This window comes from Archangium sp. (assembly GCF_057119385.1).
Map to the genome: position 1 here is coordinate 112,080 of NZ_DBNGVP010000120.1, position 44,502 is coordinate 156,581.

Below are 44,502 nucleotides of genomic sequence, written 5' to 3' on the forward strand. Positions count from 1 at the left end.
CGAACTCGCCGAAGAACATCACCCTGCCCGTGGGCAGCAGGCTCGCGTGGGTGGCGGAGAGTGGCCAGGCCATGACGCTCGACCACTGTCCCACCTCCGCGGGAGTCTGCGCCCGGGCCGGGCCCGCCCACATCGCGCATCCCACGAGCCAGAGCGCGAGCACTCGTGGCTGGGAAAGAGTTCTCATGGACATCGCCGCCTCCCCGGATTCCCGCTGTTTCAAGGTAAGAACCTAGGGGGTCGAGGCTGCACGCCAAGCCGGACCCAAGGTGCAAGGCACTGGTGGGTGGTGGGCTGTTCGAGACTGTCGGGTGCGTACTGCTCACCCCGGACTCGCGTGCGGATGGACGTGGGGCCGAGCGCCCCCACCTTGGGGGCCGTCCCACCCTGCCCGGGAGGTTCCCATGAGGTGCTGGCGTCCGTTCGCCGTGCTGCTGGCCCTGTTCTCCGCTCCCGCCCTGGCCCAGGCCGGCGAGCCCCTCCTGGACGCGGGAGGCTGGAAGCCGTGTGGGCGCGCCGCCACTCCCCTGGCGGAGCTCGCTCCCGGCGCGGGCGACTCGGAGCCGGGGAGAGGGGTTCGCGGCGAGCGTGTCCTCTTCTTCGCCTCCGATGATGGCGTGCACGGCCGCGAGCCCTGGGTGAGCACCGGCACCGGAGGCCGTGGCACCTCGCTCCTGCTGGATGTGCGTCCCGGGCCGGAAGGAGCCGAGCCCTCGGGCCTCACCCGCGTGGGAGAGCGGGTCTTCTTCGTCGCCGACGACGGCGAGCACGGGCGCGAGCTGTGGGTGAGCGATGGCTCCTCCCGGGGCACGCACCTGGTGAAGGACATCTGGCCCGGCCCGGATGGCTCGTACCCGCAGTCGCTCGTCGAGCTCGGCGGGGTGCTCTACTTCGCCGCCGGAGACCCCGAGCACGGGCGCGAGCTGTGGCGCAGCGACGGGACGGCCGAGGGCACCTGGCTCGTCGAGGACCTGGATCCCGGCTTCGAGGGCACCAGCCCCTACCTGCTGACGCGCGGGGGAGATGGGGCGCTCTATTTCATCAGCCACTTCCAGGGCTTCTACATGCGGCTGATGCGCAGCGATGGGCGCTCCCGCGCCGTCGAGCTGTTCCGCCGCTCCAGCGAGGGAGGTGATCTGGAGTCGCTGACGGCGGTGGGCAACAAGCTGTTCTTCGTGTCCACCAGCGTCCACGATGACGTCATGGCGGAGCTGCGGGTGACGAGCGGAGGCGCCCCCGTGCTCGTGGGCTCGTTCCCCAGGATTCATGACCTGGTGGCGATGGGCGGGCGGCTGTACTTCAGCGCCAGCGGGGAGGGCGACTCCACCAACGAGGAGCTGTGGCGCAGTGATGGCACCCGGAAGGGGACGCTGCGCGTGAAGGACCTCCGGCCCGGCGCCGAGGGCTCGTCCCCGGGTGGATTCGCCGTCCTGGGCCGCCGGCTCTTCTTCTCCGCGGACGATGGGGTGAACGGGCGCGAGCTGTGGGTGAGCGATGGCACGGCCTCCGGCACGCTCCTCTTCGCGGACCTCGTTCCGGGCTCCGGGGGTTCGTCTCCCGAGGCGCTGACCGCCGTGGATGGGAACCTGTTCTTCAGCGCGGAGACGCCGGGACACGGCCGCGAGCCCTGGGTGAGCAGTGGCTCGAACGGGAGCGCGGCGCCGCTCGATGAGTTGGCCGCCGGCATGGACTCCTCGGACCCGGGTGGCTTCGTGCGCTCGGGCTGGGACGTCTTCTTCCTCGGGCGGGATGCGGCCCATGGCTGGCGGTTGTGGGCCCTGCCGTTCCGTCCCGCCCACGCGTGTGACGACGACGCCCGCTGAGGCCTCTCGGTTTTCCGGCTGCCCGGTGCGAGGGGTCTCGACTTTCCGTGGCCCCTCGCACCACGCGTGCGACTCCAACTCCGCGAAATCCCGGGCGTCCCGTGGGGAGCCCGCCTCCTGGCACACGGGTGGCAGAAGCCCGCCGCATGAACATGAAGACATACAAAGGGCTGGCGCTCGCGCTGCTGGGATTGGCGGCGTGCAGTGACAGGGGCAGCATTCCCGAGAACCAGCCGGTGCAGATGAAGGCGCGGCTGGAGTCCTTCGCGAGCTGCGCGGCGCTCGAGTCCTATATCGAGGACGCCGCGGTGCTCGACATGCGCTCCACCCTGGAGCGCTCCAAGCCCTCCTATTGGAAGGGGCGGGGCGGTTGGTTCGGCGGCCCGGTGGAGTACGCGGACGGCGCGGGCGCTCCGACCCCCACCACGGCGGGCGGCGGCAGCTCCGGCCCGAAGGACCATACCGGCACCAACAACCAGGTGGAGGGTGTGGACGAGGCGGACTTCGTGAAGAACGACGGCACCCGCATCTTCGTCCTCTCCGGACAGAAGCTGTACGTGCACCGCTCCTGGCCGGCCGAGTCGCTGCGCGTGGAGTCCTCGCTGACGCTCGAGGGGTGGCCCCGGCAGATGTTCCTCCACGGGAACAAGGTGGTCGTCTTCTCCTCGGTGAACGCGCCGTATTCGGGCTCAAGCGTGGGCGGCGGCTTCGTGGCGGACTGCGCTTATATGGGCCCCTGCGGCCATGGCGCCTCGACCACCAAGGTGACGACGGTGGACGTGTCCGACCTCGCCGCGCCCCAGGTGACGAGCGAGGTGTACCTGCCGGGCGGCTACCACGACGCGCGCCTGGCGGAGGGCTCGGCGCGGCTGGTGATGCGGGACTCCTTCCGCTGGCCCACGGGCGTGCGCTTCTGGCCCGAGTACTCCCAGGACCTCTGGAACGACCAGGCGCGGCTGGAGAAGGAACTCGACCGGCTGATGGCCCACAACGAGCAGCTCATCCGCGCGGCCGCGCTCACCCAGTGGGTGCCCGAGGGCCGGCGCAAGCTGCCGGATGGCACCGTGGAGACGCTGGGCTACGACTGCCACGACTTCCACAAGACGAACGCGCCCACCCGGCTGGGGCTCGTCACAGTGGCCACGCTGGACCTGGACGCGCAGACGTTCCAGCCGCCGGGCCGCGTCACGCTGGTGACCGAGCCGGGCGAGGTGTACGCCACCGCCGACGCGCTCTACCTGGCCACGCCCCACTGGTGGTGGTGGCCGGAGGCGGGGCAGACGGACCACACCTATGTGCACAAGCTCGACCTGAGCCAGCCGCACCGCGCCTCGTACGTGGCCAGCGCCACGGTGAAGGGCATCCTGCTGGACCAGTTCAGCATGGACGAGCACGAGGGCGTGCTGCGCGTGGCCACCACCATCAGCTCGCGGGTGGCCGAGGCCGGCAACCCGTGGGGCCGCACCGAGACGGCCAACCGCGTCTTCACCTACGGGCAGGAGGGCGGCCAGCTGAAGCTGCTGGGGCAGAGCGAGGAGCTGGCCAGGGGCGAGCGCATCTTCAGCGCGCGCTTCGTGGGCAAGCGGGGCTACGTGGTGACGTTCCGGCAGGTGGATCCGCTCTTCACCTTCGACCTGTCGGACCCCGCGCACCCGCGCAAGGTGGGCGAGCTGAAGGTGCCGGGCTTCTCCTCGTACATCCACCCGGTGGGGGACTCGCACCTGCTGACGGTGGGCCTGCACGTGCCGGAGAACGGCGACTGGCGCACGCGCGCCGTGAAGCTGAGCCTCTTCGATGTGTCGGACATGGCCAACCCGCGCGAGACGTTCACGCAACTGGTGGGCACGGCCTACGGCTGGAGCGAGTCGCTCTACGACCACAAGGCCTTCAACTACTTCCCGGCCAAGGGGCTGCTGGCCATTCCCTTCACGGACTGGACGCCGGTGTACAACGGTGACTACTGGAGCAACTTCGTGAGCGAGCTGCGCGTCTTCCGCGTGGACACGGCCGCGGGCATCACCCCGGTGGGCGCCCTCTCCATGAAGGACGCCTACCAGGTCATCAACTCCAACCAGTGGAGCTGGGTGTACACGCCCTACGTGCGCCGCAGCGTGATGGCGGATGACTACGTGTACGCCATCAGCGACGCGGGCGTGCGCGTGGCCCACGTGAGCAACCTGTCCTCGCCCCTGGCCACCTCGCGCTTCAGTCCCTACACGGCGCAGTGAGGACGAGGGCTGGCCGTCTGCCGGGGGGACAGGCGGCCGGCTGATGGGTCAGGCGAGCGGGGGTTGGCACGTCCGCGAAGGCAGCCGCGCATCCCCGGCGGAAACCCGCTATAGCCCCTCGCGCCCATGTCGCCCGCACCCCTGCCCAACCGCCGCGAAGAGTTCCGAGCGCTCTGGAAGCTCGCCCTGCCCGTCGCCATCGCGCAGGCGGGCCAGTCCATGATGAGCTTCGTGGACACGGCGGTGGTGAGCCGGGCGGGCACCGAGCCCCTGGCGGCCATGGGCGTGGCCACCGCCGTCTACTTCGCCGTCAGCAGCCTCGCCATGGGGTTGATGATGGGGATGGATCCGCTGATGTCGCAGGCCTTCGGGGCGCGCAACGCGACGCGCGCGCGGGCGCTCCTGTGGCAGGGCAGCTACCTGGCGCTGCTCGCGGGCAGCGTGCTGGCGTTGCCGATGGTGGTGGGGGTGCCCTGGCTGTTGCCCCTCTTCGGCGTGGGGGGCGGAGAGCTGCCCCTGGTGCAGGACTACCTCACCTGGCGCGCGCCCAGCCTGCCGTTGATGCTGCTCTTCATCAACACGCGCTCCTATCTGCAGGCGGCGGCGCTCACCCGGCCGCTGGTGGTGGCCACGGTGGTGGCCAACCTCTTCAACCTGGGCGCGGACATCCTCTTCGTCTTCGGCGGCGAGGTGCTGCCCGCGTGGTGCGGACCGCTGCGCCTGATTCCCGCCATGGGCGTGAAGGGCTCGGCCATCGCGACGCTGCTGTGCTGCGTGCTGCAGTGGGCCCTCATCGCGTGGGCGGTGCGCCAGATTCCGGTGTCCGGGGGCAGGCTCTCGGTGCGGCCGGTGCGCGCGGACATCCTCCAGGCCCTGCGGGTGGGCGTCCCCATCGGCCTGCACATCGCGGCGGAGGTGGGGGTGTTCTCGCTGGCGGGCCTGCTGGCGCGGCGGCTGGGGCCGGAGAGCATGAGCGCGCATCAGATCGCCATCTCCTACGCCAGCCTCTCGTTCACGGTGGCGCTGGGCATCGGCAACGCGGGCAGCGTGCGGGTGGGCTGGGCGGTGGGGGCGCGCAACACGCCGCTGGCACGGTTGAGCGGGCTGATGGCCTTCGGCGCGGGCGCGGGCTTCATGTCGGTGTGCGCGCTGGTGTTCGCCTTCTTCCCCGAGACGCTGGCGCACCTCATGGGCACGCCGTCCGAGGTGCTGCCCATGGTGGTGCCGGTGCTGATGGTGTGCGCCGTCTTCCAGATCTCCGATGGCATCCAGGGCGTGGGCGCGGGCGTGCTGCGCGGGGCGGGGGAGACGCGCTTCACCTTCCTGGCCAACGTGGTGGGGCACTACCTGGTGGGCCTGCCCGTGGCGCTGCTGCTGGGCTTCGGGTTGAAGCTGGGCGTGGTGGGCATCTGGTGGGGCCTGTGCGCGGGGCTCACCGCCGTGGCGCTCGCGCTCTTCTGGCGCTTCGAGCGCCAGAGCGCAGGTACCCTCCGGCCCCTGGAGGCGTGAGGGTGCGAAGGCTTCGAGGGTGGGTGTTCGGGCTCCTGCGGGTGGTGTCCAAGCCATGAGTGAGCAAGGTGCTCCACCGGACGCCGCGCCGCGTCCCCATGTCTATCTTCTCGATTATCTGATGCGCTTGCGGCAGCAGAAGACGCGGGGATTGTTGTTGGATATGGGGGAGATCAACGTCATCCGGATGGTGGCCTTCATTGATGGCTATCTTTCTTGCGAAGACGCCAACGGCATCAAGGATGAGGAGTATCGCTGTTTCTTCCAGTGGCTCCGTGAGGTGAAGCACGAATTGCCCACGGAAGGATGGGCCGCGAAGTACCTGCGCGATTGCGAGGGCGACCACGAGCGCGCCATCCGCAAGTTCCTCGACTTCGCCGCCGAGTTCGTCGCCCTGCGCGAGCGCGAGCGTCAGGGCTCCTGAGTCCCGCTCCTCTCCACGGCAGGTCGTGCTGGAGTATCGTGGCGCTGACAGTTGCGCCACGTCCGGCTCTCCTGCGGCTTTCAGGTGTGAAGGACGGACGTGCTACCCTTGCAGCATGCGAAGGCTTCGAGGATGGGTGTTCGGGCTCCTGCTGGTGGTGGGGGCCGCGTCCGGTCCCGTTCAGGCGGCCTCGCCCGCGTCGGTGGCCAGGATGGTCCAGGCCAGTGTGCTGGCCGCGAACACCATCCAGGTCAAGGTGCTGGCGTACCTGGCCCGTGGTGACGTCGCGGGTGCCATCGCGATGTACCAGCTGCAGACAGGGCAGGCGGCACCGGCGTGGTTGATGGACCTGCAGGTGGCCTACAACGTCGCGAATCAGGCGGCCGGTAGGTGCCAGCAGGTGGCCCGCCTCATCCATACCGCGTACAGCAAGCTGGGCCAGACGCCGCAATATGTGGCCATCAGGTCGCTGGGTAGAAAAGACTATATCGCCTTCGACATGGCGAACGGCAAAAGTCCTGGTATCACTTACAATGGCTATCACGTCATCGTCAAAATCGAGGACATGGTCTACGACGCTTATACAGGACCGGCCGGTATGAAATTGACGGAATATCTGTCCCGGCTTCATGCCGAAATGGGAGTCGACTGGAAGGTCGTGTCCTCACCATGAGTGGAGAAGGCATTGCGACGGGCCCGTCCGCGTATCGTCATGTGTATCTGCTCGACTACTTGATGCGCATGCGCGGTGCCATGCAGAAGGGGCTGCTGGCCATGTATCTGGGGGACATCGACGTCACCCGGATGGTGGCGTTTACCGATGGCTACCGCGCCTGCCAGAGCGCCAACGGTGTCGAGGACGAGGAGTACGGTCTCTTCCGTGACTGGCTCCGCGACGTGAAGCAGGAGTTCCCCACGGAGGGCTGGGCCGCGAAGTACCTGCGCGACTGCGACGGCGACCACGAGCGCGCCATCCGCAAGTTCCTCGACTTCGCCGCCGAGTTCGTCGCCCTGCGCGAGCGCGAGCGGCAGGGCTCCTGAGCCCCGCTCCTCACCACGGCAGGTAGTGCTGGAGCATCTCCCGCCACACCGGCCAGTCGTGCGTGCCTCCCCACCAGATGGCCAGGTGGTTGCTGATGTCCTTCGACCACAGCAGCTTCGACAGGTTCTCGTTCGAGGGGCGGCAGAAGTCGTGCTCGCCCACCGCCAGCACCATCTCCACCCGCCGCAGCGCCGCCAGCTGCGCCGCGTCCGACACCCCCGGCAGCCACTGCATGCACGAGTGGTAGTACACGCCGTCGTCCTGGTGGCCGTCGAGGAAGTCCTCCGTCTCGAACTTGCCTCCCATCGACACCAGCCGCCGGAAGGTGTTCGGGTGCCTCAGCCCGATGTTGTACGTGTGGAAGCCTCCGAAGCTGCACCCGCCCAGCGTCAGCCGCCCTCCCGTGCTGCGCGACATCAGCAGCGGCACCACCTCGTGCAACAGGTACTGCTCGTACGCCGCGTGCCTCGCCACCCGCTCTCTCGGGGGGATGGACGTGTTGAACCAGCTCTCCGCGTCCACCGAGTCCGCGCACACCACGACGTAGCGCCCCGCTTGAATCCGGTCGGCGATGGCCCCGATGAGCCCGAAGTCCTCCGCTTGATAGAAACGCCCCTTGCTGGTGGGCAGCAGCAGCACCGGCTCGCCCGAGTGCCCGAAGAGCAGCACCTCCATGTCCCGGCCCAGCCGGGAGCTGTACCAGCGGTGGTATTCGCGATTCATGCGCCTACCTTAGCCACCGTTCCCGGGCCGCGGACGGGCCTCGTGGGCCCGGCACCCGCGCGCCGCGCGACAGTGAACACCTGCGCCCGAGGCTAGAAGCGCAGCGTGGGGCCCAGCAGGATGCTGTGCAGCGGCTTGGCACACGCGTCGAGCGTCGGGCTCGCCGTGCTGTCCACCCGCACGTCACACCACTGCCACGCCGTGGAGGCCGTGATGCCCAGGTGCTCGCCCAGCCACGTGTCCAGCCCCAGGCGCACCGCCGTGCTCAACCCGGCGTGCAGCATCCGCCGCGGAGAGCCCAGGTCATCCAGCGTCAGCGGCGTCGAGCGGCTCTGCGCCACCCTCAGCCCCACCCATGGGTTCACCCCTCCGTCCCGGAGGAAGCGCAGCCGCATCTCCAGTCCCACCGACTGGTAGTCCAGTTGCAACTGCTGGCCATTGATGGTCGCTCCCCACGTCTCGGCACCTTCTCCTACCAGTCCGAGGGACAGCCCGAAGGGCGTCTCCACGCCCACGTAGAGCTGCAACGCACCACCCATGGCCCGGATGCCCGAGGTGTGATCGAGGACGAAGCCGGTGCTGGCCGAGGCGTAACCCCGCCAAGGCCCCGCTGCCGATGTCCCCGCCCACAGCGCCAACACCAGGCCTCCGAGACTCGCAACGTGTCGCATGCGGGGCGGAGTCTAGCGCAGACCCGCCCCGTCAGGTCTACCCATACGGTGGGTACGTTCCGCGGCGGGCGTTCGGCCGTGGACGCGAGCCGGGTAGAGTCCCACTCCATGTCCCTCTCTTTCGACGTGGCTGCTCGCTCGGTTCGCGATGCCCTCACCGGCGCCGGCCAGGGCCTGGTGGAGCGCGAGGCCATGGTGGAGCTCGTGGCGCTGTGCGCCGTGGCGGGCGAGCACCTGCTCGTCATCGGCCCGCCCGGCACCGCCAAGAGCGAGGCCGTGCGCCGCACCGCGCGGGCGCTCGGCGGCGGCTACTTCGAGTACCTCCTGGGCCGCTTCACCGAGCCCTCGGAAATCTTCGGCCCGGTGGACCTGCGCAAGCTGCGCGAGGGCCTCGTGGAGACGGAGACGGCCGGCATGCTGCCCGAGGCCGAGGTGGCCTTCCTCGACGAGGTGTTCCTCGGCTCCACCGCCATCCTCAACACGCTGCTGGGCCTGCTCAACGAGCGCGTCTTCCGACGAGGCCACACCCGCATGCGCTGCCCGCTGCGCGTGTGCGTGGGCGCCTCCAACGCCCTGCCCGAGGACGAGTCCCTCGCCGCCTTCGCGGACCGCTTCCTCGCGCGCACCTTCGTCGCGCCCGTGCCGGACCCGCGGCTGGAGGAACTGCTCGCGGGAGGCGCCTCGCTCTGGAAGGCCGAGGAGGCACGCACCGCGTCACTGGAGGCGCTGGATGTGCTGGCCCAGGCGGCGCGCGAGGCGGACCTCGGGCCGGTGCGCCCCCACCTGGCCCACGCGCTGCGCACCCTGCGCGGCGCGGGCATCGCCCTGAGCGATCGGCGCATGGTGAAGGCCCAGCGGCTGGTGGCCGCCGCCGCCGCGCTCGCCGGGCGCTCCACCCCGGGCCTGGCCGACCTGTGGCCCCTCATCTACGCCGTGCCCACCCAGGAGGCCCAGGCGCTCGCGCGGGATGTGCTGCGGGAGCTGCTCGCGCATTCCGAGAACCCGGCCCTGTCCGCCGCCGCCCTCGAGGCCAGCGCGGGTCCCCTGGCACGGGCCCAGCGAATCGCCCAGGCCGGGCGCACCGTGCTCGCCGCGAGGCCTGGGGATGGTGACGCCGAGGCGCTCGCCTCGTGGCGGCTGAAGCTGGAGGGCGTGGCGCGGGAGATGGACGCGGGCTTCGCCCCCGAGGCCCTCCCCGAGGAGCTGCGCGCCGTGCGCGAGGAGCTGCGTGCGGCCCTCGTGCAGGTGCCACGGACGGAAGCGGCCTGAGGGCCCGCGCTGAGGGCTTCAGGGCAGCGGGTTCTTGCCCGCGAAGGCCTTCAGCCAGGTGTGCTCGTCGTGAATCCGGGGGACGCAGGATTCTTCGTGCAGTGAGGCCAGGGGCCAGCGCTTGAAGCCCGAGCGCTTCAGCGCCTCCTCCCACCTGCCCAGATCCACCCAGAGGTCGATGCTCTCCATCCGCGTCGGGCTGTGACCCGTCAGCTCGGAGCCGTACACCTGCAGCAGCAGCGCCCGCTCCAGCTCCAGGCGCGAGTGCTGCTCGCGCATGCGGGCGCCCACCTCCCACAGCAGCCGACCCATCCACCGCCGCTCGTTCTCGTTGAGGTGGGCCGCGCTGGCCCGCGCGCGCCGCTGCAGCTCCTTGCCCAGCGACACGCCCTGGGCCCACGTGGCCAGCAGGAAGGCATGGTGGCCGGGCAGCAGCAACACGTCCTTCAGTGCCTCACGCATCTCCTGGAAGAAGAGTTCGCTGGCGGGTTGCTTCCACTCCAGGGAGACGAGCGGCTCGAGGGCCTCCAGGTCGCGGCGTTGGAAGGGCGCCTCGGGGGGACGCTCCGCGAGGAATGCGCGCAAGGCCAGTTGGAGGGTGGAGGCCGTGGAGCCGGTGAGCTGAGTGAGCCGCGTTTCCGCCTCGGGCAGCAGTTGCTGGCGCGCGGGTGACTCCGCTCCGAGCAGTGCCAGCCGCTCGCGCAGGGCCATGAGCAGGGGCACGGAGCCGCTGGCGCGCACCTCGCCGGGCCCCCAATCCAGGAAGCCGTCCTGCTCCGGGATGACGGTCAGCAATGGCAATCCCTGGGGACCCTTGAACGGCAGCTTCTCGTCATGCACCAGGGGGAGGAGGTCCGTATCTTCCAGGGGCTCGGGCAGCAGGGGACTCTTGCTGAAATCCGGACGCCCGAGCGCGACCCAGGACTCGAAGAAGGCATGCCGCCAATCCGGGGACTGCGAGCGGCGCTCGGCGAGCGCCAACAACAGGGCCGCCTCCGGCGTGTGCTTCACCTCGGGCCGCCGCAGGTCACGCCGCATCGCGTCCAGCGAGCCGTGCTCCAGGTAGAGACATGCCCGCATCAACCGGGCAGGCGCATTCGTCCTGTAGAGGGGGGGCTGGAGCAGATGGTTCAGGAAGGAGTACGCACCCCTGTAGCCGGCGAAACAGAGCCAGATGCGCTGCTGCGACAGAGCCTCCCAGGGGTTCTCGTCCGCGCTTACCTGTTCTTCCGTACCGAACCCATCCAGGGCGAACTGGCTGCCGGCTGCCGCGGCGGACACCAGCCCCAGGGCTCCCAGCAGCAGACGGCGGCGAGACCAGCGATTGCCTGTCCCTTTCGCTACCATGGAGGGCTGTTCGCTCCCGGGTTCCGCCTCGCCGTCCTCGCGCTTCGTCATGGTGACCTCCATGGTAGCCTCTACACTGCATACCGCAAGAAGTGGGTCCGTGCGGCTGCTGGTACTCCTGGCCGTGCTCCAGGCGGGGTGTCTGTCGGAGACGGAGGAGGCGGTGCTCGGAATTGAGTGCGGCCCACGAGACCTGACTCCGGAGTGCTGTCTCAAGAAGAATCCCGGTCAGTGGGAGCGCTGCACCGGCTCGTCCGAGCTGGCGCGGGTCGCGGAGGCGGCCGCCGGGACGGTGGGGCGCGCTCCCTCGTTGGCGGTCAAGACCGCCGCCGCTGGCATGGCGGGAGTGATGGTGACGGCCGTGCACATCGGCTCCGCCGAGCGCCGGGGCGTGGCGCTGGCGACGGATCTGCTCAAGAAGGTCGAGGAGGAGATCGTGCGGTGCGTGCGCCAGGCGGATCGGGAGGTCAATGCGTACCACTTCGGTGGGAAGAGCCCGACGCGGGAGCAGTGCCAGGAGGTGAAGGTGGGGGAGCGCACGACGTGGGCCGCCTACCTGGGACTCTTCAAGCACGAGACGGCCTGGCCGTGTCTGCGCGAGGCGCTCGATAAGCTGTTGAAGGGGAAATACCTGCTCCACCCGCGCTTCTACGTTGATCCGCGGACGGGCGAGTGGGTGCACATGCCCGAGGACATGATGAGCCAGATCGTGGCGAGGGAGGGCTGGTCGGGTCTGCGCGGAACCATCGAGCCGGACATCGTCCTGCTGGACGCGAACGGCGTCGTCATCCATGCGTACGACCTCAAGTTCCCGTGCCCGGAGAGCAATGGCACTTATTGGGGCAGGTACGTGGATGGACCCTGGAGGTATTGGTCACAGGGCGAGCTTTATGAAAAAGCCCTCCAGGTGCCACTGAGGCTCGTTTCCCCACAAGAGGGAGTTGTCCCGGACATGGAGTAGGATGAACGGCACATTCATGCGCTACCCCAGGTTGCGGTACCACAATGAGCGTAGTTGGCTGAGCGCAAGCGATGCCTTGCTCATCTGCTTCTACATACCTCAGCCCAACGAGCAGATCGCTCCCGCTGTCATCCGCACCGTGGAACTCTTCCGGAACCAGATACGGCCCTATCAGCTCGTCTGGAACGACACGGGGGAAGGACAGGCTGAGCCGCTCGACGACGTTTCCTGGGAAAGAAGCCGTAGGAAAATCCTGGATGCGGAGCCTGGCGAGGGTGGGTTCCTCGGATTGTCGAGCCATACCCATCGGGTGGATGACCTCCTCGTGGACTATCGGGGGCTGTCCCCTGTTCCCCTGCCCTGGCCCGAGCGGAAGGATGACGTCTGTGTCCTGTACCTGCGCCTGCCCACGGCTTATCTGGAGGAGCGGGGACCGGAGCACGTCCATGCGCTCGCCCGCGAGCTGGCGGCCGAGCTTCCCTTCTCCTCGGGCTACGTGGATTTCGTCCTCTGCTCATCCAGTCTTCATGCGGTCGCGGCCCTCGAACTCATCCGCTCGCGCTACCCGGGTGTCCATCTGACCTCGAGCGGCGCCACCATGTACGTGGGCACCCGGGTGGAGGGCGTGCACTGGATGAACTTCCTCGGGCAGCCAGTGCTCGGTGAGCTCGGTGGCGTATCCGGTCTGCGCGAGCGTCTGTCGCTTCCAGACATTTCCCTCCAGGAGATGAGCGGGGACCGGGTGCTCATCACCCTGGGGGAGCGGCCGGAAGTGGGGGATGTGGAGGCGGACCAGCGGCTTGCTCCTCACCGCGCGCTCGCCCGGGTTCTCGAGCCCGTCCTCTACCGGCGCAAGTCCATGTTCGGCCACAAGGTCCCCGAGGAACTGCTGCGCTGGGACCGCCGCTTCCTGGAGTGACGATCCGCCTCCCGGGCGCCATGAGGTAGGCTCCGGCTCGTGGTGAGCCCGTCGTCGACCCCAGACCCGCGCTTCTCTCCCTCCTGGAGTCCCCGGACCTCGCCGCTGCCCGCGCTCGCGGTGGCGGGCGTGGGGCCGGTGGCGCTCGCGCTCGCGCGGCGGGTGCTGGCCGCCGAGGATTCGGAGCTCGCCCGGTGGAGCGGTGTGGCCGGGCCCGGTGTGCTGGTGCTGCTGGGCGACACCGAGTCCCTTCCATGGGTGGAGGGCGTCGTCTACCTCGGGCGCGACACGGCCGCCCCCGCGCTGCTGCTGCCGTGCACGCTCGCTCCGGACGTGGCTCCCGCGCTGCTCGAGCGCGCGCTCGTTGCCCGCGCCCAGGGGAGCACTCCGCTCGCCGTGCTGCCCCGCACCGCGCACCTCGTGCCCGTGGGTGCCGCGCGTCCCGTCTCCCGTGACACCGTGCGCGCCTGGCTCGCGACGCAGGAGGGTGCATGAGCGACCTGCCCGAGTCTCTGCGTCCCTGGGCCGCGCAGCTGTCCCTTTTTCCCGAGGACCTGGCGCTCAGCCTGGGCGCCCACGTGGCGCGGTTGGCCGCGGCGCTCGGCCCGATGCGCGCGCGCAACGAGATGACGGGCGGTGAGCCCCAGGGCTACGACGGCCTCACCCGCCGCGGCTCCCCCGAGCGGCTGCTCATGAGCGAGTGGTTGATGGCCCTGGAGGCCCCGGACGAGTTCGTACGCCGCGCGGCCTTCGGCGAGCAGGCCTTCCTCCGTCCCGCCTTTCGCCAGCCCCAGGGGGGGCGCCGCACCGTGGCCCTGCTGGACGCCGGGCCGGATCAGCTCGGCGCGCCCCGCATCGCGCACATGGCCCTGCTGGTGGCGCTCGCCCGGCGTGCCGAGTCCGTGGGCGCGGCCTTCGCCTGGGGCGTGCTCCAGTCCCCTCCCCGGAAGCAGCCCTTCTCCTCTGTCGACGCCGCCTCCATCGGCCAGTGGTTGAAGGCCGGCACCGCCGCGCCTCCCCTGCCGGCGCAGCTCACCGCGTGGCGCGAGACGCTCGAGTTGGGGCGAGCTCCCGAGGACGTGTGGCTGGTGGGCAGTGCGCGGCTGGCGCGGTTGTCAGGGGCCGAGGGCCTGTCCCTCGTGGCCGTGGACGAGGTGGTGGCGCCCGGTGTCCGGCGGCTCTCCGTGGAGGTGCGGCCCGCGTCCCGGCCGCCGCGTCAGGTGGTGCTGGAGCTGCCTTCCGCGCCCCAGTGCGTGCGGCTGCTGCGCGACCCCTTCGTCACCGCCGTCGCCGCTCCCGTGCGCGACACCCGCACCAGTCCCGTGCACTCCATCCACTTCTCCGCGGATGGCTTGCGACTGCTGATGACGCATGCGAACGGCGCCGCCTCGGCGCAGGTGCTGCCTCAATCCCCGCGCGACACGGTGCCCAGGCCCAAGCGCTTCCATCCTCCCCCCGGCGAGCGGGTGGTGGCCCTGGGCTGGCGCCGCTCCGGCGGGTTGCTCGTGGTGACGTGGCACGGGGAGAAGCGCGTGCTGTGCGTGCATGGCCCTCTGCGCGGGCACTCCACGGGCCGCGACTCGACCATTCTCCTGAGCGCCCTGCCCGAGACGCTGCGCTCCTCGCTGGTCCTCGGAGCCCCGCTGCTGGCCCTGTCCATGGTGCGTGAGGGCCGCGAGGTTCCCCTCGTGCTGGACTCCTCGCGCTCGCTCCATCAGCTCGCCTCGGGCGAGCGCCTCGCCGCGCCGCTCCGCCAGGGTGTCAGCGCGCTCCTCGAGCGCCGGGGCGGCCTCTTCTTCGTGGACCGGGATCGGTGGGAGGACCGGGCCACGTCGGCGCCGCGCACCGGGTGCATCACGCCCAAGACGTTCGATGGATGGTCGCGGACGCTGCCCGTCGAGGGGACGGGCGCGGCGTTCTTCGGCCATATGCGGGACTCCTCGAGGCATACGCCGGGGCCTCCGCTCGCCATCCGTCACAAGCCGGGCCAGTGGTGGGTGACGCGGGACTCCAACGATGAGCAGAAGGGGGAGTGGGTGTCCGTCGCTTCCGGCCTGAGCGTGGTGGGGCTCTGCTGCTGGCCGGTGGATACGCCGCTGCCGGGCCTGGTGGTGCTCGGGGAGGACCAGCGCACCTTCTACCGGGTGACCGGAGACGGGGCCTCCGAGCTCCTGGTGACGGCGTCGGCCCGCGTCACCTCCAGTGGTGTCAGTCCCGCACTGCCCCTGTTGGCCTGGATGACGGACAAAGGCGAGGTCTGCGCCTGGAGCTTCCAGCACCGCGCCCTCGTCTACCGCGCCACGCCGGGAGGAACGACATGAGACCCGCGCGCTCGCCGCGGCCCCGCGTCCATGTCCACCGTGGCTCCGTGGAGGGGGTGGCGCTCTGGTTCGACCCGGTGCTGACAGGCGAGGCCGAGGTGCGCCGGCGCGTGCTGGCCGCGTGGACGCCCGGCGCGGGCGTGTATGCGCTCGAAGGGGGCTTCCTGCTGCGGCTGCCGGCCCCACGCCGCATGGAGTGCGCCGAGGCACCGGGCCTGCCCTTCACCCTGGAGGACGGTGTCCTGCTCTCCGCGCCCCTCTCGCCCTCCGAGCGCGAGCGGCTCGCCCCCTCCTCGGGGAGCGCCGTGCTGGTGCGCGCGGGGACGGCGCGGGTGCATCCGCTCGAGCCCTCGCGGCGGGTGGATGTGTCGGCGTGGCTCGACGTGTCCCACTTCGACGTGGTGCCCATGGAGGGCCTGGGCGCGCCACCGCCGCCCGTGGCCACGCTCGCGCCCGTCGAGGCACCTCCGCGCGACCGCTTCGGCGTCGGACCTCCCGCTTCCGAGGCCGAGGCGATGCGGGCTCGTCTGGAGGGCCGGCCCGTGCCCCAGCGGCCCGGCGCGGCCACCGTGAACGCGGGACCCGCCGCGCGCGCGACGCTGTTCGACCGGCTGCGGTCCTGGTGGAACGAGCCCCCGCCTCCCCAGGGGCCGGGACTGTTCTCCCGGCTCGCCGAGTGGTTCGCCCGCTCCACGCCGTTGGGCTCGCTGCTGGGCCAGCGCAAGGCGGAGTACGTGCGGCGGCTCTTCGACCTCTTCGACGAGGGCAACCTCCAGGAGGCGCTGCGCTACGCCATCCCGCTGGACAAGGGGGCGCCGACGGAGCACACGCGGGTGTCGCTCGGGTTGCCGGGCCCCCGGGAGCACCTCTCCATCCAACCGCGCCGGGGTGGAGCGGCCAGCGTCTTCGGTGGCGGCGCGCAAGTCTACGATGCGTTGCGCGAGCGCTACCGCGAGGCCTTCCGGAAGCTGGAGCGCGAGGGACGCATCGAGGAGGCGTCCTTCGTCCTCGCCGAGCTGCTGCACGAGAACGAGGAGGCCGTCTCCTTCCTGGAGAAGCACGGCCGCCTCCGGCTGGCGGCGGAGCTGGCCGAGGGGCGCAAGCTGGCGCCGGGGCTGGTGGTGCGGCAGTGGCTGCTGGCCAAGGACGTGGCGAGGGCGGTGGACATCGCCCGGCGCGCGGGCGCCTTCGCGGACGCGGTGCTGCGGCTGGAGCGCTCGCACCCGGCGGAGGCCCGGGTCCTGCGGTTGCTCTGGGGCGAGGTGCTCGCGCAGTCGGGCGACTACGCGCGCGCGGTGGAGGTGGTGTGGCCGGTGGAGGACGCGCGGCGGCTCACCCACGCGTGGCTGGAGCGGGGCGTGGAGGCGGGTGGTGTCTCGGGCGCGCGGCTGCTGGCGCGCATGCTGTCGGTGCTTCCCGAGCGCTTCGACACGGTCCGGACGCGGGCGCTCGCGCTGCTCGACTCGGAGGACGCCGAGGGCGCTCCGGCCCGTCAGGCCTTCACCGAGGCGCTGGCGCGCGAGGTGGACAGGGCGAAGGAGGCGGCGATGCCGGGCCAGGTGCTCCTGCGCCCCGCCGTGCGTGCCCTGTTGAGGGACCGGGCGGCCGGCCACCTGCGCCCGACGCCCCGCGAGCTGGAGCGTCTGGTGTTGCTGACGGGAGACACGGCGCTGCGGGCGGACCTGCCCTCGTTGCCGTCCCTGCCCGAGCGCGGGGGCTTCCCGGCGGAAGCGGCGCCCCACGTCTTCGGCGCGGCGGAGGGCGGGCCCTGGCCCATCCACGACGCGGTGCCCTTGTCCGGAGGGCGGCTGCTGGTGGCGCTCGGCGAGGCGGGGGCGCGGCTCGTCACGAGGGACGGCCGGTGCGTGGCGCACTTCGACGTGCCCGCCTTCTCGCTGGTGCTCTCGGTGCACGAGGACCGGGCCCTGGCGCTCGCGCCGCGCGGGGAGCTCAAGCGCCTCTCCCGGTTGGACCTCGTCCAGCGCCGCGCCGAGCCCTGGTGCGACACGCGCGTGGACGCCTTCGCCCCGGTGTACGACGGGAGCCTGTGGTTCTTCGCCGTGGAGCACACGGTGATGGCGGTGGATGCGCTCGCCGCCGAGCCGCGGGCGCTGTGGCGGGTGCCGCAACTGGGCGGGCAGGTGCTGGAGGTGGCGGTGGGCGTGGCCGAGCTGAGCTTCGTCACCTTCAACGCGGCGGGGGAGCTCGAGCGCTGGACCTGCTCGGTGCCGGATCCCACGTTGCGCTCGCGCCAGGTGATGCCTCGCAAGCTGGAGTCGCTGCGTCACCTCTCGCTCGAGGGGGACGGCTCGCTGGTGGCGCTCGACGAGGACGAAATCCGGTGGATGGACTCCTACAGGGCGCCTCCGGTGCGGCCGCCCCTGCTGCCCTGGAATGCGCTGAGGACACTGGTGCTCGGCGGGCCGCACATGGTGGCGGTGGAGCCCACGCCGGTGGGCGAGCGGGTGTGGCTGCTGGAGCGGAAGGAGGGCACGGTGCGCGCGCGGTTCCTCTTCGAGGGGGACGCGCCGGTGTCGGTGCGCTTCCTCCATGCGGAGCTGCTGCTCTTCGACTCCGCGGGCCGGCTGGCCCGGGTGGACCTGTCACGCGGCGAGGTACGGCGGGTGGTGCTGCGCTGAACGCACGCGCGCCGTTCCCCCCACACATACCTGCCCACCAGGTGACAGATTCCGGGCTCGTGAGGCACTCCGCCCACCGCCGTTTCTTGCCGTCTGAGGTTCTTGTGCACACCGTAGGGGCATGGCCCTTCAGTTCACTCTGTCGCAGCAGGTGGCGCGCCTTCTGTCGGGCTGTCCCGCGACCGTGAGGGGCCGCGTCCTGCGCGAGCTGTCCCAGCGGCTCTCGGGCTCCCAGCCGCCCCCGCGCCGGGGGCTGGAGGTGGGAGTGCTGCGCCTGCCCTCGGGCTTCCAGGTCAGCTACCGGCTGGACCGGGAGCGCCAGCGGGTGGAGATGCTCGACCTGGCCGGCGCGCCCGGCTAGCAGCGCCGCGTTGCTTCCTTCAGGAAGTGGCGCAGCGTGTTCAGGTCCACCGGCTTGGGCACGGCACCGAGGATGCCCTCGGGCAGCGGGTGGGCATCCCCCGCGCCGGACACCACCACCACCGGGAGCGAGCGCAGCGCGGGGTCCTCGCGCACGTGCCGCATCAGCTCCCAGCCGCTCATCACCGGCATCATCAAATCCAACACCATCACCGCGGGCCGGGGCTCGCCCCGCAGCCGCTCGAGCGCCTGCAGTCCGTGCTCCGCCACGTCCACCTCATAGCCGAGTGCTTCGAGGAACTCGGCGAGCAACTCCCGGCTGTCCGCATGGTCCTCCACGACGAGGACGCGGTTGCGCACTTCGCTCATTGTCCTCCTGGCCTTCCTTCTCGAGCGCGGGCCATAGCACGACCCCACCCCGAGGGCCGGAAAGACGCTTGCGTCCGGTTCCGCCAGGGTTGGCTCCTGGACCGATGGCGCACCTCCGGGGACCGGAAAAACCGCCCGGCGTGGCGGGTTGGGCCCGAATCGTTCGACGTGGGACATCCAGGGTCCTCGGCGAAGACGAAAACCAGGTCCCATGTCCGGAGCAGGATGTGAATGGTCACCCCGTCACCTGTCGGCTCCAGCGCGGGAGACGACCTGTGGCGTTCGGTTCACCTCTGGGGGCGGTGGCCGGGGGAGCCCTGAGGCGCGCTGCCCCAACCTCTCGTTCCGGCGAGCACTATTAGGGTCCCAGATTTTCGCGACTACCCATCCTGTCCTGTCGCGGGCGGCCTCTCCGGCTCTAAGCAGACGGCCTGATGGGTCGCCTGCGCGAGAGTCAGAAAACCACCATGGGACAACCGTCGACCGGCAAGCTGGCAGCGAACGTGGGAGAGATCGCGCGCGAGGCGCGGATACGTTCGGGGCTGACGCAGGCCGACGTGGCGGAGCGGGTGGGGCTGGCGACGGAGGTGTACGGGCGGCTGGAGCGGGGACGGATGTTGCCCAGCGTGCCCTCGCTGCGGCGGTTGTGCATCGCGTTGCGGACGCCCTCGGACACCTTCCTGGGCCTCAACACGGGCGAGGTGGCCACCTGGGTGGCCGAGTCCTCCCCGCCCGAGTACGAGGAGGTGCCCGAGCTGCGCCGCCTCATGCGCACGCTGCGCAAGCTGGACGCCTCGCAGCTCAAGTTGATTGGCCTCGTGGCCGCGGCGCTGCAGAAACGTTGACCGCTGGCGGGCAGGCGGGCCCCTCCGTGGTTGTCAGGGCTTGTCTTACCCCGGGCGGGCTGGCGTCATGGGCGCCTTCCCCTGCACGGACGGGTGGACATGGCGAGCGAGCAGCGGCGTGTGAAGGCGGAGTGGACGGCCCGTGCGGCCCTGGTCCTGGCGCTGCTGGCGGGGTGGCTTCCGCTCGCGCCGGCTCGGGCGCAGGCGCCCACCACGCCGCCCGGCCTGCAGAGCCTCCCGGACGCGCCCCTGGCCGCCCCCGACGCGGGCCTGGTGCCCACCGAGGTGGACGTGCGGCGCGCCGAGGACGGCTTCGCGCTGCGGGGCACGGACGGAGGCACGCAGCCTGGCTTCGAGGCGCCCACGCTGGTGGCGGACGCGCCCGCGCGCTACCCCGAGGCGCTCGCCGCCCACCCGGTGGCGGGCACGGTGCGGCTGGAGCTGCTGGTGGACGAGGAGGGCGCGGTGGCCGAGGGGCGGCTCCTCCAGGGCCTGCACCCGCTGCTGGACGAGGCCGCCCTGCACGCCGCGCCCGGCCTGCGCTTCCTCCCCGCGAAGGTGGACGGAGCGCCGGTGCCGGTGCGGCTGCACTTCGAGTACCGCTTCGAGGCTCCCCAGCCGGTGGCCGAGGCCGGCACGCCCCAGGCACCCGTCACGTTGCGTGGGTTGATTCGGGCCAAGGGCAACCGCAAGCCGCTGGCGGGGGCCGTGCTCGTGTCGAGCGCCGCGCCGGACATGGCGGTGGAGACGGGGCCGGACGGACGCTTCGAGGCGCGCCTGCCCCCGGGCCGGCAGTCGGTGCGCATCAACGCTCCGGGCCACAAACCCGGCTTCTTCCTGGAGGAGGTGCGCCAGGGCGAGGCGCTCGAGGTGGTGTACGGCCTGGAGCCGCTGGTGGTGAATCCCTACGAGACGGTGGTGCGCGGAGACCGCGAGCGCACCGAGGTGTCCCGCGTCACGCTGCAGGACGCCGAGCTGCGGGAGATTCCCGGCACCATGGGAGACCCCTTCCGGGTGATGATGTTGATGCCCGGCGTGGGCAGCATGCTCTCGGGCATCTCGTACCCGGTGGTGCGCGGCAGCCAGCCGGCCGCCACGGGTTACTTCCTCGACGGCATCCGCGTCCCCATCCTCTTCCACCTCTTCCTCGGGCCGGCCGTCATCCACCCGGACTTCATCGACTCCATCGACTTCTTTCCGGGCAACCCGTCCCCGCAGTACGGACGGCTCACCGGTGGCGCGGTGGAAGGGAGGCTGACGCGGCCTCGCGATGACCGGCTGCACGGCAGCGCCTACGCGGACCTCATCAACGCGGGCCTCTTCCTCGAGTACCCCTTCCAGTCCACCGGCACCCACGTCTCGGTGGCCGGGCGCATCTCGTACACGCCGTGGCTGATTGCCCTGGCGGCCAACGCGGTGCAGCCGCCCGGTGCCAGCAGCTCGAAGCTGGTGCTGGACTTCTACGACTACCAGGCGCGCGTCGAGCAGGAGGTGGGGCCGGGCCGGTTGCGCCTCTTCGCCTTCGGCTCCTCGGACACCTTCGGCACCCAGGCGACGAGCGACGACGGCACCACCGCGCTGCAGTCCGTGCTCTTCCACCGTGTGGACCTGCGCTACCGCCACCCCGTGGGCGGCGGCGAGCTGGAGGGCGGCGTCACCTGGGGGTTGGACCGGTTCGCGCTCGGCAGTGAGAGCGCCTCCACCGGCGGCACCACCCTCGACATCGACCAGAGCAGCGTCACCGCGCGCCTGGGCTACCAGCGCAGGTTCGGCGAGGCCTTCTCGCTGCGCAGCGGGCTGGACGTGGACAACAAGCGCGCGGTCGTCTCGCTGCTGCAGCGCACCGCCTCTCCCACGGGCGGACCGTTCCAGGAGCTGAGCGTGGAGCTGCCGTTGGCGATCGCCACCTTCAGTGGCTTCTGGGCGGAGCTGCAGTGGGAGGAGAAGGACTCGCCATGGACGGTGGTGCCCGGCCTGCGCGTGGACAACTACCACCTGTCCGGCGGCATCAACCATGTCGTGGTGGAGCCTCGCCTCACCGCGCGCCGGAGGCTGGGCGAGCAGCTTACCCTCAAGGGCGGCGTGGGCCTCTACCACCAGGCGCCCACCACGCTCATCAGCCTGCCCGTCGTGGACATCGCGGCGTTGGACCAGGGACTGCAGCAGGCGCTGCAGGTGTCGGCGGGCGTGGAGTACAAGAACCTGTGGGGCTTCGACGTGAGCCTGGATGGGTACGTCAACCCGATGCTGCGCACGGTGGAGCTGACGCCCTTCGGCAACGAGGAGGCGCCCATCCAGACGCCGGACGTGCCCGATGGGATTGGAGACCCGAGGGACCCGAGGAATCCGGTGCCCTCGCCCGGGCCCGGCGGCCGGCGCGTGGTGCGGGGCATGGCGCAGGAGCAGATTCCCGTGCCGGACATCGGGTTGCCGGACGTGAGCAGCCGGGGCCTGTCGTACGGCCTGGAGCTGCTCATCCGCCGGCCACTGGGGGGCAACTGGTTCGGCTGGCTGTCGTACTCGCTGCAGCGCAGCACGCGGCACGTGCGCTTCACCCGCTTCAACGACCAGGACGTGCCAGTGGGCCAGGACGAGGCGGATCTGCCCTACGTCTTCGACCAGACGCACGTGGCCAACCTGGTGCTCAGCTACAAGTTCGCCAACAACTTCACGGTGGGCGGGGTGCTGCACTTCAACACCGGCCGTCCCGAGTCGGGCAACCTCACCAGCCGCACGATGACGGAGGGAACGGACAGCCTCGGCCAGCCGCGCTGGGTGCGGGTGGACCGGGACAAGGTGGACCGGCTGCCACCCTTCTTCCGCTTCGACCTGCGCCTGTCCAAGGCCTGGGCCTACGACACCTTCACGCTCGAGGCCTACCTGGACATGCTCAACGTCACCATCAGCCAGGAGGTCATCGCCTTCGACTACGCGGGGGGCATCGGTTTCCCCCTGGAGAAGCGCCCGACGGGCGTGCCCATCGTGCTGCCCATCCTCGGCCTCAAGGGCCGCTATTGATCCAGCACGTCACCGAGGCGGGTGGCGTTCAGGGCACGATCGAACCACTGGTCGAGGAGTGCCAGGTCCCTGCACATCAGGATGCGCTGCCGGGACTGCTCGTCGAGGGGGATGCCCCGCACGGTGAGAATCCGTACCACGTCCTGGGCGCGCCCCCTCTTCAGTCCCCGCTCAACGAGTTGCTCGCCATAGCTTCGCATCAGCTCCTCCGCTTGCTGCTCATCCATCACGGAATGTAACACCTGCCCCGTGGCCTGACGGCTGCGCTTGTCCCCGATCCAGATGAGGTAACGGATGGCCACGCGCAGATGTTCGGTACCCTCGGGAGCCGCCTGTACTTGCGCCAACAAGGCCGTCCACTCCGGGAGACGGTCCGCCAACTCCCCGGTACGCCCATAGCGCAGGACGAGCCACGCCAGCCGGGCCAGCGGCGGGCCAGGACGCGCCATCAGCGAGTACGCGGAATCCTCTATCCGGACAATGCGCGCCAGGTCATGGCCGACACCGGGAGGGTCATGGCATACTGTTTTTCCGCACCGTCCTCCGGGGCTTCCCAGCGCCTGTCCCAGGTGGAGGTGGAGGTGGGGGGATTTCATGACGTCATCCTGGGTTCCAGAGCCCGAGCTCGCGTGGCAGCTCCATGCCGAGTGTCCGGATGCATGCATCCTCTTCCAGCCCGTGCGGGACGAGGCCGGCGTGCTGCTCGACTTCCAGGGCACGGCCCTCAATCCGGCCGCCGGGGCGTTGGTGAACGGCCTGGGCCCCTCCCTGTCCACATGGAATGGCGTGCTGCGCGGTCTGCCGGAGCGCAGTGCCCTGGGCCGGGTGCTGGAGACGGGCACCCCGCTGTCCTTCGAGGTGTACGGCCCGCTGGACGGCACGGAGCGCTGGTTCCGGGCCCGGGCGCTGAAGCGGGGGGAGGGCTTCTCGCTGTGGCTCACCGACATCACCGAGCTCTCCTCGGAGCGGCATGCGCTGCGCGAGGAGCTGGGGAAGGAGCGGGCCGCGCGCGCCCGGGAGGAGCACCTGCGGTTGGCGCTGGAGACGGCGCGGATGGTGACGTGGGAGTGGTCGGAGGCCCGGCTCACCCTCCACTGGTCCCCCAACGCGGAGGCCTTCTTCGGCCATCCACCCGGAGGGCTGGGCGACACCATGGAGTCCTTCCTGGAGCGGGTGAGCCCCAACGAGCGGACGCGCGTGGCCGAGGCCTTCCTGCGGGGGCTGTGCGACGAGGGCCCCTACACCTTCCAGTTCCGCGCGCCCTGGCCGGACGGCACCCAGCGCTGCTACGAGCTGGTGGGACAGGCGTTCCGCGAGCAGGGCCGGCCCACGCGGATGCTCGGCGTGGTGATGGACTGCACCGAGCGCGAGCAGTCTCAAGCCGCGCTGCGCGAGGCCGAGGAGCGCTACCGGCTGGTCTCCTGGGCCACCAATGACGTGGTGTGGGACTGGAACCCCGACGGCGAGCACATCCACTGGGGGGAGTCGAGCCGCACGGTGCTCGGCTACGCGCCCGAGGAGATGGGCGGCATGTCCTGGTGGGAGCAGCAGCTGCACCCCGATGACCGGGCGCTGGTGCTGCGCAGTCTCGAGCACGTGCTGCGCTCCGGCGGCGAGTCGTGGATGGCCGAGTACCGCTTCCGGCGCAAGGACGGCACCTACGTGCACGTGCTGGACCGGGGGCTGGTGGCCCGGGATGCCCAGGGGCGCCCGTCGCGGATGATCGGCTCGATGATGGACATCACCGAGCGCAAGCGCGCGGTGGAGCGGATGCAGGAGGAGGCGCAGTTCCGCGAGCGCTTCATCGGCATTCTCGGGCATGATCTGCGCAACCCGCTCAACGCCATCATGCTGTCGGCGCGGCAGTTGCGGCGGCGCGGCGCCATGTCCCCGATGCAGCAGCAGCTGGCCCAGCGCATCGAGACGAGCGCGGCGCGCATGGGGAACATGATCTCCGACATCCTCGACCTGACGCGGGCGCGGCTGTCCGGGGGCATCCCCCTGCACCTGTCACCCACGAGCCTGCCCTCGGTGTGCCGGCAGGTGGTGGAGGAGCTATCGGTGGCGCACCCGGGGCGCGACATCCTCGTGCAGGCCGAGGGCGCGGGAGAGGGCATCTGGGATCCGGAGCGGCTGGCCCAGGTGGTGAGCAACCTGGTGGGCAACGCGCTGGAGCATGGCGAGCGCGAGGGGCCCGTCTTCGTGCGCTGCCGGGACGACGCCGACCAGCAGGTGCTGGAGATCTCCAACCCGGGCACGCCCATTCCGGGCCACCTGCTGGCCACGCTGTTCGATCCCTTCCGTCAGGGGGGCACGATGCGGAGCGGGCGGGGCAGCGGACTGGGGCTGGGGCTCTTCATCGTCCGCGAGCTCGTCGAGGCCCATGGAGGCCAGGTGTCGGTGCGCTCCACGGAGGACGAGGGGACGACGTTCACGGTGGTGCTGCCCCGGGACGCGCGAGGCTCGGCCCGGGACACCGGCGGCGACGCCCTCCCGGAGGAGGCGCACACCGGATGAGGCCCGGGCCGGGACTCAGGCGTGGGCGCTGGACGTCTCGACGTGGCGCAGGGTGAAGAAGGCCACCTCGGGGGAGGTGCCGCGGCGCAGGTAGGGCCCGCCGAAGCCGAAGCCCAGCCCCATGTTCACGTACAGCTGGTTGCCGCGCACGTGGTAGTGGCCCTGGATGTAGGGCTGGCCCGCGCGGCGGAAGAGGGCCTCGGTGAGGCCGCGCACCACGAACTGGCCCCCGTGCGTGTGCCCGGAGAACTGCACCAGGTTGCCATTGGGCGGCAGCTTGTCGATGGTGGGCGGCGCGTGCGTGAGCACCAGGCGCGTGCCCGACTCGGGCGCGCCCCGGAACGTCGTCTCCACGTCGTCGCGGTGCGTGCGCCCATCGTCGATGCCCAGCACCGTCAGCGGCGCCCCGCGCAGGTGCACCACCCGGTGCTCGTTCTGCAGCACCGTGTAGCCCAGCCGCTCGAAGCCCGTGCGCAGGTAGTGCGCGTCCACCCAGTGGTCATGGTTGCCCAGCACCGCGAACACCGGGCTGGAGAAGCCGGCCAGCAGCTCGATGACGCGCGGCAGCGGCTTGGGGCTGTGCGTGACGTAGTCGCCCGTGAGGAACACCAGGTCCGGGTTGCGCGCGTTCACCTCGGCCACCGCGCGGCGGATGCGCACCGCCGACGTCGCCTGGCCCACGTGGATGTCCGACAGGTGCGCGATGCGCAGCCCGTCGTGCTCCCGGTGCATCCCCGGCACGTGCAGCACGTTCTCCGACAGCGTGAAGTGGTCCCTCCACCTCAGCCGCGCGTCCGGCCGCAGCGGATCCGGCCCGATGGCCTTCAGCTCGTTCCGCTTCATGTGGTTCCGGTGCGGCCCGGACGCGGGGGCGGAGACCGCCTGGGCGGTCTGGGGAGCGGAACGTCGGCGGGCGAGTCTCAAGGCCATGAATTTCCTTCCGTCGGCGGGGAACGGCTCGAATTGTAGAGGACACCGGCCACGGACGACGAGGCCCTGCCCCGGGTTCGCCTGCCCGGTCTCCAGCCGATGTCAGCGGGCGGAAGGTCAAGGCCGGGACGTCTCCAAAAATTCCGGGCCGCCGGCATCCCGCCCGGCGGCCCGGTGATGGAACGGGCTTCCTCAGTGGCCGCGGAGGACCGTGAGGCCCTTGTTGGTGAGCACGTACAGCATCGCCGGCTTCACGGTGGGGTCATACAGCAACTGCTTCACCACCACACCGTCGATGCCCTCGACGTGCGACACGCCCTTCTGTCCTTCCATGCGCCAGAGCCCGAAGCCCTCGGTGCCGATGAAGAGCGAGCCATCATCCGTGGCCGCCAGCGAGGTGAGCCGGTCGGTGGGCAGCCCCGCGACCTTGGTGCCATGGGCCTCGGAGCGGCGCGCGATGCTCATCTTCCACAGGCCGTATTCCTTGCTCGCCAGGTAGTAGAGCCCGTCCTGGGTCTGCTGGATGCCGCGCCAGGAGTCCATCTCGGGCTCGGCGTTGACCTCGGGGAGGAAGGAGTTGAGCTTCTCCGGGTTGAGCGTCTGGCTGGTCTTGTCCCAATCCGCCAGCAGCTCCGAGGGCGTCACCACGCCGATGCTCCACTCGTTGCCGATGAGCACGTCGCCGTTGGGCGCGATGCCCAGCGCGTACGTGTAGCCGGCCATCTGCGTCAGGCCGCCGTCCGGCTTGGGCTTGAACCACACCGGGTGCCGGTGGCTGTTGTAGACGGTGCCCTGGATGCGCGTCACGCCGTGGTTGGTGCCGATGTACACCTGACCGCGATGCTTGCCGCGCATCACCCTGGTGCAGCTGAGCACCGAACGGTCCTCGTCGAAGTGGTGGTCGTTCGTGTTGCGGATGCCGATGTCCTGCGGCCCGTTGCCGCGCGCCGAGCGGCTCAGGTGCGTCTCCAGCGCCACGCTGCCATCCGGCTGCAGCTTCACCACGTCCAGGTCACCCTTCTGGTACTCCTGGTAGCGCACCGGATCGAACCGCGTGGGGTCCGGATCATTGTAGTTGGGGAAGTTGCTCCCATCCGGGCTGTAGATGAAGGCGCTGTCCAGCTCGTACGTGTGGTAGCCCACGTAGGCGCGGCCCGCGCTGCCTCCGCAGATGACGGTGGAGCCGAGGGCCAGCTTGTCGGGCCCGAAGCCCGGCGCCGCCTGGCCCACGCCGCTCGTCCACCGCGGCGAGCTGTCCCCGGGCCGCAGCACGCCGATGCGGTCCCCGTCGAGCAGCCAGAGGTTGTACGCGTCGTCCACCGCCACCGCCCGCACGTCCCCGAGTCCGTAGCGGCTCGAGTAGTTCACCACCGGCTCGTTGGGCCAGGGCCCCTCCGTCACCACCGGATCCGTGGGACCGGGGTCGAGGGGGCCCGGGTCCACGGGAGGGGGCTCCGTGGGGCCCGGGTCCACGGGAGCGGGCGGCTCGGTGACGGGGGGCTCCGTGACGGGAGGCGGCTGCCCGGCCTGCGGAGGCGGCTCCTCGGACCGCGTCGGGTTCTCATCCCCTCCCGGGGTGCGCGGCTCCTCCGCCGTGTTGCCGCAACCCCACGCCACCATCGCTCCCACCGCCCACGCCCCCAACAGTCTGCGCATGACCTCTCCCGCCTCCTCGGGCCTCGTCTCCGGACGAGTCTCGAAATACTCCGGGGAGAGCAATCGCCGTACCCGCGAGGGTGAGGCGCCGCGGGGGAACGCGCGTGCCGCGGGCGGTGCCACGGAGGGAAGCGGATTCCCCCTCGCGTTCCCCGCCAGGCCAGGGAGGGGGCGGAAAACGGCCGGGCCCGCTTCCCAGCGAGGGAAACGGGCCCGGCTCGTGTCCTGGGGGTGTCCGAGGGGAGTGTCCCAGCGGTTACCCTACTTGTTGCTCTTCTTGACCCCCTTGGGGCTCGTGGCGTGGATCTCCACCGCGACGGGCTCCTGGCCCTCGAGCTGGAACTTCGCGCGCACCTGGGCGCCCTCGGGGATGGCGCCGATCTCCACCTTCTTGCCGTCCAGCATCACCTTCGTCTGGTCACGCACGTCCAGGTTGGCGTCGGGCAGGCCCTGGCGCGCCAGGGTGATGCCCTCCTTCGCCTCGCCCTTGACGGTGCCATTGACGGAGAACGCCTTGTCCGCCTTGAAGGTGCCGTCCTTGTTGGTGTCGAGCCCCACCTTGGCTTCCGCCTTCTTCACGGTGTCCTTGATGGCCGGAGCGACCTCGGTGGCGTCCAGGCCCGTCTTGACGCGGCTCGTGTCGTTCTTCTGGTTCTCCTCCACGGCCTGGGTGTTCTTCTGGGCCTGGGTGTCGTCCGCCTGCGCCAGGGCAGCCGTGCTCAGCGTGAAGACCAGTGCGGCCAGCAGCTTCTTCATGATGACCCCTCCATTGCATGTGGGATACCTGCCGCGAAACGGTGGTACCCGGAGGGGCCGGCGCCAACCCGGCGCCACTCCGGACGAGGCGTGCAGTCCGGAGGGCAGGCAGGCGGGAAGGCGGGGAGGGGCCGGGAGGGGAGGGCGGCGCTAGACGCAGCGGTCACACAGGCCGCGCAGCTGGATGTCCACCGAGCGGGCGGCCACGGACCTGGGTGCTCCCTTGGTCGACGTGAGGCGGACGGACTCGGAGGGCAGGCAGGCCACGGAGCCGCAGTCGGTGCACGTGAAGTGCGGGTGCGTGCCCTGGTGGGTCTTTTCCTCGCGCTTGAGCTCGAAGCGCCAGACGTGGTCCCCGAGGTCCGCCCGCATCACCAGCCCGGCCTCGGTGAGGTCCGTGAGGTTGCGGTAGATGGTGACGCGGTCGTAGCCCTCCTCTCCCAGCGCCTCCACCAGATCGGCGTGGCTCAAGGGGGAGGTGGCGGTTTCCAATTCGCGCAGCACGGCGACTCGGGGCGAGGTGCTGCGCAGCCCCGCGGCGCGCAGACGATCCTGGTACTCGGTCAGCTTCGGCTGGGTTGCGTTCTTCCTGGCAGCCATTTCCATCCGCATAACCCAACTCCTCGAAAGTTGCATCTCACTTGCTACGCATGAGGTGGCGCCGCGTGCATTTTCGCGAGTTCCGGCCGGTGGGGGAACGGCCGGGCGGCCCCGGCATTCCGCGCGCTCCCCCCTTCACGTACGGGAGAATGCGTAGTGCTGGGGGCCATGGTGCAACGGGATTGTAGGTGAAGTACGGTTGCATTGAACTCCCGGTAACAGGGAGCGGCCCTGCTGTCCACCGGGAGCCCGCCGGGCCCGGGGCGAGCGGCGCGTCCGTCAGGAGCCGTGGGTGCAGCGCTTCCCGTGCTCACAGGCGGGCCCGTGGACATGGGCCTGGGGAAGCACGAGGAGCGGGACGGGCGCACCGGGCCCGGCGTGCCCGTGCGTGCAGCCAGGACCGTGGACGTGGGCCCGGGAAGTCAGGACAAGGGATGGACGTGTCCCAGGTGTGGGATGGGCATGGCCGGGGCCGTGGCCGCACGCGGGCCCGTGCACGTGCAACTGGGAGAGCGTGTCGCCGGTGGGGACGGCGCCCTCGCCGGAGTCCGCGCCGGGCAGCAGCTGCGTGAGGAAGCCGCGCGGGCCCTGCCGCAAGAGCGAGGCGAGGAAGAGCGCCCCCAGCAGCACCAGCCCCGCCCACTCCCACGGGCCCTCGTGCTCCGCGTGCCGCGGGACGTGGGCGAGTCCCGTCTGCGCGGGGAGGAGCGCGTTGAGCGCCAGGCCGAGGGCCACGGACGTGACGGCCACCGACGCGCCGAAGGCCAGCGTCACCTTGCGCCCATGCAGCCGGGCCATCACCGCGAAGGTGGTGACGTTGGTGGCGGGGCCGGTGATGAGGAAGGCGAGCGCGGCGCCCGGAGACAGGCCCTTGTGCAGCAGCACCGCCACCAGCGGCGTGGCCCCCGAGGCGCACACGAAGCTGGGCACGCCCAGCAGCGCGAAGAGGGGCACGTCCAGGCCCGGCGGCAGGCGCGAGAGCCACTCGGCCGCCAGCAGCGGCTCCACCAGGGCCGCCATGCCCAGGCCCACGAGAATCCACGGGGCCGTGTGGTCCACCGACTCGACGAGCCCCTCGCGCAGCCCGTGGGCCAGCCGCTGGCGCAGGGGCGGGGGGGGGCCCGCCGCCGCCGGGGACGTCATGGCGGCCACCTGGGAGGCGGGAATCAACCGGCTCACGAGGACGCCGGAGAGCACGGCCACGGTGAAGGCGCCGCCCAGGCGCGCCAGCGTGAGGGGCCAGCCAATCAGCGGCACCGAGACGAGGAAGGCGCTCACGCCGAGCTCCGGCGCGGCCACCAGGAAGGACAGCGCGGCGGCGAGGGGGACGCCCTTGCGGATGAGGCCGCGGTACACGGGCAGCACCCCGCACGAGCACAGCGCGAGGGGCAGGCCCACCACGGTGCCGCGCAGGGCCTGCGACAGCGAGGCGCCCCGCTTGAGCCAGGCCAGCGAGGCCTCGCCGAGGAAGGCCTGGAGGACACCGGTGAGGACGTAGGCGGCCAGCAGCGCGGGCGCCGTCTCCAGCGACAGGTGGAGGAAGGTGGTGCCCGCGCCGAGCTCTCCGGGCTGCGCGCCCAGCACCGGGTGCGCGTGCGAGACGAGCACCAGCAGCGCCACGGCCGCGACGGCCCCCAGCCCCGCGGCGAGCCGCTGCCCGGGCTCCTGCGCGCCGCCCGCGCGTCCCCGGAAGAGGGCCGGGAGGAAGGCGCCCGCGCTGAAGGACTGGACGAGCGCGGCCGCCTGGAGCGGCCCGGGCTCGAGCACCAGGCCCCCCCAACCCAGGCCCGCGCCTCCGACGAGCGCCACGGCCCCCAGCAGCGCGCTCGCGCCTGGCGTGCCCACCACCGGGCGGACGAGCCACCACAGGCCCAGGCCCAGCGGCAACCGGTGCAGCACCACCGCGGCCAGGGCGAGCGAGCCACTCCCGGCGCCGTGCAGGGACAGCGCCCGCCCCTCCAGCGCCGCGTGCACCGCCAGCCCCACCACCGCCAGCACCGGCCCGGCCGTCGCGGGCAGCCGCCGCCCCAGCGCCAGCGCCAGGCCCAGGCCCACCCCCGCGGCGCCCAGCGCTCCCATCCCCGCCAGCGCCAGGCCGTGCGGGAGGATGTGCACCAGCACCATGCCGCCCAGCGCCACGAGGACGAGCCCCTCCAGCGCCGCCGTGGCCGTCCGCCTTCCCCTCACACACCACTCCACCAGGGGGGCCAACACCCACGCCGCCAGACTCAGGGGAAGCGTCATCGGGATATCCTCGCAATTCGGGACAGAGCCGCGACACTAACTCCCCGCCGTTGTATCTGCAATACGATGGCAATGGGGCCGGCGGCGGGGAGGCCGGGCTCAGGGGCTCCGGGGGAGCGCCACCGGGCAGCAGTCCCGGCAGCGGCGGCGGTTGAGCCCGTGCGCCACCACCAGGGTGGTGCCGCCCGCCAGCGTCATCGCCGTCTCGGCCACGCCCTCGGGGAGCACCGTCTGGGCGAGCCCCAGCAGGGCCAGTCCCGCGGTGCCCAGGGCGAGCACGCGCCAGTCCCGGTGTTGGCGGAAGCCCGGCACGAAGCTGACCCCGCCGAGGACGGCCGCCAGCGGCAGCACGGCGAGGTGGAGGGGGGCCTCCTCCAGCGACTGGCTCAGCACCGCGGGCAGCGCGCCCAACGCCAGCGGCAGCAGCGCGCAGTGGGCCATGCACAGCACCGACAGCGCCTGGCCCCACGCATCCCAGCGTCCGGCCCGGAGGGCGCCCTCGTCCACTCGTGCCAGTGTCTCGCGCATCATGGGTCCGGGTTCTTAGATGAGGGTGAAGGGCCGCGGCAACCGTGCTGCTCGCGCCTCCACGAATCAGATGTATCCCCGTTACAAAAGCAAAACAGGAAATCTCATCCCGGGATTCGTGGGGAGGCCCGCTTTCCCGAGCGGAAAAGCGCGGGCTCCGTTGCGTGGAAGATGTTCGTACCGGGCGAGTGCCGGTAGCTTCACTCCAGGTCCGGCCCGCTGGGGGGACCAGGAACGTCACACCACCTGAAGGGAAGAACAGCCATGAGCCACGGTACCCACCACCACGCCTCGCACGATCACCAGCACTCCACCGGCTGCGGCCACAAGGCCGTGCAGCACGGTGACCACGTGGACTACCTGCACGAGGGCCACCTGCACCGCGCGGAGGGCCCGCGGTACAACGAGTGCCGCATCGAGGCGAACACGGCGAACCCCGCGCAGTGCACGCCGGCGCACGCCTGCGCCGACCACGCGAAGGACCACCAGCACGGGGCCCAGTGCGGCCACGAGGCGGTGCCGCACGGCGACCACGTGGACTACCTGGTGGGCGGCCACCTGCACCACCCGCACGGCACGCACTGCGACGACCACGGCGCCCTGCGCGTGGTGGCCTGAGCCGCCGCTTCCCCGCGGAAGGGCGGAACCCCCCGCTCCCCGGGCGCCCCCATCAAGGGGCCTGTCCTAAAATCGTTGCATGTCCTAGCGTCCGCTTGTGACGAGTCCCGGGGCGCCGCACGCTCCGGGCTCCAGCCTGCGTGGAGGGCGGGACGTGTCAAGGGTGCTCGTAATCGAGGACGATGCGGACTTGCGGACCATCCTCTGCGAGCTGCTCTCGCTGTCCGGCGCGCAGGCGTGTGTGAGCGCCGGCTCGCTGGAGGAGGTCCAGCGCAAGCGCGTCGAGGCGCTCGGGTGCGGGCTGGCCCTGCTGGACATCAACCTCGGAGCGGGGGTGCCCAGCGGGCTGGATGCGTACCGCTGGTTGAAGGAGAACGGCTTCACCGGGCGGACCGTCTTCCTCACCGGCCACGCCCGCTCCCACCCGCTGGTGCGCGAGGCCCTGGAGCTGACGAACGCCCAGGTCGTCTCCAAGCCCATCGAGTCGAATGTCCTCCTGGCGCTGGTGAAGGGCGGTTCCCATGGGACCGGAACGCTCTAGGCTGCGCGCGCTCGGGGTGGTGGAGGAGGAACTGCTCGGCCGGGGCTGGCGGGGCGCCTTCTTCGGCAACCTCCTGGTCGCCTTCACGGAGCTGGCCTACGTCTTCATCGACTACCGGGTGTTCCGTGGCGCCCTCCTGCTGCCGGTGCTGCGCGCGCTGCATGTGCTCTGGGTCCTGGGGGTGCTGGGGCTCCTGTTCGCGCGCCGGCGCCGCCTCACCCCGGCGCTGATCAACGGCGGCTTCGTGGGCGGGGTGCTGCCCTTCCTGCCCATCTTCGCCCTGGCCGAGTCCTTCATGACCGGCTCGGGGCTCATCTGGGTGCCCATGACGGGCCACCGGCTGGTGATGTTGGCCATTGGCGTGCTCGCCCCCACCGGGCTGTGGCTGGGAGGAGGGCTGATCGCCGCCTTCGCCCTGGAGGCGGGGGTGCTCTGGTTCGCGCTGGGGCTCGGGAGCCACCCGGGGGTGCGCTCGCCGTGGGAGCCCTGGGTCACCCTCATCTACGGGGGCGTGGCGCTGACCATGCTGGCCTACCGGGTGCGCAGCCACACCATCGAGCTGAAGCTGCGGGAGGTGCGCGCCGAGGCCGAGGCCCTGGAGCGGCTGGCCCGGCTCTTCCTCGCGGTGCGCGACGCCACCAACACCCCGCTGCAGACGCTGGAGCTGAGCATCGCCCTGCTGCGCCAGCGCAGTCCCGAGAGCGAGCCCACCCTCGCCGCCATGGAGCGGGCCGTGCACCGGATACGCTCCCTCACCCAGCGCCTGGGCAGCGTGGATCCGCTGCTGGTGTGGCGCGAGGGCGATGAGTCCTTCGACGCCGATGCCATGCTGCGTCACCTGGAGGAGGACTTGGCGCGGGAGCTCGAGCGGCGGCGTCATTGAGCCGCCCCTTGTCAACCCCGCCACCCATCCCCACTTTTCCGCTCGGCACCCACACGAAAGGGACATCCGATGCCGGAGAAACAGACCCTCCAACGCGCGCGTCAGGCGAAGCGCACGGGCAAGAAGCCCACGACGCAGGCCAGTGAGTTCGTCCGCGAGGAGATGCACCACATGAAGGAGGGCAAGCACGGGCCCGAGTCCCGCCAGCAGGCCATCGCCATCGGCCTCTCCAAGGCGCGCCGGGCCGGTGTGGACCTGAAGCCTCCCTCCGCCGGCCAGGCCTCGCGCAAGACGCGCCAGAGCGCCCGGAGCGCGTACCGCCTGGGACAGGAGGAGGGGGAGCTGAGCGGCACGAAGACCTCCCGCCGCTCCACCACCGGACGCGAGCGCGCCACCGCGCGCAAGAGCACCCCGGCACGCAAGCGCACCACCACCCGGGGCACCAAGACGGGAGGCCGCACCGCCGCCGCGGGCCGCACCGGCCGCGCGAAGACGGCCTCGCGCAAGGGCACCGCCCGCAAGGGTTCGTCCACGTCCCGGAGCCGCTCCTCCTCTCGCACGACGAAGTAGCCGCGTGCGCCTCCGGCGGTGAGCCCACGGGCCGGCCCTCCTTTTCCCGGGGCGCCGGTTCTGCTTTCGTGGCGCTCGCCCCCCATGGCCCGCTCCCCGCGACGCACGACGCCTCCCGCCCCCCCCGTGTCTCCCGCTCCGGGCTCGCGCCTGGACGCACCGCGGGCCCGGATGCCGGCGTGGGCGCTCGTCCTCGCCGTGGCGCTCGGGGTGCGCCTGGCGTACCTGCTCACCGCGCACGGGCCCGCCTTCGACGCGCCGCGGCTCGAGGCCGGACGCGCGAGGCGCTCCAGGCCTACGAGTCGTTGCTGCGCTGGTACCCGCGCGAGGCCCTGCTTCGAGAGCGGCTGGCTCTCTTGCAGGGCACCGCGCGGGACGGCGGGCCCTGAGGGCCTGGCGGGGCACTCTTCGGGGCGGGCCCGCCGTCCCCCACCAGCTTCATTCGCGAAGGCAGGGCACGCATCGCCCCCGGGTGCGTGAACGGGCGGGGAGGGGCTCGGCCGCCTGCCCGCGGGTGTTCCGCTGACCGATTGGGTTCTCCCCGGCCGCGTTCCTAGCTTGCCTGGAGGTGCGCGCAGGAGGCGGATGATGCTGTGTGAGAACTGCCGGGCGAGGCCCGCGGTGGTGTTCTTCAAGCAGCAGTCGGGCGAGGGGCGGGAGGACACCCTGGGCCTGTGCAACCACTGCGCGAGTGCCATGAACGTGGAGCCGGGTTCCCTGCCCTCCGGCTCGTTGGAGAGCCTGTTCGCGCAGATGATGGGGCCGCGCGCGCGGCGGGAGAACATCCTCGCGCAGATGTCGGAGCTGGCGCAGCAGGTGCTGGAGCACGCGGCGCGGCTGACGCTGGAGTGGGGTTATGAGCGCATCCGCACCGAGCACCTGTTGCTGGCGCTCATCCACAAGGTCCCGGACATCCGCGTGGCGCTGGAGATGGAGGGGACGGACGTGGCCGAGTACGAGGCCCGGCTGGAGCATGTGATGGAGCGCCGGGCGCCCCGCCGCGCCGAGGGGGTGGGGTTGTCCTCGGGGATGAAGCGCGTGCTGCAACTGGCCCGGCTCCAGGCGGCGCAGATGGGGCACACCTTCATCGGCCCCGAGCACCTGCTGCTGGCCCTCATGGCCGAGGGCGAGAGCTTCGCCGCCCAGTTCCTCTCCGACATCGACGCGGACGAGCTGCGGCAGTTGTTGAAGGCGCCCGCGGTGCCGGCCAGCGCCGCGAGTGGACGGGGCACGGACGCGCTTCCACCGAACCTCACCCGCTTCACGCGGGACCTCACCGCGCTGGCGAAGGCGGGCGAGTTGGATCCCATCATCGGCCGCGAGAAGGAGATCGCCCGCTGCATCCGCATCCTCAGCCGCAAGACGAAGAACAACCCGGTGCTCATCGGCGAGCCGGGCGTGGGCAAGACGGCCATCGCCGAGGGCCTGGCCCAGCGGATTGTGTCGGGCGAGGTGCCCGATGTGCTCAAGGACAAGAAGGTGCTCTCGCTGGACCTGGCGAGCGTCATCGGCGGCTCGAAGTTCCGCGGTGAGTTCGAGGAGCGCTTCAAGGGGCTGATGGACGAGATTCGCGCCCTCAAGGGCAAGGTCATCCTCTTCATCGACGAGGTGCACACCCTCGTCGGGGCGGGGGCGGGCGAGGGCTCGATGGATGCGGCCAACATGCTCAAGCCCTCCCTGGCGCGGGGCGAGCTCCAGTGCCTGGGCGCCACCACGCTCGACGAGCACCGCAAGCACATCGAGAAGGACGCCGCCCTGGAGCGCCGCTTCCAGCCGGTGATGGTGGCCGAGCCCACCCCCGAGCAGGCCATTGAAATCCTCCGGGGCCTGCGCGACTCGTACGAGGCCCACCACCGGGTGAAGATCACCGACGCCGCGCTCACCGCCGCGGTGGAGCTCTCCGACAAGTACATCAGCGACCGCTTCCTGCCGGACAAGGCGATCGATCTGCTCGACGAGGCGGCGGCGATGGTGCGGCTGGGAGCGCACACCGAGCCGGGCCGGATGAAGGTGCTGGAGGAGCGGCTGGCGCAGAAGGAGAAGGACAAGGAAGCCGCGGTGGCGGGCGAGCGCTACGAGGAGGCCTCGCGGCTGAAGGGCGAGCTGGAGGCGCTGCGCGCGGAGGTGGACGGGCTGCGCACGCAGTGGCAGCAGGCCCGGGGCCTGGCCGAGCCCATCGTCCCGCCGGAGGCGATCGCCACGGTGGTGAGTGAGTGGACGGGGATTCCGGCGAAGAAGCTGCAACAGGAGGAGTCGCAGCGGCTGCTGGAGATGGAGCAGTCATTGCGCCAGCGCGTGGTGGGCCAGGAGGAGGCCCTGCGCGCCATCTCCGAGGCGGTGCGCCGGGCCCGCGCGGGGCTGAAGGATCCGGGGCGGCCCATCGGCTCGTTCATCTTCCTGGGGCCCACGGGGGTGGGAAAGACGGAGACGGCACGGGCGCTCGCCGATTACCTGTTCAACGACGAGAGCGCGATGCTGCGCTTCGACATGTCCGAGTACATGGAGCGGCACACGGTGAGCCGGCTCGTGGGCGCGCCTCCGGGGTACGTGGGCTACGAGGAGGCCGGCCGCCTCACCGAGTCCGTGCGGCGGCGGCCCTACTCGGTGCTGCTCTTCGATGAGATCGAGAAGGCCCACCCGGATGTCTTCAACCTGCTGTTGCAGATATTGGACGACGGGCGGCTCACCGATTCACACGGGCGCACGGTGGACTTCAAGAACACCGTCATCCTCATGACGTCCAACCTGGGGGCCGAGCAGCTGGGTCTGCGAAAGGGAGCGCTGGGATTCCAGCGGCCCTCGGAGGGCGGGGTGAGCCTGGAGGACGAGCGCGTGGCCTCGACGGTGATGGACGCGCTGCGCCAGCACTTCCGGCCGGAGTTCCTCAACCGCATCGATGAGATCATCGTCTTCCACGCGCTGGACCGCGAGCAGCTCAACCGCATCGTGGACGCGATGCTGGCGTCCACGCGGCGCAAGCTGCACGGGCAGAACATCCTGTTGGAAGTGCGGGAGGCGGCGAAGGACGAGCTGGCACGGCGCGGGTTCGACCCGAAGTTCGGTGCCCGGCCGCTGAGGAGGGTCATCCAGCGAGAGCTGGAGACGGAGCTCAGCCGGATGCTGCTGCGAGGGGCCGTGCACGAGGGAGACCGGCTGGTCGTGGACTTCGTGGACGGGCGGTTCACCTTCGGAATCGAGGGACGGGCCGCCGTGCAGGAAGCACCGGTGCACTGAGCCCCCATTTCCCCCCATTTCCTCCAGTGCCCCCAATTTCCCCTCTCCCGGAGGGAGAGGGACTGGAGGCTCAAGCGTGGACCTCTTCGTGCCGTCCACCCCGGGGCCGCTCTTCTCTCACCATGGCCTTCCGTGTGTCCCGCCTGCGCGCGCGCACGCTCACCCCCACCGAGATACCGATACACGTCACGATGATGGCCACCGAGACCAGCGGGGTGACGTGGACCCAATCGGACAGGATCATCTTCAATCCGGCGAAGGCGAGCACGGCGGCCAGTCCCCAGTGCAGGTAGCGCAGCTCGTGCACCGTCTTGGCCAGGGCGATGTACAGCGCGCGCAACCCGAGAATGGCGAAGACGTTGGACGTGTAGACGACGAACAGATTGTGGCTCACGGACAGCGCCGCCGGCACCGAGTCGATGGCGAAGGCCACATCGGACAGCTCGATGGCGATCAGCGCGATGAGGAGGGGAGTGGCCTGCCACTTGCCGTCCACGTGCTTGAAGAACTGCTTGCCCTCGTACTCCGAGGTCACGGGCAGGCGCTTCTCGAGCCAGGCCACCACCTTGTTGTTGCCCGAGGACTCCTCGGAGGGATGGCGGCGGGCCACGCGCCAGGCCGCGACGAGCAGGATGGCACCGAAGATGTAGACCACCCAGTGCCAGCGGGTGAGGGCCTCCAGGCCCAGGAAGATGAACAGGCCCCGGAACACGAGGGCGCCGAAGATGCCCCAGAAGAGCACGCCCCGCTGTTTGTTCTCCGGCACGCTCAGGCTGGCGAAGATGACGAGGAAGACGAACAGGTTGTCCAGGCTGAGGCTCTTCTCGATGAGATAGGCGCCCAGGTACTCCTGGGCGGTGGTGCCTCCGTGCCTGGCCCAGACGAAGAGGCCGAAGGCCAGGCCCACGGCGATCCACATGGCACTCCAGAGATAGGCCGCCTTCTTCGTCTCCCCGCGCTTGGACCGATGGGCCAGCAGGTCGACGAGGATCATCGCCACCACGATGACTCCGAAGATGCCCCACTCCCAGGGGGCGATCCGCTCCGGATTCATGGGCGGACCTCCGGCGGGCGGGGACCCGTGTTGGCCAGGCTGCCGGATGGATGAGCCATGCACACCTCCCGGCCCCGAGCACGGGGCCGTGTGGGGAAGCTGACAATGCAGGGCCCCAGCAACAACCAGGGTTCCTCCCGTTTTGTCATCCCGTGTGCGCTTCCTCCGCGCGGAGGCCGCACACCGTGCGACGAGCATGGCGCCTGTTCGCCCGCCCTCTCTACAGTTCGTGGCTGCCTTCGCCGCCCCCCGGAGCATCCTATGGATGGAGCCGCAACGACGCCGTACCAGTCCTGGTTGGAGTCCTTCGCCTCCGCGCGGGAGGGCATGGCCGGCACCATCCACGTGCGGCGCGGCGAGGTCCTGGAGCTGGTGGCCGCGCACAACATCCCGCCGCCGGTGGTGGAAGCCGTGCGCACGGTGCCTCGCGGCAAGGGGATGGCGGGCCTCGCCCTGTCCACCCGCGAGCCGGTGCAGACCTGCAACCTCCAGACGGACGAGAGCGGCCGCGTGCATCCAGGGGCTCGCCGGGTGCCCGTGCGCGCGTCGGTGGCCCTGCCGGTGTTCGACGCGGCCGGAGAGGTGCGCGCGGTGGTGGGCATCGCCTTCCTCCACGAGGGAGACCTGCCCGCGGAGACGATGCGAGCCCTGATGGCCGCCGCGGCTGGACTGCCGCCCGGCGGCCCGTGACTCCCGCCCCAGCGGCTTCCGTCAGCGACAGGTCCATCACCCGCGAGTAGAAGGTCAGCTCGAAGGAAACTCGCGGGTCGAGTGCGAACAGCTGAGGATGCGACATGTGCCACCGTCCTGAGCCCATACCCGTCGCCGCGCACCACCCACGCAGGCGCGGACATTGCCAGCCGGTGGGCTTCGTACTCGTCATGCTCCTCGCTGGAGCTTCTGCCGCGGCTCCGCCGGAAGCCCGGGATGTCTCCAGCCTCCTCGACTGCCGAGGCACGGACGGTCCCGTGGAGCGGGGCTACAAGGTCCCCGGACGCAACCCCGACTCACAGATGCCTTGGGAGTTCTTCCTCGGCAATGCGTCGCATCGGCTCATCGCGTACATGTACAAGGTTCGCTACCCTACCCGGAGGACCTTCCACAACAAAGAGACCCTCCTGAATGTCATTCGCACGGAGCGGCTCGGAGATTGGACTCTTCTCTCCGAGGCCGAGCGCAAGCTGCGTCCCGACATCATGGACCTGACGATGTGGAGCGTCTTCGAGATCAAACCCTGCCATGAGCGAGGTCTCCAGGAGGGTCTCCAGCAGGTGGGCGCGTACCTCGCGACGCTGAACCGGATTGCGACGCCAGCGGCACGGTTCTCCGGGGGAAGGGATTTCCAGGGGGAAGTCCTCGTCCAGTTCGATCGAGGGGTGCACATCTGGCGGTTGGAGTGGAGAACCACCACGCCCGGTGTCACCTTGTATCGTTGGACCAGGAGCCGGGAGCGTCTCGACTCCGTTACCGCGGCGTATCAAGCGCAGCAGTGGCTCGAGATTTCCGGAGAGGAGTTGAAGCAGTATGGAGGATGGGTGGGTCAGGCCGTGGAAGACATGGTGGAGCGGCGCGAACGGCTCGCCAGCTTCAGCGGCGCCGTCGGAGTCGCCATCGATTTCATCGGGACAGCGGCCGTGCTGATCTTCTCCTCGACCTCCTCGGGGAGTGGAGCGTCATCCCCAAGGGCTGGTCAGCCAACCCAGGCCCCCCCATCTCCAGGTGGCAAGGTGCTCCCCTTTCCCAGCAAGCCTCCCCCCAGCGCCACTCCGGTGCGGCCGGCCGCTGGTGGCATGTAGTGGGTTTGCCCGCATGCAACTTCCTTCCTTCCTGCACGGTTCACGGAGCGAGACCCAGCGCAAGGCCGCGGCCGAGGGGCGTCGCTGTGCCCGGCAGTACCTGAAGAGTGGCTCCTTCACGCTGCCGCGAGAGAGGGTCGAGCTCGCGCCCGGTGACGTGGTGAGCCTCCATGGCGGCTCGGACTTCCAGCAGCACCTTCCGGCGTGGCGTCTGTACCAGCTCTCGGACGTGGAGATGAGTCTGTGCGAGGCCCTGGAGCATGGCGACTGGAGACAGGCGGAGGAGCACTACGAGGTGTTCTTCCGCGAGACCGCCTGGGGCGCGCTGTACTACGCCACCGCCGAGAAGCCCCCCGAGAGCGCCGAACGCACCTCCCTGCGCATCCAGGCGGTGCTGCGCTCGTGGGCGACGCTGGAGACGGCGCGCTACCACTACAAGGAGCCCGGCGTCGTTCTGGACCTGAGTGGGCTCCTGGGCCGTGCCCTGGACTGGGTCCTGGAGGGCTGGTGTCCCGAAGGGGGAGACTCCGTGCGCACCCGCCTGGAAGTCGCGGCTGCTCGCATGGCCAACGCCAACCGCGAGGACTGCGAGGAGGTCATTCTCAGGTGCCTGCCGCGGGTCTTCCCGTTCGCGGAACAGCTCCAGCACCCGGAGACCGTGACCGACATCGCCTTCTGGCGTGAGCGGCTCCCCACTCTCGACGCCGAATCCTTCGAGCGTATCTCCGCGGCGTCCCCCATCCGCGTGACGCAGTTGCTGTATCAGTGGGACAGGCTGCTCTCGGAGCCCTGATGGCCGCCGCGGCTGGACTGCCGCCCGGCGGCTCGTGACTCCCGCTTCCTAGCGGCGCGGACCCTCGGGGAGGGCCGGCTCGAGCGCCACCGGCTCCAGCGGCTCCGCCAGCTTCAGGCCCATCACCTGCGAGTAGAAGGCCAGCTCGGCCTCCAGCGCCTTCTTCGTGTCCGTGGTGATGCGCGGGCCATACGGCTCGCCGTCCACCGGCAGCATCGCCGTCGCCACCCCGTTGGCGCGCAGCTTGCCCATCATCTCCTCCGTCTCCCGCTGCGTCGTCTGCCCATCCAGCCTCGCCTGGATGAAGAGCACCGGGCTGCGCTTGATGTTGTCCAGGTGCAGGCACGGCGAGCGGTCCTGCAACAGCTGCCGCGACTCCGGCTGCGGCCCCAGCACCTGGTCCATGTAGTGCGCCTCGAACTTCTCCGCGTGCTCCACCAGCGTCTCCAGGTTCGCCACCGCGCTGGCGCTCGTGCCGCAGCGCAGGATGTCCCGGAACGCCAGCAGCGACAGCGTCGTGTACCCGCCCGTGCCTCCGCCTCGCGCCACCAGCCGCCGCGCGTCCACCTTGCCCTCCTGCACCAGCCGCAGCGCCGCGTTGGCACAGTCATCCACGTCCATCACGCCCCAGTTGCCATACAGCGACAGCCGGTACTCGCGCCCATACCCCGTGCTGCCCCGGTAGTTCACGTCCACCACCGCGAAGCCCCGGCTCGTGAAGTACTGGATGCTCCAATCCAGCTTCGTCGACGCCGAGGCCGTGGGGCCTCCGTGGCTCATGATGAGCAGCGGCGGCTTCTCGCCCGCGGGCGCCACGTGGTCCGGATTCGTGGGCGGGTAGTACCAGGCATGCGCCTCGCCCAGCTCCGTGGTGGGGAAGTGCAGCGGCTCGCAGCGCGACAGGTAGGGCACCAGCTCCTCGGGCATCCGCGTGGACGCCTTGAGCACCTGCGGCCTGCCCGACTCCATGTCCAGCCGCACCACGCTCGCCGGCTGCTCCGGCCCTCCGCCCACGAAGTACGCCGTGGCGAAGCCTCCGCGCACCTGCGACACGTCCGTGAACGGCGTGGCCAGCTCCGCGAACTGCCCCAGCACCACGTCCAGCCGCCCCAGCTTCCACTGGCCCTGCTCGTTGAAGGCACACACCACGTGCCTCGGCGAGATGAAGGCATACGTGGACATGCCCAGCTGCCACTGCGCCGCGCCGAACTCCGCCTTGCGCTCCAGCACCGGCACCACGCTGCGCCCCTGCAACCGGTACAGGTTCCACCAGTTGTTCCGGTCGCTCACGAAGTACAGCTCGCCCTGCGGGCTCCACTCGGGCTGGAAGATGGACTCCGTGGTGCCGCCCGCCACCAGCCTCGGGTGGTGCGGCACGCCCAGCTCGTCCACGTCCGCCACCCACAGCTCGCACCCGTCCCACGGCATGCACGGGTAGTCCCACGCCAGCCACGCCATGCGCCGGCCATTGGGGCTCAGCGTGGGCGAGGAGTAGAAGTCCCGCCCCTCCGCCAGCACCGTCTGCCTCTGCCCATCCAGGTCCACCGCCACCAGCGCGGCCTTCGGATGCCCGTCCTTGAGGTTGCGCCAGTCCTCGCGCACGCACACCACCCGGTTGCGCGTCCGGTCCATCACCAGGTCCCCGAAGCGGTGCTTGCCGCCCGTGTCCGCCGTGAGCGGCACCGGCGTGCGGCCCGGATTCACCCGGTACAGCCGTTGATCCACGTGCAGCCCGGTGCTCGCGTGGTTGACGAAGATGACCAGCCCCTCGGACACCGCGAACGAGCCGCCGCCATGCCCGTACACCAGGCTCTGCGAGCTGTAGGCCACCCGGCCCTCTCCCGCCGGGGGCAGCACGTCCGTGAGCGCCCCGTCCACCGAGCGCCGGACGATGGCGTGCCGTCCCCGCTCGCTGGGGCGCACCTCCAGCCAGTACACGTCATCGCCATCCACGGCCACCTCGCCCAGCGACAACGTCTGGGGGGCGATCATGCCGGCGGTGATGGGGGACTTCCATGAGCCGTAGGGAGCCTCCCGACTTGCGAGCGTCATGAGCAGGCCTTTCCGTGGGTACGCGTGAGGAGAACGGCCCTGTTTCTACCACCCCGGCCCAACGGGCCGTGCCGGGGGGGCGGAGCCGTTTGCGTGGGGAAGTGTCGCATTTCGCGCACCCGGCGTCGATCACCGCCCCCCCCGGGCCCGGCCGCCCGGGCCGGAAAGTTCCGCCCAGAGCCCCCCGGGGCCGCGCGGGACTACGGGCGCACGTTGTCGCGAATCCACTGGAGGTACGGCGCGTGGCCGTCCGCCACGTCCAGCCGCAGCACCTCCGGGCACTGGTAGGGGTGCATCTGCACCACGCGCTCGCGCAGGGCCTCGAAGTGCGTGGCGCGCGTCTTGAGGAGGAGCAGCGCCTCCGGCTCATCGTGCACCTTCCCCTCCCAGCGGTAGATGGAGCGCAGGCCGGGCACCACGTTGCCGCAGGCCGCCAGTCCCTCCTCCACCAGCACGCGGGCGAGCTCCGCCGCCTTGTCGGCCGTGGGCGCGGTCACCATGACGAGGATGGCATCGGTCATGGGTGCACTCATACCTGGAGCTGGCGCGCTCGGGCCAACTGCCCCCTGACCAGCTGGCACCCTGAGGCGGTGCGGGCTCGAGTGGTAGACGTCTACCACTCGGGTGTGTTGGTGTGTTGAAATATACCCCTTCAATGGTAGACGTCTACCATTGGCAAGGGTGAGGAAGGCTCGGGCCCTGGGCTCTCGTCGGGAGCAGGTGGGCGACGACGGCCCCCGGGGACGGCAAGCCCGGCCCGTGCCGTCCGGCTATGCTCCGGCGGCCGTGGCCGTGAGACGGGAGAAGCTCCGGGAGGAGTGCACATGACGCCGCCGAAGAGGCACCTGGGCCCGAAGCCGGGGCGGCCCGGCAAGGCTCCGCCCCTGCCCATTTCCGGCGAGGCCTTCCAGCTCGTCCCCCACGGGGCGGCGCTGGCCGTCGTCCAGGCCGGGCCCGGCCAGCGCGAGGACGCCTGTGGCGACGTGCTCACCCGGGCCCAGCTCGAGCAGGCGCTGTGCAACCACTGCATCCCCACGGTGCCGGCCTCGGCGCTCTCGGGCTACCTCTCCAGCCTGCACGCGCTGCCCGCCTTCGACAGACATGCCCCGGGCCCCTTCTCCCGGGAGCTGGGCACCAGCACGCTCTCGCGCGGCGACTGGCGCGGCACCCTCGGCGAACTGTCGGCCCGGCACGCCGGCATGCTTCCCCAGCAGGACCTCAACGCCGTGCGCTACAACCACCCCATCTTCGACCTGCGCGAC

General features: G+C 70.8%; 40 protein-coding genes (1 of these 40 cut by a window edge). 25 read left to right on the plus strand and 15 right to left on the minus strand.

Annotated features, from left to right (window positions below; all coding sequences use genetic code 11):
• Positions 1-187 carry the 5' end (the start) of a galactose oxidase-like domain-containing protein gene (locus tag AC16DP_RS29820; protein ID WP_329730895.1) on the minus strand. It extends 1,226 nt beyond the left edge of the window, so only the first 187 of its 1,413 coding nucleotides appear in the window; its start codon is at positions 185-187; its stop codon lies off the left edge, out of view.
• A 217-nt stretch (positions 188-404) separates the two neighbouring features.
• Between AC16DP_RS29820 and AC16DP_RS29825 the strand changes: the two genes are divergently transcribed.
• The 6 genes from AC16DP_RS29825 (at position 405) to AC16DP_RS29850 (ending at position 7,025) form a co-directional block, all read left to right on the plus strand.
• Positions 405-1,823: an ELWxxDGT repeat protein gene (locus AC16DP_RS29825; protein WP_329730894.1), complete on the plus strand. Its 1,419-nt coding sequence runs from the start codon at positions 405-407 to the stop codon at positions 1,821-1,823.
• 146 nt (positions 1,824-1,969) lie between these two features.
• Complete coding sequence (locus AC16DP_RS29830; protein WP_329730893.1) at positions 1,970-4,051, plus strand: beta-propeller domain-containing protein; 2,082 nt, start codon at positions 1,970-1,972, stop codon at positions 4,049-4,051.
• Positions 4,052-4,177: 126 nt separating this feature from the next.
• Positions 4,178-5,560: an MATE family efflux transporter gene (locus tag AC16DP_RS29835; protein ID WP_329730892.1), complete on the plus strand. Its 1,383-nt coding sequence runs from the start codon at positions 4,178-4,180 to the stop codon at positions 5,558-5,560.
• Between the two features lie 55 nt (positions 5,561-5,615).
• Positions 5,616-5,984, plus strand: coding sequence for a hypothetical protein (locus AC16DP_RS29840; protein WP_329730891.1), 369 nt, complete (start codon positions 5,616-5,618; stop codon positions 5,982-5,984).
• Between the two features lie 136 nt (positions 5,985-6,120).
• The gene (locus AC16DP_RS29845; RefSeq protein WP_329730890.1) at positions 6,121-6,657 is read left to right on the plus strand and encodes a hypothetical protein; all 537 of its coding nucleotides are present in this window, start codon (positions 6,121-6,123) and stop codon (positions 6,655-6,657) included.
• Positions 6,654-7,025 carry a hypothetical protein gene (locus AC16DP_RS29850; RefSeq protein ID WP_329730889.1) on the plus strand — a complete coding sequence of 124 codons (372 nt, stop codon included), beginning with the start codon at positions 6,654-6,656 and terminating at the stop codon, positions 7,023-7,025. The genes AC16DP_RS29845 and AC16DP_RS29850 overlap by 4 nt, the downstream gene beginning before the upstream one ends.
• A 10-nt stretch (positions 7,026-7,035) precedes the next feature.
• On the opposite strand, the gene AC16DP_RS29855 is transcribed toward AC16DP_RS29850, so the two are convergent.
• Both AC16DP_RS29855 and AC16DP_RS29860 read right to left on the minus strand, forming a co-directional pair.
• On the minus strand, positions 7,036-7,749 hold the full coding sequence (locus tag AC16DP_RS29855; RefSeq protein WP_329730888.1) for an esterase family protein: 714 nt from the start codon (positions 7,747-7,749) through the stop codon (positions 7,036-7,038).
• Between the two features lie 92 nt (positions 7,750-7,841).
• Positions 7,842-8,420: a hypothetical protein gene (locus tag AC16DP_RS29860; protein ID WP_329730887.1), complete on the minus strand. Its 579-nt coding sequence runs from the start codon at positions 8,418-8,420 to the stop codon at positions 7,842-7,844.
• Between the two features lie 108 nt (positions 8,421-8,528).
• Here AC16DP_RS29860 and AC16DP_RS29865 point away from each other — a divergent pair, with 108 nt between their 5' ends.
• Positions 8,529-9,689, plus strand: coding sequence for an AAA family ATPase (locus tag AC16DP_RS29865; RefSeq protein WP_329730886.1), 1,161 nt, complete (start codon positions 8,529-8,531; stop codon positions 9,687-9,689).
• An 18-nt stretch (positions 9,690-9,707) separates the two neighbouring features.
• On the opposite strand, the gene AC16DP_RS29870 is transcribed toward AC16DP_RS29865, so the two are convergent.
• Complete coding sequence (locus AC16DP_RS29870) at positions 9,708-11,087, minus strand: hypothetical protein (RefSeq protein ID WP_329730885.1); 1,380 nt, start codon at positions 11,085-11,087, stop codon at positions 9,708-9,710.
• 49 nt (positions 11,088-11,136) lie between these two features.
• Between AC16DP_RS29870 and AC16DP_RS29875 the strand changes: the two genes are divergently transcribed.
• The 6 genes from AC16DP_RS29875 (at position 11,137) to AC16DP_RS29900 (ending at position 18,237) form a co-directional block, all read left to right on the plus strand.
• Positions 11,137-11,997: a hypothetical protein gene (locus AC16DP_RS29875; protein WP_329730884.1), complete on the plus strand. Its 861-nt coding sequence runs from the start codon at positions 11,137-11,139 to the stop codon at positions 11,995-11,997.
• 16 nt (positions 11,998-12,013) lie between these two features.
• A complete protein-coding gene (locus AC16DP_RS29880) occupies positions 12,014-12,916 on the plus strand; it encodes a type VI immunity family protein (RefSeq protein WP_483956901.1) in 903 nt (300 codons plus the stop codon).
• Between the two features lie 42 nt (positions 12,917-12,958).
• Positions 12,959-13,411, plus strand: coding sequence for a bpX5 domain-containing protein (locus AC16DP_RS29885; RefSeq protein ID WP_329730882.1), 453 nt, complete (start codon positions 12,959-12,961; stop codon positions 13,409-13,411).
• A complete protein-coding gene (locus tag AC16DP_RS29890; RefSeq protein ID WP_329730881.1) occupies positions 13,408-15,237 on the plus strand; it encodes a hypothetical protein in 1,830 nt (609 codons plus the stop codon). The genes AC16DP_RS29885 and AC16DP_RS29890 overlap by 4 nt, the downstream gene beginning before the upstream one ends.
• Positions 15,234-17,876 (plus strand): bpX6 domain-containing protein, encoded by a 2,643-nt coding sequence (locus AC16DP_RS29895; protein WP_329730880.1) that lies wholly within the window; start codon positions 15,234-15,236, stop codon positions 17,874-17,876. The genes AC16DP_RS29890 and AC16DP_RS29895 overlap by 4 nt, the downstream gene beginning before the upstream one ends.
• A 121-nt stretch (positions 17,877-17,997) precedes the next feature.
• Positions 17,998-18,237, plus strand: coding sequence for a hypothetical protein (locus AC16DP_RS29900; RefSeq protein ID WP_329730879.1), 240 nt, complete (start codon positions 17,998-18,000; stop codon positions 18,235-18,237).
• Here AC16DP_RS29900 and AC16DP_RS29905 read toward each other — a convergent pair.
• On the minus strand, positions 18,234-18,605 hold the full coding sequence (locus AC16DP_RS29905; protein WP_329730878.1) for a response regulator: 372 nt from the start codon (positions 18,603-18,605) through the stop codon (positions 18,234-18,236). The genes AC16DP_RS29900 and AC16DP_RS29905 overlap by 4 nt on opposite strands.
• Before the next feature lie 467 nt (positions 18,606-19,072).
• On the opposite strand from AC16DP_RS29905, the gene AC16DP_RS29910 reads away from it, so the two are divergent.
• Together AC16DP_RS29910 and AC16DP_RS29915 are read left to right on the plus strand one after the other, a co-directional pair.
• Positions 19,073-19,450, plus strand: coding sequence for a helix-turn-helix domain-containing protein (locus AC16DP_RS29910; RefSeq protein WP_329730877.1), 378 nt, complete (start codon positions 19,073-19,075; stop codon positions 19,448-19,450).
• A 99-nt stretch (positions 19,451-19,549) separates the two neighbouring features.
• Positions 19,550-22,468 carry a TonB family protein gene (locus AC16DP_RS29915; protein WP_329730876.1) on the plus strand — a complete coding sequence of 973 codons (2,919 nt, stop codon included), beginning with the start codon at positions 19,550-19,552 and terminating at the stop codon, positions 22,466-22,468.
• Here AC16DP_RS29915 and AC16DP_RS29920 read toward each other — a convergent pair.
• On the minus strand, positions 22,462-23,064 hold the full coding sequence (locus tag AC16DP_RS29920; RefSeq protein ID WP_329730875.1) for a hypothetical protein: 603 nt from the start codon (positions 23,062-23,064) through the stop codon (positions 22,462-22,464). The genes AC16DP_RS29915 and AC16DP_RS29920 overlap by 7 nt on opposite strands.
• Here AC16DP_RS29920 and AC16DP_RS29925 point away from each other — a divergent pair.
• Positions 23,063-24,985, plus strand: a complete 1,923-nt coding sequence (locus AC16DP_RS29925; protein WP_329730874.1) for a PAS domain-containing sensor histidine kinase — start codon at positions 23,063-23,065, stop codon at positions 24,983-24,985. The two genes, AC16DP_RS29920 and AC16DP_RS29925, sit on opposite strands and share 2 nt — an antisense overlap.
• A 15-nt stretch (positions 24,986-25,000) precedes the next feature.
• Here the strand turns inward: AC16DP_RS29925 and AC16DP_RS29930 are convergent, their stop codons facing one another.
• The 6 genes from AC16DP_RS29930 to AC16DP_RS29955 form a co-directional block, all read right to left on the minus strand.
• Positions 25,001-25,915 (minus strand): metallophosphoesterase, encoded by a 915-nt coding sequence (locus tag AC16DP_RS29930; RefSeq protein ID WP_329730873.1) that lies wholly within the window; start codon positions 25,913-25,915, stop codon positions 25,001-25,003.
• A gap of 192 nt (positions 25,916-26,107) precedes the next feature.
• The gene (locus tag AC16DP_RS29935) at positions 26,108-27,571 is read right to left on the minus strand and encodes a hypothetical protein (RefSeq protein WP_329730872.1); all 1,464 of its coding nucleotides are present in this window, start codon (positions 27,569-27,571) and stop codon (positions 26,108-26,110) included.
• A 261-nt stretch (positions 27,572-27,832) separates the two neighbouring features.
• A complete protein-coding gene (locus AC16DP_RS29940; protein ID WP_329730871.1) occupies positions 27,833-28,327 on the minus strand; it encodes a hypothetical protein in 495 nt (164 codons plus the stop codon).
• A 150-nt stretch (positions 28,328-28,477) separates the two neighbouring features.
• Positions 28,478-28,927, minus strand: coding sequence for a Fur family transcriptional regulator (locus AC16DP_RS29945; protein WP_329730900.1), 450 nt, complete (start codon positions 28,925-28,927; stop codon positions 28,478-28,480).
• A 279-nt stretch (positions 28,928-29,206) separates the two neighbouring features.
• Positions 29,207-31,171, minus strand: a complete 1,965-nt coding sequence (locus AC16DP_RS29950; protein ID WP_329730870.1) for a permease — start codon at positions 31,169-31,171, stop codon at positions 29,207-29,209.
• A 99-nt stretch (positions 31,172-31,270) separates the two neighbouring features.
• The gene (locus AC16DP_RS29955) at positions 31,271-31,702 is read right to left on the minus strand and encodes a MerC domain-containing protein (RefSeq protein ID WP_329730869.1); all 432 of its coding nucleotides are present in this window, start codon (positions 31,700-31,702) and stop codon (positions 31,271-31,273) included.
• 261 nt (positions 31,703-31,963) lie between these two features.
• Here AC16DP_RS29955 and AC16DP_RS29960 point away from each other — a divergent pair, with 261 nt between their 5' ends.
• The 5 genes from AC16DP_RS29960 to AC16DP_RS29980 all read left to right on the plus strand — a co-directional run bounded on the left by AC16DP_RS29960 (position 31,964) and on the right by AC16DP_RS29980 (position 37,545).
• Complete coding sequence (locus tag AC16DP_RS29960) at positions 31,964-32,317, plus strand: hypothetical protein (protein ID WP_329730868.1); 354 nt, start codon at positions 31,964-31,966, stop codon at positions 32,315-32,317.
• Positions 32,318-32,471: 154 nt separating this feature from the next.
• Positions 32,472-32,858, plus strand: a complete 387-nt coding sequence (locus tag AC16DP_RS29965) for a response regulator (protein WP_329730867.1) — start codon at positions 32,472-32,474, stop codon at positions 32,856-32,858.
• A complete protein-coding gene (locus AC16DP_RS29970) occupies positions 32,839-33,741 on the plus strand; it encodes an ATP-binding protein (protein WP_329730866.1) in 903 nt (300 codons plus the stop codon). Before AC16DP_RS29965 ends, AC16DP_RS29970 begins: the two co-directional genes overlap by 20 nt.
• 69 nt (positions 33,742-33,810) lie before the next feature.
• Positions 33,811-34,311, plus strand: coding sequence for a DUF6496 domain-containing protein (locus AC16DP_RS29975; protein ID WP_329730865.1), 501 nt, complete (start codon positions 33,811-33,813; stop codon positions 34,309-34,311).
• A gap of 588 nt (positions 34,312-34,899) precedes the next feature.
• Positions 34,900-37,545 carry an ATP-dependent Clp protease ATP-binding subunit gene (locus tag AC16DP_RS29980; protein WP_414640756.1) on the plus strand — a complete coding sequence of 882 codons (2,646 nt, stop codon included), beginning with the start codon at positions 34,900-34,902 and terminating at the stop codon, positions 37,543-37,545.
• Positions 37,546-37,615: 70 nt separating this feature from the next.
• Here the strand turns inward: AC16DP_RS29980 and AC16DP_RS29985 are convergent, their stop codons facing one another.
• Positions 37,616-38,599 carry a TerC/Alx family metal homeostasis membrane protein gene (locus tag AC16DP_RS29985; protein WP_329730863.1) on the minus strand — a complete coding sequence of 328 codons (984 nt, stop codon included), beginning with the start codon at positions 38,597-38,599 and terminating at the stop codon, positions 37,616-37,618.
• Positions 38,600-38,860: 261 nt separating this feature from the next.
• On the opposite strand from AC16DP_RS29985, the gene AC16DP_RS29990 reads away from it, so the two are divergent.
• The 3 genes from AC16DP_RS29990 (at position 38,861) to AC16DP_RS30000 (ending at position 41,188) form a co-directional block, all read left to right on the plus strand.
• Positions 38,861-39,289, plus strand: coding sequence for a GAF domain-containing protein (locus tag AC16DP_RS29990; protein WP_329730862.1), 429 nt, complete (start codon positions 38,861-38,863; stop codon positions 39,287-39,289).
• A gap of 323 nt (positions 39,290-39,612) precedes the next feature.
• Positions 39,613-40,395, plus strand: coding sequence for a hypothetical protein (locus AC16DP_RS29995; RefSeq protein WP_483956899.1), 783 nt, complete (start codon positions 39,613-39,615; stop codon positions 40,393-40,395).
• Between the two features lie 13 nt (positions 40,396-40,408).
• Complete coding sequence (locus tag AC16DP_RS30000) at positions 40,409-41,188, plus strand: hypothetical protein (RefSeq protein WP_329730860.1); 780 nt, start codon at positions 40,409-40,411, stop codon at positions 41,186-41,188.
• A gap of 48 nt (positions 41,189-41,236) precedes the next feature.
• On the opposite strand, the gene AC16DP_RS30005 is transcribed toward AC16DP_RS30000, so the two are convergent.
• Positions 41,237-43,240: a S9 family peptidase gene (locus tag AC16DP_RS30005; protein WP_329730859.1), complete on the minus strand. Its 2,004-nt coding sequence runs from the start codon at positions 43,238-43,240 to the stop codon at positions 41,237-41,239.
• 200 nt (positions 43,241-43,440) lie between these two features.
• Positions 43,441-43,761 carry a divalent-cation tolerance protein CutA gene (gene cutA, locus AC16DP_RS30010; protein WP_329730858.1) on the minus strand — a complete coding sequence of 107 codons (321 nt, stop codon included), beginning with the start codon at positions 43,759-43,761 and terminating at the stop codon, positions 43,441-43,443.
• 303 nt (positions 43,762-44,064) lie between these two features.
• On the opposite strand from cutA, the gene AC16DP_RS30015 reads away from it, so the two are divergent.
• A partial coding sequence (locus AC16DP_RS30015) for a hypothetical protein (RefSeq protein ID WP_483956900.1) occupies positions 44,065-44,502 on the plus strand: 438 nt, incomplete at its 3' end.

Bases quoted from the DNA above. Each gene is read 5' to 3' on its own strand.
- AC16DP_RS29985 (WP_329730863.1), bottom strand. From the start codon at position 38,599: ATGAATCCGGAGCGGATCGCCCCCTGGGAGTGGGGCATCTTCGGAGTC.
- cutA (WP_329730858.1), bottom strand. From the start codon at position 43,761: ATGACCGATGCCATCCTCGTCATGGTGACCGCGCCCACGGCCGACAAG.
- AC16DP_RS29970 (WP_329730866.1), top strand. From the start codon at position 32,839: ATGGGACCGGAACGCTCTAGGCTGCGCGCGCTCGGGGTGGTGGAGGAG.
- AC16DP_RS29975 (WP_329730865.1), top strand. From the start codon at position 33,811: ATGCCGGAGAAACAGACCCTCCAACGCGCGCGTCAGGCGAAGCGCACG.
- AC16DP_RS29840 (WP_329730891.1), top strand. From the start codon at position 5,616: ATGAGTGAGCAAGGTGCTCCACCGGACGCCGCGCCGCGTCCCCATGTC.
- AC16DP_RS29945 (WP_329730900.1), bottom strand. From the start codon at position 28,927: ATGGCTGCCAGGAAGAACGCAACCCAGCCGAAGCTGACCGAGTACCAG.
- AC16DP_RS29950 (WP_329730870.1), bottom strand. From the start codon at position 31,171: ATGACGCTTCCCCTGAGTCTGGCGGCGTGGGTGTTGGCCCCCCTGGTG.
- AC16DP_RS29825 (WP_329730894.1), top strand. From the start codon at position 405: ATGAGGTGCTGGCGTCCGTTCGCCGTGCTGCTGGCCCTGTTCTCCGCT.
- AC16DP_RS29870 (WP_329730885.1), bottom strand. From the start codon at position 11,087: ATGACGAAGCGCGAGGACGGCGAGGCGGAACCCGGGAGCGAACAGCCC.
- AC16DP_RS29930 (WP_329730873.1), bottom strand. From the start codon at position 25,915: ATGGCCTTGAGACTCGCCCGCCGACGTTCCGCTCCCCAGACCGCCCAG.
- AC16DP_RS29900 (WP_329730879.1), top strand. From the start codon at position 17,998: ATGGCCCTTCAGTTCACTCTGTCGCAGCAGGTGGCGCGCCTTCTGTCG.
- AC16DP_RS29890 (WP_329730881.1), top strand. From the start codon at position 13,408: ATGAGCGACCTGCCCGAGTCTCTGCGTCCCTGGGCCGCGCAGCTGTCC.
- AC16DP_RS29980 (WP_414640756.1), top strand. From the start codon at position 34,900: ATGCTGTGTGAGAACTGCCGGGCGAGGCCCGCGGTGGTGTTCTTCAAG.
- AC16DP_RS29995 (WP_483956899.1), top strand. From the start codon at position 39,613: ATGCCTTGGGAGTTCTTCCTCGGCAATGCGTCGCATCGGCTCATCGCG.
- AC16DP_RS29920 (WP_329730875.1), bottom strand. From the start codon at position 23,064: ATGAAATCCCCCCACCTCCACCTCCACCTGGGACAGGCGCTGGGAAGC.
- AC16DP_RS29905 (WP_329730878.1), bottom strand. From the start codon at position 18,605: ATGAGCGAAGTGCGCAACCGCGTCCTCGTCGTGGAGGACCATGCGGAC.
- AC16DP_RS29865 (WP_329730886.1), top strand. From the start codon at position 8,529: ATGTCCCTCTCTTTCGACGTGGCTGCTCGCTCGGTTCGCGATGCCCTC.
- AC16DP_RS29960 (WP_329730868.1), top strand. From the start codon at position 31,964: ATGAGCCACGGTACCCACCACCACGCCTCGCACGATCACCAGCACTCC.
- AC16DP_RS29925 (WP_329730874.1), top strand. From the start codon at position 23,063: ATGACGTCATCCTGGGTTCCAGAGCCCGAGCTCGCGTGGCAGCTCCAT.
- AC16DP_RS29835 (WP_329730892.1), top strand. From the start codon at position 4,178: ATGTCGCCCGCACCCCTGCCCAACCGCCGCGAAGAGTTCCGAGCGCTC.
- AC16DP_RS29860 (WP_329730887.1), bottom strand. From the start codon at position 8,420: ATGCGACACGTTGCGAGTCTCGGAGGCCTGGTGTTGGCGCTGTGGGCG.
- AC16DP_RS29915 (WP_329730876.1), top strand. From the start codon at position 19,550: ATGGCGAGCGAGCAGCGGCGTGTGAAGGCGGAGTGGACGGCCCGTGCG.
- AC16DP_RS29880 (WP_483956901.1), top strand. From the start codon at position 12,014: ATGCGCTACCCCAGGTTGCGGTACCACAATGAGCGTAGTTGGCTGAGC.
- AC16DP_RS29910 (WP_329730877.1), top strand. From the start codon at position 19,073: ATGGGACAACCGTCGACCGGCAAGCTGGCAGCGAACGTGGGAGAGATC.
- AC16DP_RS29855 (WP_329730888.1), bottom strand. From the start codon at position 7,749: ATGAATCGCGAATACCACCGCTGGTACAGCTCCCGGCTGGGCCGGGAC.
- AC16DP_RS30005 (WP_329730859.1), bottom strand. From the start codon at position 43,240: ATGACGCTCGCAAGTCGGGAGGCTCCCTACGGCTCATGGAAGTCCCCC.
- AC16DP_RS29940 (WP_329730871.1), bottom strand. From the start codon at position 28,327: ATGAAGAAGCTGCTGGCCGCACTGGTCTTCACGCTGAGCACGGCTGCC.
- AC16DP_RS29990 (WP_329730862.1), top strand. From the start codon at position 38,861: ATGGATGGAGCCGCAACGACGCCGTACCAGTCCTGGTTGGAGTCCTTC.
- AC16DP_RS29955 (WP_329730869.1), bottom strand. From the start codon at position 31,702: ATGATGCGCGAGACACTGGCACGAGTGGACGAGGGCGCCCTCCGGGCC.
- AC16DP_RS29850 (WP_329730889.1), top strand. From the start codon at position 6,654: ATGAGTGGAGAAGGCATTGCGACGGGCCCGTCCGCGTATCGTCATGTG.
- AC16DP_RS29830 (WP_329730893.1), top strand. From the start codon at position 1,970: ATGAACATGAAGACATACAAAGGGCTGGCGCTCGCGCTGCTGGGATTG.
- AC16DP_RS29935 (WP_329730872.1), bottom strand. From the start codon at position 27,571: ATGCGCAGACTGTTGGGGGCGTGGGCGGTGGGAGCGATGGTGGCGTGG.
- AC16DP_RS29895 (WP_329730880.1), top strand. From the start codon at position 15,234: ATGAGACCCGCGCGCTCGCCGCGGCCCCGCGTCCATGTCCACCGTGGC.
- AC16DP_RS30000 (WP_329730860.1), top strand. From the start codon at position 40,409: ATGCAACTTCCTTCCTTCCTGCACGGTTCACGGAGCGAGACCCAGCGC.